At 73.0% G+C, this 56,676-nt stretch carries 53 protein-coding genes (1 of these 53 only partly in view); 13 read left to right on the top strand and 40 right to left on the bottom strand.

Features of this window, described 5'->3' with window-relative positions; genetic code table 11:
* Positions 1-739 carry the 5' portion of a hemolysin family protein gene (locus AC156L_RS27415; RefSeq protein WP_330875265.1) on the bottom strand. The gene continues 668 nt to the left of window position 1, outside the view, so only the first 739 of its 1,407 coding nucleotides appear in the window; its start codon is at positions 737-739; its stop codon lies off the left edge, out of view.
* A gap of 185 nt (positions 740-924) precedes the next feature.
* On the opposite strand from AC156L_RS27415, the gene AC156L_RS27410 reads away from it, so the two are divergent.
* Positions 925-1,323, top strand: coding sequence for a helix-turn-helix domain-containing protein (locus AC156L_RS27410; protein WP_330875264.1), 399 nt, complete (start codon positions 925-927; stop codon positions 1,321-1,323).
* A 103-nt stretch (positions 1,324-1,426) separates the two neighbouring features.
* Here AC156L_RS27410 and AC156L_RS27405 read toward each other — a convergent pair whose 3' ends face one another.
* Together AC156L_RS27405 and AC156L_RS27400 are read right to left on the bottom strand one after the other, a co-directional pair.
* Positions 1,427-2,419 (bottom strand): sporulation protein, encoded by a 993-nt coding sequence (locus AC156L_RS27405; protein ID WP_330875263.1) that lies wholly within the window; start codon positions 2,417-2,419, stop codon positions 1,427-1,429.
* Between the two features lie 273 nt (positions 2,420-2,692).
* Positions 2,693-3,994 (bottom strand): hemolysin family protein, encoded by a 1,302-nt coding sequence (locus AC156L_RS27400; protein WP_330875262.1) that lies wholly within the window; start codon positions 3,992-3,994, stop codon positions 2,693-2,695.
* Positions 3,995-4,175: 181 nt separating this feature from the next.
* Between AC156L_RS27400 and AC156L_RS27395 the strand changes: the two genes are divergently transcribed.
* Together AC156L_RS27395 and AC156L_RS27390 are read left to right on the top strand one after the other, a co-directional pair.
* Positions 4,176-5,207, top strand: coding sequence for an aldo/keto reductase (locus AC156L_RS27395; RefSeq protein ID WP_330875261.1), 1,032 nt, complete (start codon positions 4,176-4,178; stop codon positions 5,205-5,207).
* Positions 5,204-6,307 carry a winged helix DNA-binding domain-containing protein gene (locus AC156L_RS27390; protein WP_330875260.1) on the top strand — a complete coding sequence of 368 codons (1,104 nt, stop codon included), beginning with the start codon at positions 5,204-5,206 and terminating at the stop codon, positions 6,305-6,307. The genes AC156L_RS27395 and AC156L_RS27390 overlap by 4 nt, the downstream gene beginning before the upstream one ends.
* 45 nt (positions 6,308-6,352) lie before the next feature.
* Here AC156L_RS27390 and AC156L_RS27385 read toward each other — a convergent pair whose 3' ends face one another.
* On the bottom strand, positions 6,353-7,198 hold the full coding sequence (locus AC156L_RS27385; RefSeq protein WP_330875259.1) for a hypothetical protein: 846 nt from the start codon (positions 7,196-7,198) through the stop codon (positions 6,353-6,355).
* 324 nt (positions 7,199-7,522) lie between these two features.
* Here AC156L_RS27385 and AC156L_RS27380 point away from each other — a divergent pair, with 324 nt between their 5' ends.
* The gene (locus AC156L_RS27380; protein ID WP_330875258.1) at positions 7,523-8,077 is read left to right on the top strand and encodes a YceI family protein; all 555 of its coding nucleotides are present in this window, start codon (positions 7,523-7,525) and stop codon (positions 8,075-8,077) included.
* A gap of 8 nt (positions 8,078-8,085) precedes the next feature.
* Here AC156L_RS27380 and AC156L_RS27375 read toward each other — a convergent pair whose 3' ends face one another.
* Both AC156L_RS27375 and AC156L_RS27370 read right to left on the bottom strand, forming a co-directional pair.
* Positions 8,086-9,126 carry an enoyl-CoA hydratase/isomerase family protein gene (locus AC156L_RS27375; RefSeq protein WP_330875311.1) on the bottom strand — a complete coding sequence of 347 codons (1,041 nt, stop codon included), beginning with the start codon at positions 9,124-9,126 and terminating at the stop codon, positions 8,086-8,088.
* Between the two features lie 113 nt (positions 9,127-9,239).
* A complete protein-coding gene (locus AC156L_RS27370; protein WP_330875257.1) occupies positions 9,240-10,142 on the bottom strand; it encodes a DMT family transporter in 903 nt (300 codons plus the stop codon).
* Between AC156L_RS27370 and AC156L_RS27365 the strand changes: the two genes are divergently transcribed.
* A complete protein-coding gene (locus AC156L_RS27365) occupies positions 10,141-11,577 on the top strand; it encodes an aminotransferase-like domain-containing protein (protein WP_330875256.1) in 1,437 nt (478 codons plus the stop codon). The genes AC156L_RS27370 and AC156L_RS27365 overlap by 2 nt on opposite strands.
* A 7-nt stretch (positions 11,578-11,584) precedes the next feature.
* On the opposite strand, the gene AC156L_RS27360 is transcribed toward AC156L_RS27365, so the two are convergent.
* The 15 genes from AC156L_RS27360 to AC156L_RS27290 all read right to left on the bottom strand — a co-directional run bounded on the left by AC156L_RS27360 (position 11,585) and on the right by AC156L_RS27290 (position 29,225).
* Positions 11,585-13,048 carry an ABC transporter substrate-binding protein gene (locus tag AC156L_RS27360; RefSeq protein ID WP_330875255.1) on the bottom strand — a complete coding sequence of 488 codons (1,464 nt, stop codon included), beginning with the start codon at positions 13,046-13,048 and terminating at the stop codon, positions 11,585-11,587.
* Positions 13,045-14,991, bottom strand: a complete 1,947-nt coding sequence (locus AC156L_RS27355) for a hypothetical protein (protein ID WP_330875254.1) — start codon at positions 14,989-14,991, stop codon at positions 13,045-13,047. Before AC156L_RS27355 ends, AC156L_RS27360 begins: the two co-directional genes overlap by 4 nt.
* Positions 14,992-15,157: 166 nt before the next feature.
* Complete coding sequence (locus AC156L_RS27350; RefSeq protein WP_330875253.1) at positions 15,158-15,892, bottom strand: SDR family NAD(P)-dependent oxidoreductase; 735 nt, start codon at positions 15,890-15,892, stop codon at positions 15,158-15,160.
* Positions 15,889-17,697 (bottom strand): NAD(P)/FAD-dependent oxidoreductase, encoded by a 1,809-nt coding sequence (locus AC156L_RS27345; RefSeq protein ID WP_330875252.1) that lies wholly within the window; start codon positions 17,695-17,697, stop codon positions 15,889-15,891. Before AC156L_RS27345 ends, AC156L_RS27350 begins: the two co-directional genes overlap by 4 nt.
* Positions 17,698-17,742: 45 nt before the next feature.
* Positions 17,743-18,453 carry a TetR/AcrR family transcriptional regulator gene (locus AC156L_RS27340; protein WP_330875251.1) on the bottom strand — a complete coding sequence of 237 codons (711 nt, stop codon included), beginning with the start codon at positions 18,451-18,453 and terminating at the stop codon, positions 17,743-17,745.
* Positions 18,450-19,214, bottom strand: a complete 765-nt coding sequence (locus AC156L_RS27335; RefSeq protein ID WP_330875250.1) for an ABC transporter ATP-binding protein — start codon at positions 19,212-19,214, stop codon at positions 18,450-18,452. Before AC156L_RS27335 ends, AC156L_RS27340 begins: the two co-directional genes overlap by 4 nt.
* Positions 19,214-20,293, bottom strand: a complete 1,080-nt coding sequence (locus AC156L_RS27330) for a branched-chain amino acid ABC transporter permease (RefSeq protein WP_330875249.1) — start codon at positions 20,291-20,293, stop codon at positions 19,214-19,216. Before AC156L_RS27330 ends, AC156L_RS27335 begins: the two co-directional genes overlap by 1 nt.
* Positions 20,290-21,198: a branched-chain amino acid ABC transporter permease gene (locus AC156L_RS27325; RefSeq protein WP_330875248.1), complete on the bottom strand. Its 909-nt coding sequence runs from the start codon at positions 21,196-21,198 to the stop codon at positions 20,290-20,292. Before AC156L_RS27325 ends, AC156L_RS27330 begins: the two co-directional genes overlap by 4 nt.
* The gene (locus tag AC156L_RS27320) at positions 21,195-21,932 is read right to left on the bottom strand and encodes an ABC transporter ATP-binding protein (protein WP_330875247.1); all 738 of its coding nucleotides are present in this window, start codon (positions 21,930-21,932) and stop codon (positions 21,195-21,197) included. The genes AC156L_RS27325 and AC156L_RS27320 overlap by 4 nt, the downstream gene beginning before the upstream one ends.
* Positions 21,933-21,937: 5 nt before the next feature.
* Entirely contained in the window at positions 21,938-23,263 is a 1,326-nt protein-coding gene (locus AC156L_RS27315; RefSeq protein ID WP_330875246.1) for an ABC transporter substrate-binding protein, read from the bottom strand.
* Positions 23,264-23,337: 74 nt separating this feature from the next.
* Positions 23,338-24,123 (bottom strand): enoyl-CoA hydratase/isomerase family protein, encoded by a 786-nt coding sequence (locus AC156L_RS27310; protein WP_330875245.1) that lies wholly within the window; start codon positions 24,121-24,123, stop codon positions 23,338-23,340.
* The gene (locus AC156L_RS27305) at positions 24,120-25,160 is read right to left on the bottom strand and encodes an acyl-CoA dehydrogenase family protein (RefSeq protein ID WP_330875244.1); all 1,041 of its coding nucleotides are present in this window, start codon (positions 25,158-25,160) and stop codon (positions 24,120-24,122) included. The genes AC156L_RS27310 and AC156L_RS27305 overlap by 4 nt, the downstream gene beginning before the upstream one ends.
* Positions 25,157-26,308 (bottom strand): acyl-CoA dehydrogenase family protein, encoded by a 1,152-nt coding sequence (locus AC156L_RS27300; RefSeq protein WP_330875243.1) that lies wholly within the window; start codon positions 26,306-26,308, stop codon positions 25,157-25,159. The genes AC156L_RS27305 and AC156L_RS27300 overlap by 4 nt, the downstream gene beginning before the upstream one ends.
* Complete coding sequence (locus AC156L_RS27295; protein WP_330875242.1) at positions 26,305-27,066, bottom strand: enoyl-CoA hydratase/isomerase family protein; 762 nt, start codon at positions 27,064-27,066, stop codon at positions 26,305-26,307. Before AC156L_RS27295 ends, AC156L_RS27300 begins: the two co-directional genes overlap by 4 nt.
* Positions 27,063-29,225 (bottom strand): acetate--CoA ligase family protein, encoded by a 2,163-nt coding sequence (locus AC156L_RS27290; RefSeq protein ID WP_330875241.1) that lies wholly within the window; start codon positions 29,223-29,225, stop codon positions 27,063-27,065. The genes AC156L_RS27295 and AC156L_RS27290 overlap by 4 nt, the downstream gene beginning before the upstream one ends.
* Positions 29,226-29,333: 108 nt before the next feature.
* On the opposite strand from AC156L_RS27290, the gene AC156L_RS27285 reads away from it, so the two are divergent.
* On the top strand, positions 29,334-30,209 hold the full coding sequence (locus AC156L_RS27285) for an LLM class F420-dependent oxidoreductase (protein ID WP_330875240.1): 876 nt from the start codon (positions 29,334-29,336) through the stop codon (positions 30,207-30,209).
* 16 nt (positions 30,210-30,225) lie between these two features.
* Positions 30,226-31,191, top strand: a complete 966-nt coding sequence (locus AC156L_RS27280) for a phosphotriesterase family protein (protein WP_330875239.1) — start codon at positions 30,226-30,228, stop codon at positions 31,189-31,191.
* On the opposite strand, the gene AC156L_RS27275 is transcribed toward AC156L_RS27280, so the two are convergent.
* On the bottom strand, positions 31,178-31,591 hold the full coding sequence (locus AC156L_RS27275) for a hypothetical protein (protein ID WP_330875238.1): 414 nt from the start codon (positions 31,589-31,591) through the stop codon (positions 31,178-31,180). The two genes, AC156L_RS27280 and AC156L_RS27275, sit on opposite strands and share 14 nt — an antisense overlap.
* A gap of 87 nt (positions 31,592-31,678) precedes the next feature.
* Complete coding sequence (locus AC156L_RS27270; RefSeq protein ID WP_330875237.1) at positions 31,679-32,242, bottom strand: TetR/AcrR family transcriptional regulator; 564 nt, start codon at positions 32,240-32,242, stop codon at positions 31,679-31,681.
* Positions 32,243-32,333: 91 nt separating this feature from the next.
* Here AC156L_RS27270 and AC156L_RS27265 point away from each other — a divergent pair, with 91 nt between their 5' ends.
* The gene (locus AC156L_RS27265) at positions 32,334-33,098 is read left to right on the top strand and encodes an alpha/beta fold hydrolase (protein WP_330875236.1); all 765 of its coding nucleotides are present in this window, start codon (positions 32,334-32,336) and stop codon (positions 33,096-33,098) included.
* Between the two features lie 43 nt (positions 33,099-33,141).
* On the opposite strand, the gene AC156L_RS27260 is transcribed toward AC156L_RS27265, so the two are convergent.
* The gene (locus AC156L_RS27260; RefSeq protein ID WP_330875235.1) at positions 33,142-33,672 is read right to left on the bottom strand and encodes an RICIN domain-containing protein; all 531 of its coding nucleotides are present in this window, start codon (positions 33,670-33,672) and stop codon (positions 33,142-33,144) included.
* Between the two features lie 142 nt (positions 33,673-33,814).
* On the opposite strand from AC156L_RS27260, the gene AC156L_RS27255 reads away from it, so the two are divergent.
* Positions 33,815-34,600, top strand: coding sequence for a response regulator transcription factor (locus AC156L_RS27255; protein ID WP_330875234.1), 786 nt, complete (start codon positions 33,815-33,817; stop codon positions 34,598-34,600).
* Here the strand turns inward: AC156L_RS27255 and AC156L_RS27250 are convergent.
* The 5 genes from AC156L_RS27250 to AC156L_RS27230 all read right to left on the bottom strand — a co-directional run bounded on the left by AC156L_RS27250 (position 34,564) and on the right by AC156L_RS27230 (position 39,387).
* Positions 34,564-35,619 carry an ABC transporter ATP-binding protein gene (locus tag AC156L_RS27250; RefSeq protein WP_330875233.1) on the bottom strand — a complete coding sequence of 352 codons (1,056 nt, stop codon included), beginning with the start codon at positions 35,617-35,619 and terminating at the stop codon, positions 34,564-34,566. The genes AC156L_RS27255 and AC156L_RS27250 overlap by 37 nt on opposite strands.
* Positions 35,619-36,440: a carbohydrate ABC transporter permease gene (locus AC156L_RS27245; protein WP_330875232.1), complete on the bottom strand. Its 822-nt coding sequence runs from the start codon at positions 36,438-36,440 to the stop codon at positions 35,619-35,621. Before AC156L_RS27245 ends, AC156L_RS27250 begins: the two co-directional genes overlap by 1 nt.
* Positions 36,437-37,351 carry a carbohydrate ABC transporter permease gene (locus tag AC156L_RS27240; RefSeq protein WP_330875231.1) on the bottom strand — a complete coding sequence of 305 codons (915 nt, stop codon included), beginning with the start codon at positions 37,349-37,351 and terminating at the stop codon, positions 36,437-36,439. The genes AC156L_RS27245 and AC156L_RS27240 overlap by 4 nt, the downstream gene beginning before the upstream one ends.
* Positions 37,338-38,732 carry an extracellular solute-binding protein gene (locus tag AC156L_RS27235; RefSeq protein ID WP_330875230.1) on the bottom strand — a complete coding sequence of 465 codons (1,395 nt, stop codon included), beginning with the start codon at positions 38,730-38,732 and terminating at the stop codon, positions 37,338-37,340. The genes AC156L_RS27240 and AC156L_RS27235 overlap by 14 nt, the downstream gene beginning before the upstream one ends.
* Positions 38,733-38,871: 139 nt before the next feature.
* A complete protein-coding gene (locus AC156L_RS27230; RefSeq protein WP_330875229.1) occupies positions 38,872-39,387 on the bottom strand; it encodes a hypothetical protein in 516 nt (171 codons plus the stop codon).
* A 120-nt stretch (positions 39,388-39,507) separates the two neighbouring features.
* Here AC156L_RS27230 and AC156L_RS27225 point away from each other — a divergent pair, with 120 nt between their 5' ends.
* A complete protein-coding gene (locus AC156L_RS27225) occupies positions 39,508-40,692 on the top strand; it encodes a hypothetical protein (RefSeq protein ID WP_330875228.1) in 1,185 nt (394 codons plus the stop codon).
* A gap of 22 nt (positions 40,693-40,714) precedes the next feature.
* On the opposite strand, the gene AC156L_RS27220 is transcribed toward AC156L_RS27225, so the two are convergent.
* Positions 40,715-41,107, bottom strand: coding sequence for a nuclear transport factor 2 family protein (locus AC156L_RS27220; RefSeq protein ID WP_330875227.1), 393 nt, complete (start codon positions 41,105-41,107; stop codon positions 40,715-40,717).
* Positions 41,108-41,177: 70 nt separating this feature from the next.
* On the opposite strand from AC156L_RS27220, the gene AC156L_RS27215 reads away from it, so the two are divergent.
* Positions 41,178-41,750, top strand: a complete 573-nt coding sequence (locus AC156L_RS27215; protein ID WP_330875226.1) for a PadR family transcriptional regulator — start codon at positions 41,178-41,180, stop codon at positions 41,748-41,750.
* 52 nt (positions 41,751-41,802) lie between these two features.
* Here the strand turns inward: AC156L_RS27215 and AC156L_RS27210 are convergent, their stop codons facing one another.
* From AC156L_RS27210 to AC156L_RS27175, 8 genes are all read right to left on the bottom strand, one after another.
* Entirely contained in the window at positions 41,803-42,801 is a 999-nt protein-coding gene (locus AC156L_RS27210; protein WP_330875225.1) for an ADP-ribosylglycohydrolase family protein, read from the bottom strand.
* Between the two features lie 38 nt (positions 42,802-42,839).
* A complete protein-coding gene (locus AC156L_RS27205) occupies positions 42,840-44,846 on the bottom strand; it encodes a glycosyl hydrolase family 28-related protein (RefSeq protein ID WP_484407373.1) in 2,007 nt (668 codons plus the stop codon).
* 113 nt (positions 44,847-44,959) lie between these two features.
* Positions 44,960-46,594, bottom strand: a complete 1,635-nt coding sequence (locus tag AC156L_RS27200; RefSeq protein WP_330875223.1) for a PucR family transcriptional regulator — start codon at positions 46,592-46,594, stop codon at positions 44,960-44,962.
* An 82-nt stretch (positions 46,595-46,676) separates the two neighbouring features.
* Positions 46,677-47,783: an o-succinylbenzoate synthase gene (gene menC, locus AC156L_RS27195; RefSeq protein WP_330875222.1), complete on the bottom strand. Its 1,107-nt coding sequence runs from the start codon at positions 47,781-47,783 to the stop codon at positions 46,677-46,679.
* Positions 47,780-48,637, bottom strand: coding sequence for a GNAT family N-acetyltransferase (locus AC156L_RS27190; protein WP_484407384.1), 858 nt, complete (start codon positions 48,635-48,637; stop codon positions 47,780-47,782). Before AC156L_RS27190 ends, menC begins: the two co-directional genes overlap by 4 nt.
* 85 nt (positions 48,638-48,722) lie before the next feature.
* The gene (locus tag AC156L_RS27185) at positions 48,723-52,058 is read right to left on the bottom strand and encodes a serine hydrolase (RefSeq protein WP_330875220.1); all 3,336 of its coding nucleotides are present in this window, start codon (positions 52,056-52,058) and stop codon (positions 48,723-48,725) included.
* Positions 52,059-52,177: 119 nt separating this feature from the next.
* Positions 52,178-52,639, bottom strand: coding sequence for a winged helix-turn-helix transcriptional regulator (locus tag AC156L_RS27180; protein WP_330875219.1), 462 nt, complete (start codon positions 52,637-52,639; stop codon positions 52,178-52,180).
* A 100-nt stretch (positions 52,640-52,739) separates the two neighbouring features.
* Positions 52,740-53,207 carry a winged helix-turn-helix transcriptional regulator gene (locus AC156L_RS27175; protein ID WP_330875218.1) on the bottom strand — a complete coding sequence of 156 codons (468 nt, stop codon included), beginning with the start codon at positions 53,205-53,207 and terminating at the stop codon, positions 52,740-52,742.
* A gap of 112 nt (positions 53,208-53,319) precedes the next feature.
* Between AC156L_RS27175 and AC156L_RS27170 the strand changes: the two genes are divergently transcribed.
* Complete coding sequence (locus AC156L_RS27170) at positions 53,320-54,024, top strand: SDR family oxidoreductase (RefSeq protein WP_330875217.1); 705 nt, start codon at positions 53,320-53,322, stop codon at positions 54,022-54,024.
* Between the two features lie 33 nt (positions 54,025-54,057).
* Positions 54,058-54,906, top strand: coding sequence for an NYN domain-containing protein (locus AC156L_RS27165; protein WP_330875216.1), 849 nt, complete (start codon positions 54,058-54,060; stop codon positions 54,904-54,906).
* Between the two features lie 9 nt (positions 54,907-54,915).
* Here the strand turns inward: AC156L_RS27165 and AC156L_RS27160 are convergent, their stop codons facing one another.
* Positions 54,916-56,079 (bottom strand): McrC family protein, encoded by a 1,164-nt coding sequence (locus AC156L_RS27160; RefSeq protein ID WP_330875215.1) that lies wholly within the window; start codon positions 56,077-56,079, stop codon positions 54,916-54,918.
* The coding region (locus tag AC156L_RS27155; protein ID WP_330875214.1) for an McrB family protein at positions 56,076-56,676 on the bottom strand (601 nt) is incomplete at its 5' end. The genes AC156L_RS27160 and AC156L_RS27155, both read right to left, overlap by 4 nt.

Here is a 56,676-nt window from a genome sequence, read left to right as displayed (position 1 = left end):
GCCCGGTGTCGAGCAGCTCCACGATCCGCGACACGGGCTCGTCCGCCTTGACGGTGTGCACCGACACCCTCGGCGTCATGGCCTGCTCGGCCACCAGCTCGCGGAAGTCGAGGCCGCGGTCGAGCAGCCGGGACAGCTCGGGGTCGAGGTGGCCCTGGGCACCCGCCTCGTCGATGATCTGGTGCAGGTCCTCGGGCGTCGCGCCCTGCGGCAGCTCCTCCACCGGCTCGATGCCGACGGAGCGCAGCAGCTTGTTCGCGGCGGCGTCGAAGAACCGGATGACCGGTCCGGCGACCACGAGGTAGAGCAGGGTCGACGAGCTGAGGGCCCTGGCCAGCGCCTCGGGCTTGGCGATGGCGAGGTTCTTGGGCACGAGTTCGCCCAGCACCATCTGCACCACGGTGGCGAACACCAGCGCGACGGCCACGGACAGCGACAGCCTCGTGGCCTCCGACAGGCCGGTGAAGCCGAGCACGTCCGCCAGGCCGGAGCCGAGCAGGGGTTCGGCGACGAAGCCGACCAGCAGCGCGGTGACCGTGATGCCGAACTGGGCGCCGGAGAGCATGAACGACAGGCGCTGGGTCACCCGGTACGCGCGCTCCGCGGGCTTGTCGCCCTCCTCGGCCATCTGCCGCAGGCGGCCCCGGTCCACCGCCATGTAGGCGAACTCCTGGGCCACGAAGTACCCGGTCGCCGCGGTGAGCAGCACGATCGCGACCAGGCCCCAGAGAATCAACATGCCGCGTCCCCACCCGGTAGACCAGGCAGGACAGCGGCACCGGGGTCGAACAGGCTGTTCAGCCGGGCGTGGCCCGGCTGACTACTGCACCCCTCGGGGTCAGCGGTGGAAGGCATGCAGTCAACACTAGCACGCGGCACTGTATGGTTCAGGTGGATCACCGACGACCCGAGAGGAGCACGGGGATGAGCGAAGCCCTGCTCAAGATCGGCGAACTCGCGGCCCGCTCCGGTGTCAGCATCCGCACCATCGACTACTACACCGGCCTCGGCCTGCTCGCCCCCGCGAAGCGCACCGCGTCGAACTACCGGCTCTACTCCCCCGCCGACGCCGACCGCATCGGCGTGATCCAGCGCCTGGAGACGCAGGGCGTGAGCCTGGAGGAGATCTCGCGCGCGCTCGGCTCCCAGCCCGCCGACGTGGCCGACCTGCTGACGCGGATCACCGCGGACCTCGACGTCCTCCAGGCGGCGATCAGCGCCGCCGACCCCGAGACGCACGGCCTGCTGGCCGCCATCGCCGGTCGCGTGCACTCGCTCGTCACCATCGCGCTCCAGATACCGCCCGACCTCCCCCTGACCTGACCGGGCCCCCGACTGCGGCACCACGACGGCGCGACCCCCGCACCGGTGGACGACCGGGGGCCCGGCAGGCTCCTCGCCCGCCGGGCCCCCGGTTCGAGCGGGATCACTCCTCGCCCGCGAAGTCCTCCCCCTCGTCCTCGAACGCGTCGCCGACCTCGTCGACGACCTCGCCCAGGACCATGCCGCCCACGACACCGGCGGCCACGCCACCGACGACGGCACCCATGCCGGGACCGCGGCGGTGGTGCTCGTCGTGGCCGTACCCGTGCTGCTGGTACCCGTGCTGCTGCCCGTAGCCCGGCTGGCCGCCGAAGGCGGAGTGGCCGCCGCGCTCGGCGACCTGGGCCAGCCACCCGTCGATCTCGGAGGCCCAGTCGACGCCCATGGCGTCCTGGTGCGACAGCGCGAAGCGGCCGAACGAGTCGCCGCCGGAGCTGAACATCCCCCCGCGCCGGTCGGCTTCGAGGACGACGACCAGCTCGTGCGGGTTGGCGACGAAGGTCAGCTCGACCTGGTTGATCCGCCCGGCGAACCGCGAGGGCGGGAAGAACTCGATCTCCTGGTAGAAACCCAGGTCCTGGTGGACGCCGTGGATGCGCCCCGCTTCGACGTCGGCGCTGCGGAACTGGAAGCCCAGCGCTCCGAAGGCGTCGAGCACGCGGTCCTGCGACGGCAGCGGCGAGACCGCGATCGGGTCGAGGTCGCCCTTGTCGGGAGCCCCGGAGATGACGAGTTCCGTGCGGACGCCGACGGTCATGCCGTGCAGGTTCGCCCCGCCGACGGTGGTGATGGGCGTCTCCCACGGGACGGGGAGCTGGAACGGCACCGCCAGCGGCTGGCCCGCGGTGACCCGCACGCCGTGCGCGACGACGACGCGGAGGAACTCGGCCGTGCCGCCGAACTCGTGGTCGCCGCTCTCGACCTCGACGCGGGTGACGAGCGACAGCACGACCTGGTCGATGGTGGCGTCGGAGCTGCCACCCTGGATGCGCACCTGGCCGGTGATCACCTGGCCGGGCACGGCGTGCGGGGAGTCAAGGACGGTGTCGACGGTCGGGCCGCCGACGCCGAAGGCGCTCAGCATCCGCTTGAACATGGAGTCGTTCCTCCGAGTGGGGACTTCGAGGGGGTGACGGAACCCAGTCGGGCGCCGAGGAGTGGAGCGGGGACGCGCTGCCGTCGATCACGGCGAACCGCCGGCGCGCCGGGGCGTCCCGCGATTCGACGCCGGCCGGAATCGCCTGCCGCACAAGGGAATCCCCCGAGTGCACGACGGCGGAACCGGCCGGAGCAGACACAAGCCAACACTAGCACGTAGCGCTGTACGGTTACCCGGAAGATCACCCGTCGGCGCGACGGCCGACCGGGGTCAGGGAACCTCCGACCCCTCGGGCTCCCCGACCTCCACGACCCGGCGCAGGCGCACCGACGTGATCGCGTGGCGCTCCACCCCGAGCACCTCGACGGTCCAGTCCGAGACCTCGATCCGGTCCCCCGGCTTCTCCGGGATGCGGCCCAGCACGACCAGCACGAGCCCGGCGATGGTGGTGTAGTCGCCGTCCGGCGCGTCGGGCAGCTCGACGCCGATGTCCTCCAGGTCGTGGATCGGGAACGTGCCGGTCAGCACCATCGACCCGTCGGCGTCGGTGCGGACGGACAGCACGTCGCGGTCGGTCTCGTCGTAGATCTCGCCGACGACCTCCTCCAGCAGGTCCTCCAGCGTCACGATGCCGTCCACCGCGCCGTGCTCGTCCACGACCAGCGCGAACTGCTCGTGCTCCGCCTTGAACCGGCGCAGCGCGTCGGCGACCCGCAGCGAGTCCGGCAGCAGCACGGCCTCCCGCGCGACCTCCACGAGCACGCTGTCGTCGGCGAGCAGGTCGCGCAGGTGGACGACGCCGACCACGTCGTCCAGGTGACCCTCGTGCGCCACGGGCGCGCGCGAGTGACCCGAGGCGACCAGCGCCTCCCGCGCCTCGGGCACGGTCAGGTCGGCGGCCAGCGTGAACACCGCCCGGCGCGGGACCAGCACCTCGCGCAGGCGCCGCTCGTGGATCTCCAGCGCCCCGCTGATGATCATGCGCTGCTCGGGGTTGAGGCCACGCTGGCCCGCGACCAGCTCCCGCAGCTCCTCGGGGCTCAGCTCCTCGCCGCCCGCGTCGGGGTTGCCGCCGAACACCCGCACGACCACGTTGGTCGCGGCGCTCAGCGTCCACACCACCGGACGGGAGATCGTCGACAGCAGGTCCAGCGGGCGCACGACCAGCAGCGCCCACCGCAGGGCGTACTGCATCGCCAGCCGCTTGGGCGCCAGCTCCCCGAACACCAGGGTCACGAAGGTCAGCACGACCGTCACCAGCGCCACGGCGACCGCGTTCGCCGCGCCCCCCAGGAAACCCAGCAGCGGCACGAGCGGCTCGGCCAGCGACACCGCCGCGGTCGCCGAGGCGAGGAACCCGGCCAGCGTGATGCCGATCTGGATGGTCGCCAGGAACCGGTTCGGGTCGCGGGCCAGCCGCACCAGCGTGCGGGCGCTCCGGCCGCCCTCGCGCTCCAAGGTCCGCAGCTGCCCCTCGCGCAGCGAGATGAGCGCCATCTCGCTGCCCGCGAACACCGCGTTGATCAGCACCAGCACCGCGACCAGCACGATGTCGAAGCCGTTCTCGCCCACGTGATCCCCGTCCAGACTCCGAATTCACCCGTCCGGATGATTGGACCGCATCGGCCGATCTTCGGCGACACGGCCCCGGACGACGAGTTCGCGCGCACGCCGGAGAAGCGGACACACCCTGTCCTCCACCCGTGCGAACGTCCTGTCGGCAACCTCGACCGACGTTAGGGAAGATGTCACCGTGAAGATGCGCGATCTGGGGCGGACCGGGATCCGGGTCAGCCCCTACTGCCTGGGCACCATGATGTTCGGCCGGGCGGGGAACACCGACGGCGCCGACTGCGTGCGCATGGTCCACCGGGCGCTCGACGCCGGGATCAACGTCATCGACACCGCCGACGTGTACTCGGGCGGCGAGTCGGAGGAGATCGTCGGCAGGGCGTTGAAGGGCAGGCGCGCCGACGTCGTGCTGGCCACCAAGGTCAACGGCTCGACGGGCGCGGACCCCAACCGCGGCGGCAGCTCCCGCCGGTGGATCACCACCGCGGTCGAGGACTCGCTGCGGCGCCTGGGGACCGACCACATCGACCTCTACCAGGTCCACCACCCCGACCCGCTGACCGACGTCGAGGAGACGCTGTCCGCGCTGACCGACCTGGTGCGCGCGGGCAAGGTGCGCGCCATCGGCTCGTCGAACCTGCCGGTCTCCGAGATCGTCGAGGCGCAGTGGGTCGCCGAGCGGCGCGGCCTCCAGCGCTTCCGCACCGAGCAGCCCACGTACTCCGTGCTCAACCGCGGGATCGAGAGCGAGATCCTGCCGACCTGCCGCAGGTACGGCATGGGCGTGCTCGTGTGGAGCCCGCTCGCGTCGGGTCTGCTCACCGGCCGCTACCGCAAGGGGCGGCCCGCGCCCGTCAACCCGCGGATGCGCTGGGTGCCCCGGCACCTGACCGACGAGGGCAAGCTCGACGCGGTCGAGCGGCTCCTCCCCCTGGCGCGCGAGGCGGGTCTGTCGCTGACCCACCTGGCGATGGCCTTCGCCGTCGCCCACCCCGGCATCACCTCGGCCATCATCGGCCCCCGCACCGCGGATCAGCTGGAGGACCTCCTGGCGGGCGCGACGACGACCCTCACCGACGACGTCCTGGACCGGATCGACGCGATCGTGCCGCCCGGCACGGACGTCGGCCCGATCGACGTGTCCTACGTCCCGCCCGCCATCACCCGCACGGACCTGCGCAGGCGCGCGGCGGACGAGCGCGCGGCGGCATGAGCGGAACCGTCCTCGACGCGCGGGCGCTCAACCGCGCCGCGCTGGCCCGGCAGCTGCTGCTCGACCGGGCCGACCTGCCGGTGCTCGACGCCGTCGCGCACCTCGGCGGCCTCCAGGCGCAGGAGCCGCAGGAACCGTTCGTCGGGCTCTGGTCGCGGGTGCGCGCGTTCGACCCGGCGGCGCTCTCGGACCTGCTGACCGGGCGGCGGGTGGTGCGGACGCACCTCATGCGCCGCACCGTCCACCTCCTCGCGTCCGCCGACGTCCTGGCGTGGCGGGCGAGGCACGACGCCATGCTGCGCCAACGGGTCCTCGGGACCTACCGCCGCGAACTCGCCGGGATCGACCTCGGCGAGCTCGCGGAGGCGGGCCGGGCGGTGATGGCCGACGGCGAGCCCCGCTCGATGGGCGACCTGGCGCGGGCGGTCGCCGACCGCTGGCCCGCGCCCGGCCACCGGCCGCTGGGCGAACTGCTGGTCGCCGCCCTCATCCCGATGGTGCAGCTGCCGCCGCGCGGGCTGTGGCGCGCCAAGGGCGGGGTGCGCAACGTGCCGGTCTCCTCGTGGCTGGGCCGCGAGGTCGATCCCCTGCCGGAGGACGGTTCGGACCCGGTCGGCCAGGCTCTGGTGCGGCGCTACCTGGCCGCGTTCGGGCCCGCGGCGACGGCGGACCTGCGGGCCTGGAGCGGTCTGGCCGGTCTGCCCGCCGCGGTGGCCGCGCTGCGCGACGAGCTGGTCGGCTTCCGCGACGAGCGGGGCCGGGAGCTGCTCGACCTGCCCGACGCACCCCGCCCGGACGCCGGAACCCCGGCCCCGGTGCGGTTCCTGCCCGCGTTCGACAACGCGATCCTCGGCTACGACGACCGGAGCCGGATCATCGACGACGCCCACCGCGGCCTGTCGGTCGCCGGTGAGCGCGTCGCGCTCGTGGACGGCCGGGTCGCGGCGACGTGGACCGCGAAGGAGGGCACCGTGCTCGTCACCCCGCTGCGGGCCTTCACCCGCGCCGAGCGCACCGCCGTGACCGAGGAGGGGGAGCGGGTGGCGTCGTTCCTCTCCGACGGCGCGAGCGCGCGGGCGTCGATCGCCGAGGTCGGCTGACCGCGGTCTCCGGAGCACCCCGCGGTGTGCTCCGGAGACCGGTGCTCACGCCGTCGTCGTGGTGGCGGCGCGGACCTCGCTGGTGCCGAGCTCGACCGTCTGCATGCCCCAGAACACCGAGAACTCGATGATCAGCAGCGCCTCGACGGCCAGGACCGCGTGCGGGACCCCGAGCTGGTAGAGCACCACGGAGCCGACCACGGTCAGCGCCATGGCGACCGCCGTGGCGCCGTAGCGGTTCCGCCAGGGGCTCACGCTCCTCTTGGCGGCGAAGTCCAGGGCGTTGAGCCAGACCACCGCGACGATGCCCGCGAACAGCAGGATGGCCGCGGTGGCGTGGCCGTAGCGCAGGAACAGGTCGCGCCAGGTGAAGAAGACCACCAGGCCCGCCGCGAGCAGGGTGAGCGTCACGACCAGCGCCCCCTTGGCGAACCCGCTGGGCGGGACGTCCCGGTTCGGGCGGACCCGCGGCAGCAGCCACGCGGCGAGCGCGGCGAGCAGCGCGACCACCAGCAGCGCGCCCACGTTGTTCGCGACGGCGTCGGCGAGACCGGGGTTGCCGGGCACCGGGGATCCGGCCGAGGTGCAGGTGCGGTCGAACTCGGTCGGCACGAAGGCGACCACGAACGCCATGAAGCCCGAGTGGTCGAGCACCACGTTCTCGCGGTCCGTGTTGCCCCGGTAGACGACGAGGCAGACGCCGATCGCGCACAGGGCGCCGACGAAGACGCCGCGCACGGACGTGTGGTAGTACGCGCTGATCGACCGCAGCGTGCAGAAGGAATCGATGAAGACCACCTGCGCCGCGATCGACACGGCGAGCAGCGTCGCCAGCAGGAGCATGGCGAACCGCAGTGCGAGGTAGGTCTGCCTGGCGTTGTTGTCCTCCACGACAACCCTCCATCCGTCGTTCCGTCGACGACCCGACCTCCGGGGCGGGCGAGGGGCGGCGGACCCGGCGTCGTGCGCCCGGAGGTCGAGGAAGAGCACGAGGGGTGGGGCGCGGACCTGGCCGTCGTGGTCCGCGACGCGCGCGGCACGACGGCGACCGGGCCGCCGCCGGTCACCTCGTTCGACGTACCCGCCCTGGCAGTCGCCGCCCCGTGCGGTGCCGTTACGAGTGCTTCGGGAATTCCACGGGAACAACTTGAGGCGTCAACCGCGGTGGTCCTATGTTGAACCGGAACCCGGACCCGATCACGGAGGACAACCCCCATGACCACCGCCATCCAGATCCCCGGCTACGTCGCAGGCACCTGGGTCATCGACGCGACCCACTCGGCCGTCTCGTTCAGCGTCCGGCACCTGATGGTCAGCAAGGTCCGCGGCGGCTTCCGCACGTTCGAGGGCACCATCGTCACCGCGGAGGACCCCGCGGCCTCCTCCGTGACCGCGACGATCGACCTGGCGTCCATCGACACCAACAACGAGGACCGCGACAACCACATCCGCTCGGCGGACTTCTTCGAGGTCGAGAAGTACCCGACCATGACCTACCGCTCCACCGGTCTGCGGGTCGACGGCGACGACTACGTCGTCGACGGTGAACTCGACCTGCACGGCGTCGTGAGGAGCGTGCCCCTCACCGTCGAGCTCAACGGCTTCGGCCCCGACCCGTACGGCGGCACCCGCGCGGGCTTCTCCGCGACCGCGGAGATCTCCCGCAACGACTTCGGCATCGACATCCACATGCCGCTCGACGGCGGCGGTGTGGTCATCGGCGACAAGATCGCCATCTCGCTGGAGATCGAGGCCGTGCTCCAGGCCTGAGCCGGGCGTCAGCGGCGTCGGAGCACGAGTTCCCGGTCGCCGAGCGGGGCGAAGAAGCCCTCGACGGCGGCGTCGGAGACCTCCTCCGGCGTCGCCGGGTTCCAGCGCGGCGCGCGGTCCTTGTCGACGACCCGCGCCCTGATGCCCTCGACCAGGTCGGGCGAGCGGAAGCAGGCGGTCGACACCCGGTACTCCTGCGCGAGGACGGCCTCGACCGACGGCAGGTCGCGGGCGCGGCGCAGGGACCGCAGGGTGACCTTCAGCGCGGTCGGCGACCCGCCCAGGATCCGCTCGACGGCCTCCTTGGCCTCGGGCGAACCGAGGTCGCGCAGGCGGTGCAGCACCTCCTCCACCGTGTCGGCGGCGTAGCACCGGTCGATCCACCCCCGCTCCCCCGCGAGGTCGGCGGGCGGTGCGGCGCGGGCGTGGTCGCGCACGGCGGCGTCGACGCCCCCGGCGAGGGCGTCGACGAAGTCCGCCAGGTGCTCGGCGGGCACGAAGTGGTCGGCGAAGCCGCACGCGATGGCGTCGCCCGCGCCGATGACCGCGGCGGTCAGGGCGAGGTGCGTGCCCAGTTCGCCCGGCGCGCGGGAGAGCAGGTGGGTGCCGCCGACGTCCGGGACGAGGCCGATGCCGACCTCGGGCATGGCGAGCCTGGTGCGCTCGGTGACCACGCGGACGCCGCCGTGCGCGGAGATCCCGACGCCGCCGCCCATCACGATGCCGTCCATGATCGCGACGTAGGGCTTGCGGTACCGGGCGACGTGGGCGTTGAGCGCGTACTCGTCGCGCCAGAAGTCCAGCGAGGCCGTGCCGCCCGCGACGGCGTCGGCGTGGATGCCGCGGATGTCGCCGCCCGCGCACAGGCCCCGCTCACCGGCGCCGGAGACGACCACCGCGCGGACCGAGTCGTCGGCCTCCCAGGCCGTCAGCGCCGCCTCGATCCGCGTCACCATGTCGTGGGTGAGGGCGTTGATCGCCCTGGGGCGGTTGAGGACGACGCGGCCGATGCCGCCGTCGTGCCCCAGGAGGACGTCGTGCTCCACCAGGCTGCTCCCGTCGGTCCACCGCGATGATCACGGCCGTGGACCCGTACCGTAGGACGTCCGACTGTTCGGACGCCGGAAAACCGGCCGCCGGGTGAACGACGACACACCGGGGTTCACGACGGCCGCGACCGCTGCGTCACGACGATGCACGCGAGCACGACGGCGGCGGTGAGCGGCACGGCGGGGCCGAGTTCCTCGCCCAGCAGGAGCACGGCCCACACGAGCGTCAGCAGCGGCTGCGCGAGCTGGAGCTGGCTCGCCCTCGCCACCCCGATCAGGCCCATCCCCCGGTACCAGACGACGAACCCGCCGAGCTGCGACACGGCCGCGGTGTACGCCAGGCCGACGACGGCCTTCGTCGTGAGGTGCACCGGCTCCTGCGCCAGCGCCCACCCGGCCACGACGAGGTTCACCGGGGCGGCGATCACCACGCCCCACGCGATGACGCGCCAGCCCGGCAGGTGCGCCGAGAGCCGCCCGCCCTCGGCGTAGCCGAACGCGCAGACCACCAGCGCGCCGAAGAGGTAGAGGTCCGCGACCGTCGGCCGCCCGTGGTTCTGCGCGAGGGTGAACGCGATGATCGTGACGGCCCCGGTGCCCGCCGCCGCCCAGAACGCCGTCGCCTGCCGACGTCCGGTGAGCAGCGCGGAGACGACCGCCGTGGCCATCGGCAGCGCCCCGATGACGACCGCGGAGTGCGCCGTGGACGAGGTGCGCAGGGCGAGCGTCGACAGCAGCGGGAACCCGATCGCGCACCCGGCGGCGACCACGACGAGCGCGGGCACGTCCGCGCGGGCCGGGAGCGGCGCGCGGCTCGCGAGGAGCGCGACGAGGGCGATGAGCGCCGCCACCACGCCGCGGACGCCGGCGGCGCTCCAGGGTCCGAAGCCCTCGAACGCCCAGGTGGTCGCCGGGAACGTGAACGAGAAGGCCAGGACGCCGAGCGCCGCGAGGAAGGTGCCGTTCGACAGTGGTGATACTCGGGTGGAGACGATAGCGCTACTATCGTTCGTCATGTTCGACAGTAGCAGTTCGCAGGATCTGGCCGACGCCCTCACGGGGGAGATCCACGACCTGCCCGCGGGGACGCGCATCACGACCCACCGCGAACTCGTGCGCCGCTTCGGCGTGAGCGCCACCACCGTCTCCCGGGCGCTGGCCATCCTCACCCGCCGGGGCCTGATCGACTCCCGCCCCGGCGCGGGCACGTACCGCACCGCGGCCCGACCGGAGGCGCGCGCCGGGGACACGGCGTGGCAGGAGGCCGCGCTCGAACTGACCAACCACATCGGCTCGCCCTCGGGCACCCCGCGCGGCTTCAAGGCGCCCGCGCTCCTGAGCACGCTCGCGACGGCGGGGCCGGACGTCGTCGACCTCAACGGGGGCTACCTGCACCCGGAGCTGCAACCGCTCACGGCCCTCGCCACCGCGCTCTCCCGCGCCGCCCGGCGCACGGGGGCGTGGGACCGGCCGCCGGTCGGCGGCGTGCCCGAACTGCGCGACTGGTTCGCCGCCGACATCGGCGGCGGTCTCGGCAGGCACGACGTCCTGGTCTGCGGCGCCGGGCAGAGCGCCCTGGCGACCGCGCTGCGGGCCCTCGGCCAGCCGGGCGACCCCGTCGTCGTCGAGTCGCCGACGTACCCGGGGACGATGGCCGCCGCCCACGCCGCGGGGCTGCGGATGGTCCCGGTGCCGCTCGACGGCGACGGGATCCGCGCCGACTACCTCGACGAGGCGCTCACCCGCACCGGGGCGCGGGTCGTCGTCGTGCAGCCGCTGTTCCAGAACCCGACCGGGACGAGCGCGCCGATCGAGCGCGGGCGGGAGATCCGCGCCATCGCCCGCGGGCACGGCGCGTTCGTCGTCGAGGACGACTTCGCCCGGCACATGGCGCACGCGGACTCCGGTCCGACCCCGCCGCCGCTGATCGCCGACGACCCGGACGGCACCGTCGTGCACATCCGGTCGCTGACGAAGGCCACCTCGCCGAACCTCCGCGTCGGCGCGCTGGCCGCGCGGGGGCCGGTCGTGGCGAGGCTGCGGGCCGCCCTCGTCGTCGACACGATGTTCGTGCCCGCGCCGCTCCAGCTCACGGCGCTGGAGGTCGTGACGGCGCCGGGCTGGAAGCGCGGGCTGGCCGCGCTCGGCTCGGCGCTGGCCCACCGGCGGCGGACCGCCGTGGACGCGGTGTCCGCCACGTTCGGCGCGCACGCCCTCGCCGTGGTCCCGCGCGGCGGCTACCACCTGTGGGTGTCGCTGCCCGACCACCTGGACGGCAGGCAGTTCAGCGCCGCCGCGCTGACGAACGGCGTCGCCCTCACCCCCGGCGACAACTACTACCCCACCGACAACAGCGCGCCCCACGTCCGCCTCAGCTACGTGGCCGCGCCGTCGGCTGCGGACGTCGGCGACGCCGTCCGCCGCCTCGGCCCCCTCCTCGCGGAGGGCTGAGGGGCAGTCAGGGCGTCGGTTCCGAGTCCAGCGCGACGTACTGCGACCTGCCCTCGGCGGTCACCCTCATCAGCGGCACCACCTTGTGCCGCGCCCGGCCGTCGTTGCCGTAGGAGAGTTCGCCGCTGGCCCCGTAGACGGCGTTCTCCAGGTTGAGCAGCTTGACCGTCTGCATCACCTGCGCCGAGTCGACGAGCCCGCCGTCCTTGCCCGCCGCCCCCTTGATGGCGGAGGTGGCCGTGAGCACGGCGTCGTAGCCCATGATCCGGCCCGCGTCGAACGAGGGGATGTCGTCGAACACCAGCGGTCGGCCGAGGAAGCCCTCCACGGCGGCGCTGCGGAACTTCCTGGTCTCCTCCAGCGGGTTGTCCCGGTCGACGACCCAGGCGTGGGACGAGGCCACCTCGGTGTAGTAGATCTCCACGTTCCTCATGGAGTTGCTCCTCAGGTCCATCGCCGTCAACTGGGCCGCCGTCACGTCGTCGCCGGTGAAGATGCGGATCGGCTTGTCCGCGCACGCCCGGTCCTTCAGCTTCGCGACGAGCAGGACGAGGTCCCGGCCGCGGCCCGCGAAGTAGACGAGACCGGTGCCGGTGGCGCAGATGTTGGGCATCATCTGGCCGAAGGCGTTGTCCACGCTGCCGAGCAGCGAGTCGTACTGCTGCTCCTGCTCGACGACGACGTGCTGACCGTCCTCGTACTGCTTGGTGAACGCGTCGGCGAGCGTCCGGGGGTAGAGGTCCTCCCTGTTGGTGTCCACGACCATCAGCGCGGAGGTGTCGGGGAAGTTCTTGGCCTGCTTGGCCGCGGCGGCGGCCTGGCGGGAGTTGGTCGGCGCGGGCAGCAGGAGGCCGTCGAAGCGGATGTCGTCGGCGGTGATGGTGGACGCGATCACCGGGATCTTGGCGTCGGTGAGCCTGCCGATGGCCTGGCGGGCGTTCTCCAGGCTCAGCCCGATGCCCGTGACCGCGACGAGGTGGTCCTCCGTGCGGCGCCGGGCGTCGATCTCGTCCACGACCTCCCGCCAGTGCGCCATGTCGCCGCCGGGGTTCGCGAGCAGCAGGCGGACCTTCGGGGTCACCCCGGACCTGTTGTGCCGGACCTGGGCGAGGCGCGCGCCCTCCACCTGGTCGACGACCCACTCCGGGGTGATGATCGACGTCCTGCTCGGCGTCATCGGCAGGAACACGGCGACGCTGACGTACTCGCCCTTCTCGACCTCCGCGTTCGCCTGCCGCACGCGCTCGACCACGGCCGACAGCGCCTCCTGGTCGAAGTCGCTGCCACCGGCGCTGATGCCGACGCACTCGCCCGCGGCGTTCACGCGGACGTCGTCCATCCCGTCGCAGCGGCCCAGGCGGTCGCGCACGACCACGAACCCGACGGCGAGCAGCACGACCACCACGACGGCGGTCGCGATCCACAGGGGTCGGCGCAGCCGGGACGGGGGAACGGGGATGGACGAACTCATGCGCGGTACCTCTCCGCCCGGTCGTACAGGAGAATCGATCCCCGGCCGCGGTGCTGCGCCAGGTGGCCGTAGCCGTGCTCGACCCGACCGCGCAGCACGCCCTCGGGGTCGCCGAGCGGGTCGCTCGTCAGCCACAGGGCGATCACCAGCCGGGACAGCACGAGGGTGAGCGCGTCCGCCGCCGGGACGTCCCGGACGAGGTCCTCGACCTGGCTGAGCGGGTCGACGTCCCGAGCGAGGCGGTTGGGCGCGGACGTGATCAGGTCCAGGTCCCGCAGCCAGCGCAGGGCGGTGTCCTGGTCGAGCACCCGCGCGGGGTCGGTGAACGGCGTCGCCAGGTGGGCGACCACGGCGCCGACGTCACCCGCGGCCAGGTCGTGGTAGCGGGCGGCGGCGGGGTCGCCCTGCGCCTCGTGGTGGTCGCGGCACCGGCGGTTCACGGCGTCCCAGCCGAGCGGGTCGTCGTCGGCGCGGGCGGCGAGGGCGTGCAGCAGCAGCGTGCGCAGCCACGGGTCGAGCACCGGCCGCGCGCCGTCCTCCTCGTCGTGCTCCACGTCCAGCAGGAAGTTGTTGGCCAGGAACGTGTAGAGCGACCCTCCCCCGTCCGGCAGGTCCGAGCGCAGCACCACCGGGTCGGTGATGAACTCGATCCCCCGGCCCGCGCTCGCCGAGACCAGGTCGCGCAGCTGCCGGTCGGACAGGTCCTGCCCCGCCCTGTGCAACGCCAGTTCCGCCAACGACTTGCCGCTCTCCTCGTCGGCGGGGACGGACAGCACGCCCCGCAGCGCGTGGCCGGTCGGCGGGACGTCCTGCTGTGCCAGCGCGTCGGCCAGGTCGTGCAGCGCGCCGGGACGGCCGTGGGTGAGGCGGTGGGCGAACCCCTCGGGCAGCACGGCACCGCGCCCGCCGACGACCTCCTCGGTGTCCGCCGCGCCGAGCCGACCCAGCGACACCAGGTACCAGGTGTCCCAGTCGGTCCGGGTGCCGCTGTCCAGCTCCACCTCGGCGGGCGTGCGGGGCAGGCGCGTCTCCCGGCCCGCCACGGCGTCGGTGCCCGGCCGTCGCCACGCGCCGTTCCACCCGACGTTCCAGGTGCGGCTGGTCGTGAACACCGCGGCGTGGTCGTCGGTGACCCCGAACCGCTCGCGCGCGGCGAGCAGTCCGGTGAGGAAGGCCCTGCCCTCGCGGGTGTGGGCGTTGTCCAGCAGCAGCACGCAGTTCGCGGTGCGCCGCATCCGCCGCAGCGGACCGGCGAACGCCTGGTCGAGGTCGGCGAGGAACGCCTCGAACACGAGGCCGTCGACCGCGGCCCGGTCCGCGCTCGACCCCCGGTCCTTCTTGTTGAGGTCCACCAGCAGGTCCCGCGCGTCGCCGTCGAAGTCGGACGACAGGCTGCGGACGAGCCGCAGCGCGCGCCGCCGCGACACCCAGTTGAGGCCGTTGAGCAGCGTGCCGGTCGCCGTCGGCGCCCAGCCGGGCAGGCCACCGGTCTCGCCCGCCAGCCGCGCCAGGTCGAGCACCTGCTCGCGGTGGACCTCCAGCGGCCGGTCGGCCCGCATCAGCTCGTTCAGCTCCGCGAGCGCCTTGGGGCGGTTGCCGGTGTTCACGTTGCCCGCCAGCACCAGCGCGCACAGCCACAGGCGGGGGAAGGCGAGCCTGCCGAACTGCGCCACCTCGCGGCTCAGGTCGAACGCCAGCTCGGTCAGGATCTTGCTCGGCCGGGCGTCGCCCACCTCCTCGAAGTCGAGCGACGCCCACGGGACGCGGTTCACGCACCGGCGGCCGATCTCGTTCAGCAGCGCAGTCTTGCCGCTGCCCCTCGGCCCCAGCGCCGCCACGACCGGCAGCCTGCGACCGCCGTCGCCCGAGCGCGGCACGACCTGGTCCACCAGGCTGTAGGAGATCCCTCGCACCCCTGGTAGCGGACGACTGCCCTCGGACATCTGACTCCTGGCGTGCCGGTAGACCGCGCGTCCGGTCGAAGGTCCGAACAGTCTGCGGACGCCACCCCGCACCACGCCGCCGCTTCCGCACCGGTTCACCCCTTCAGGCCCAGCGGCTACCGGAACGGCCTAGCCCACCACCGCACAACTGCGGCGCGTCACCGCGTCAGAGCGAGACGGTCAGCCCGCCGTCCACCACCAGCGTCTGCCCGGTGATCGCGCCCGCCCGGTCCGAGGCCAGGAAGGCGACGGCGTCGGCGATGTCCCGCGGTGTCGCGAGGCGCAGCGGGGTGCGGCTCGCGCGGCGGTCCACGCCCGCCTGGTCCACCACCGTGAGCGAGCCGGGGGTGGGGATGAAACCGGGCGCGACGGCGTTGACGCGGATGCCGTTCGGCGCCAGCTCGACGGCCAGCTGCCGGGTCATGCTGGCCCCCGCGCCCTTGAGCGCGCCGTACATCGTGGCCTTCGGGAACCCGGTCGTGGCCGTGATGGAGGTGATGTTGATGATCGAGCCGCCGCCGTCGCCCATGGCCTTGGCCGCGCCCTGGCTGAGCCAGACCATGCCCTTGATGCCGATCGCGATCATCCGGTCGAGCGCCTCCTCCTCGACGTCGGGCAGCAGCGCGTAGTGGATCCACGCGGCGTTGTTGACGACCACGTGCACGCCGCCGAACCGCTGCGCCACCACGTCGACCAGGGCGAGGACCGTCGCGCGGTCGCTCACGTCGCCGTGCACCGGGTGCACGCCGGGCGCGGCGGCGGCCGGGAGCGTCGAGAGGTCCCGGTCGACCGGGTAGCCGACGTCGAGCCCGACGACGGCGCACCCCTCCTCGGCCAGCCGTTCGGCGATGGCCGCTCCGAGCCCCCGTGCCGATCCGCTGACGACGCACACCCTGGTCATAGCGCTCTCCCCGTCGTGTCCGGTGTCCACCTCGGCGGCGCGATGCCCTCGACGTCCGCCTTGATCTGCAGTGCCACGAACCGCGAGTAGATGCGGCACATCGCGAAGCTCCCGCCCACGACGTAGAAGTTGTCCTGGCCGGTCCGCGACCACATGCCGCGCAGCTCCCAGTCCGGCCCCGGACCCCAGACGGGTCCGACCCGGTCGGCGACCTCGTCGCCGAACAGGGCCCGCACGCCCTCCTGCATCGGCTGGTAGCCGGTGGCGAGCACGACGAGGTCGGCCTTCACCGAGGAGCCGTCGGCGAGCACCACCTCGTCCTCGGTGAAGTGGTCGACCCCCTTGCCCTGCTTGAGCTTGATCCGGCCCTCGATGATCAGGTCCGACGCCCCGACGTTGATGTAGTAGCCGCCGAAGTACCGGATGAGCTTGAGGTAGAAGCCGGTGTCGTCCTCGCCGTTGTCCAGCGCGAAGCCCGCGGCGCGCAGGCCGTCGAGGAGTTCGCGGTCGTCCTCGGCCATCACCCGGCTCAGCGGCCCGTGGAGCTCGCGCAGCAGCACGTTCGGCACGGAGGCGCTGCGCAGGTCGGTGTCCTCCAGTGGCCGCACCCCGTCGGCCTGGCTGTACAGCGCGAACACCCGCGCCGCGCTCGGCTCCAGGCTCACGACCGTCGTGGAGGAGCGCTGGAGCATCGTCACGTCCGCGCCCCGCAGGCAGAGGTCCTGCGCGATGTCGTGGGCGCTGTTGCCCGCCCCGACGACCAGCGCCGTGCGGCCGTCCACGTCGAGGTCCTCGGTGTGCCCGCTGGAGTGGATCACCCGGCCCCGGAAGCGGTCCACCCCCTCGAACGAGGTCGCGTTGGGGATGCCGCTGACCCCGGTGGCCATGACGACGTGGCTCGGCCGCAGGGTCCGGACGGTGCCGTCGGCGCGGCGCAGCCGGACCGTCCACCGCCGGTCGGTCTCGTCGAAGCGGCCGTCGAGGAACTCGGTGGACGTCCACACGTTCAGCTCCAGGGCCTTCGCGTAGGACTCGAACCAGTCCGCGAGCATGTCCTTCGGGATGTAGACCGGCCACGTGTCCGGGAAGGGCAGGTACGGCATGTGGTTGACGCAGATCTCGTTGTGCAGCGTCAGCGAGTGGTAGCGGTGGCGCCAGTTGTCGCCGATCCGCTCCATCCGGTCCACGACCAGCGTGGGCACGTCGAGCTGCCCGAGCCGCGCGGCCAGGGTGAACCCGGCCTGCCCGGCGCCGATCACCACGACCTCGGGGTCGGCGGTCCGGAACTCGGCGGTCGCCGTCCGGCGGTCGAGCCAGTTCTCCCGGCCCTGGTCGGCGGAGCGCCGGTTCTCCCTCGGGCGGCGGGGACCGGTCTTCTCCGGGTACCCGTCCAGCTCCTGGAGCGTGGTGAGGAAGGTGAAGGCGCGGTAGGTCCCCGGCTCGGTCTCCACCAGCCGGACGAACCCCCGCCCGCGGCCGAGCGCGGTGCGGAAGCCGAAGAACGCCTCGATCGTGCCGGTCAGCTCGCCGAGCACGCCCTCGACCGGGTCCCCGGCCTCCAGCACGGGATCGGTGAAGCCGCTGGGGCTCAGCGCCGCGCGCCACGCCGCCTCGACCTCGTCCGGTCCCCGGAACGTGCGGATGTCCCACGTCAGGGCAAGCAGGTCGCGCCAGTAGCACTCCGGGGCGAACAGCGACGCCGCCGCGGCGTGGTCGCTGCCCTCCAGCGCGGAGCCGAGGGCGGACAGCCAGGCCGCGGCGATCTCCCGCCGCTCCTGGCCCCGTGCCTCATCGGGGACGGTCATGGTGTTCCTTTCCGCGACGGTCGTGGGTGCGTGCGGTGCCCGTGGTCAGGACCCCGCGGCGGGCTTCAGGCCGATCCCGGACGCCCACAGGGTGGTCAAGGTCTGGATGACCTCTTCCTCCTCGTAGTCCTCGCCGAGGACCAGCCACACGTAGCAGAAGTTGCTCACCATCGAGGTGATCGCCTCGGCCACGCAGCGCGGTGACAGGGTCGGGTCGACCCTGCCCTCGTTCTGGAGGCGGCGGATGCCCTTCTCCGACCGGTTCCGGAAGATCTGCCGGATGTTGCGGCGCATCTCGCGGAACCGGGGGCTGATCGTCGCGACCTGCTCCAGGATGGCCAGCAGGCCCGCGTTCTCCTGGTAGGCCCTGACGTAGGCGCGCGTCACGAGTTCGAAGCGCTCCAACGGGTCCCGCGACGATCCGGTGGGCACGGACGCCGCGACGTACAGCCCCTCGTTCACCTTGCGGATGACCGCGGTGAAGATGGCTTCCTTCGAGTCGAAGTAGGTGTAGAACGAGCCGCTGGACATCCGCGCCAGCGCCGTGATGTCGGTGATCTTCGCGTCCAGGAAGCCGTCGCGCACGAAGATCTCCTTCGCCGCCTCCAGGAGCCGTTCCTGGGTGCGGAACCCGCGCTCGGTCCTCGGGACGAGGATGCCCGCGCTCCAGTCCTCCTCGGACGCGGGCGGCGGCGCCGCGGCGTCGCCCCGTTCGACCGGGTCCTCCGTGGACGAACCACCCGTGGCTGAACTCACTGCTGCCCCTTCGCCGGATCCTCGGCGGGGACGCGAACGTCGTCGCGCTCCGAGGCAGGGGTACCGAGGTACGCCTCGACGACCTCCGCGTTGCGGCTCACGTCCCCGAGTGAGCCACTCGCGATCACCTGGCCCTGGTTCAGCACGACCACGTGGTCAGCCAGTGCCTCGACGGCCTGCATGACGTGCTCGATCATAACGATCGCCACCCCCTGCTCCCGGCACGTGCCGACCTGCCTGATCACCAGGTCGACCTCGTGCGGGGTGAGGCCCGCCATGACCTCGTCCAGGAGCAGGACCTTGGGCCGCGACACCATGGCCCGCGCGAAGTCGACCAGCCGCGTGAGCGCCGTCGGGATGCTGCCGAGCTGCTGGTCGCGGTACTCCCACAGCTCGAACCGCTCCAGCTCGGCGCGGGCCAGCGCGTTGGCCCGCCGGTAGCCGCGGGCCTGCCGGTAGGCCGCGACCGCGACCGATTCGAACACGTTGAGCGCGCCGACGTTGCCCGAGATCTGGAAGGTGCGGGTGATGCCCTTGGCGAAGGCCGTCGCCGACGGCACGCCGGTCACGTCCTCACCGTCGAGGTGGACCGCGCCCCCGTCCGGTCGCAGCACGCCGCCGATGATGTTGACCAGCGTCGACTTGCCCGCGCCGTTCGGGCCGATCAGGGCGGTGATGGACGCGGACGCGGCGGTGAAGGTCACGTCGTGCAGCACGTGGAGGCCGCCGAAGCTCTTGGCGACGTTCGCGACGGTCAGCATCAGCCCACCCTCCCGTCGACCAGTTCGCCGACCGGTTCGGCCGCGACGGGCGCGACCGGTTTCCGCCCGGTGCCGAACACGCGCCGCACCCCGGCTTCCCAGAGCGGCATGATCCCGCCCGTTCCGAAGCGCAGCAGCAGGATCACCACCACGGCGTAGGCGATCTGCGTGTAGCTGCTGACGTTGGCCGAGGAGACGGCGAACGAGCGGAGGAACTCCTCCAGCACCGCGATGCCGATGCCCGCGACGATCGGACCGGCCAGCGTGCCCGCTCCCCCGATGATCGAGCCGACCATCATGGCCACGCCGATCTCGACGGTGAGCACGGACTCGTAGCTGACGATCTGCACGTACTGCGCGATGAGCGTCCCGGCGATCGAGGTGAGCCCCATGCTCAGCGCCATCGCCAGCGCCTGGTTGCGGACGACCCTGACGCCCATGCTCGCGGCGATCACCGGGTCCTCCCGGATGAACGGCAGCGACCGGCCGAAGTGGGTGAACCTCATCAGCGCGGCGGTCCCGATCGTGATCACGACGAGGAAGCCCAGCGTCGTGTAGTAGAAGCCGCTCGGGTCGATGTACCACATCAGGTGCGCGAAACCCTCCTCGCTGCCCGAGTAGGAGATCCCGTTGGTGTCACCCAGGAAGCTCCACGACGCGGCGACGCCCGCGGCGGCCAGGCTCAGCGCGAGCGTGCCCAGCGCCAGGAAGAACGCGTTCACCCCGAAGCGGCTCATCAGCAGGCTGATGAGGAAGCCGACGACGGCCGAGATGACGACGCCGACCACCAGCGCGATCCACGCGTTGACCTCGTGGCGCCAGGTCAGGACGGCGACGGAGAACGCGCCCGTGCCGAACGCGACGATGTGCGACAGGGAGAGCTGGCCGACGTAGCCGCCCGCGATGTTCCAGGTGAAGTTGCGCAGCGCGTAGAGCAGCGCGACGAACCCCACGCCCACCATGGGCGGCGGCACCAGGAACGGGTAGACCAGCGCGAAGGCCAGCGCGAGCGTGACGACGACGGCGTTGACCCTCCTCAGTGGAGTGTCGAGGTACCGCAGCGGATTCCCCAGCGTCATCCCACACCCACCTTCGTCAAGGACTTCGGCGGCTTGATCCGCGAAGTCGCCCGCACCACGAGGCCCTGCGGCCTGATCAGGATCACCAGGAAGAACAGCGCGTAGACGAGCGCCGTCGCGAAGGTCCCCGGCGCGTAGAGGCTCCCGAGCGCCTCGGCGAGGCCGAGCAGGACGCCCGCCGCGACCGTCCCCCACAGCGAGCCCGCGCCGCCGATGACCACGACGATGAACGCCTTGATGGTCAGTTCGAGGCCCAGGGCGGGCGACACCGGCTGGATCGGCAGCAGCAGGCCGCCCGCGACGGCCGCGAGCCCGCAGCCGAGCGCGAAGGTGAGCCGGTAGACGCGGCGGACGTTGATGCCCACGTGGATCGCGCCGTTGAGGCTCTCCGAGCAGCCGCGGATGATCGTGCCGATCCTGGTGCGGTAGACCAGGAACGACACGGCGAGCACGAGCACGAGGCTCAGCACGCCCGCGGCCATCCTCGGCGCGCTGATCGTCACGCCGGAGGAGGTGAAGGCCTCGAACGGGTAGGGGTTGGGGATCGTCTCGAACGGTTCGGGGTGCAGGACCTGGAACAGGTACTGGATGGCGATCCCCAGGCTCAGGGTGATCACCAGCTGGCTGTGCCCGCCCTTGGCCAGCCCGGACTCCAGCAGGAGCCGCTGCACCAGGTACCCGACGAGCGCGCCGCCGAGCGCCGCGGCGACGACCGCCCCGAGGAACGGGAAGAACCCCTTCGGCTCCAGGGAGAGCACGCCGTACATCCCGATGAGCACGAAGTAGCCGTGGGCGAAGTTCACCACCCGCATGACCGTGAACACCAGGTACAGGCCGATGCCGATCAACGAGTAGATCAGGCCTTGCAGCAGTCCGGTGGACGCGAGTTGGAGCACCGTGCTCACGTGGCCACCACCCCTCCGGTCGCGGCGCTGCCGAGGTAACCGCGCCGCATCAGCTCGGAGTCGGCCAGCTCGTCGGTCGGGCCCTCGCCCGCGATGACCCCGTTCTCCAGGACGTAGGCCCTGGAGGCGAGGGCGAACGCCTGGTGCACGTTCTGCTCGACCAGCAGCACCGTCGTCCCGCGTTCGTTGATCCGCGCGATGGTGCGCATGATCGAGGTGACCACCAGGGGCGCGAGCCCCAGCGAGGGTTCGTCGAACACCAGCATCCTCGGTCGCGACATCAGTCCCCGGCCGATGGCCAACATGCTCCGCTCCCCTCCGCTGAGCGTTCCGGCGAGCTGTTCGGAGCGCTCGGCCAGGCGCGGGAACAGCTCGTAGATCTCGGCCAGCCCGGCGTCGGCCGCCGTGCGGTCACCCGCCGCGACGGCTCCGAGCCGCAGGTTCTCCTCGACGGTCATGCCCGCGAACAGGTCCCGGTTCTGCGGGACCACGACCAGGCCGCGGCGGACGCGGTCCCACGGGCGGACGCCGAGCAGCGACGTCCCCAGGAACGACAGGGTCTTCGCCCTGGTGGGCAGCAGTCCCAGCACGCCCTCGATGAGGGACGTCTTGCCCGCGCCGTTGGACCCGACGAGGCAGACGCACTCCCCCTCGCGGACCACCAGGTCGACCTGGTGCAGCACCTCGGAGCGGCCCCGCCTGACGGTGAGGCCCTCGATCTCCAACGTGGTCATGGCGCTCACTTGCTTCCGGGGCGCGGGTAGACCATCTTGGCGGTGGCGACGTTCTCCGGGTACACGGGGATGAACTCGCCGCCCTGCAACTGCGTGACGATGCCCTCGGCCTTGGTGTTCAGGCCCTTCTCGTCGAACTTCACGCCGTGGCCGATGATGTACATGCCGTTCTTGTCACCGCCCAGCCCGTCGAAGTCCACCTCGCGCAGCGCCTGGGCGATCTTCTCGGAGTCGTCGGCCGTGCCCGCGATCGTGATGGCCTCGGCCGCGACGGCGAGCGCCGAGTAGTAGCAGGCGCCGATGCCGTCGGGCTTCTGGCCGTCGTAGGCCGCCACGTAGTCGTCGTAGAACTTCTGCGGCGAGAACTTGGAGCCCTCCTTGCCCTTCAGCTTCTCCGTCCAGTAGCTGCCCGCCAGGTCGTTCTCGGCGATGTCGCCCGCGGACTCGACGAACTTGGTGTTGGTGTTGCCGCCGAGCACGCCGACCGTCGCGCGCGGGACGAACCCGGACGCCTTGAGGGCGGGGTAGAACTGGAACGCGCCCTGCGGGTTGCCGCCGAAGATCAGCACGTCCGGGTTGGCCGCCTGCACCTTGCTCACCAGCGGCGCGTAGTCGCTCGTGGACGCCTCGTCGTAGGAGATCGTGTCCAGGAGGCGGACGTCGGGGAACTCCTCCTTCAGGGTGCGCTCCCAGGCGGTCTTGGCCTCCGGGAAGGCGCCGAGGCTCGCGTGGACGATCAGCGCGGTTCTGACGGGACTGCCCGCGGCCTTCGCGCCCGCCACGACGGCGCGCACCGACGCGGCGGCCCAGCCCTTCTCGGCGAGCATGGTGGGTTCGAGCTTGAACGCGTACTTGCGGCCGTCGCCGATGATCGACGCGGCGGCCTCCATCGGCACCAGCAGCGGCACCTTGATCTGGTCGGCCGTCGTCGCGGCCACGACGGTGGGCGGGCTCGCGGACGCGCCGAGCATGATCCGGCAGCCGTCCTGCACGAGCTGCTTCATCAGCGCGGGCACGGCGTCCGGCTTGGACTGGTTGTCGACGGCCTTGATGACGACCTGGCGGCCGAGGATCCCGCCGAGCCCGTTGAGGTCCTTCGCGGCCAGCTGGAGCGCGTTGAGGGTCTGGGTGCCGTAGGCGGCCGTGGCGCCGGTCAGCGAGGCGACGTACCCGATGGTGATCGGGTTGTCGCCGCCGCTGCCGCCGGACGCGGCACCGCCGTCACCGCAGGCGGCGAGCAGTCCGGTGGCGCCCAGCGCGCCCGCGCCGATCAGGAAGCGGCGCCTGGACGCCTGGATGTCGAGCAGCCCGTCGAAGTTGTTGCCGGCCATCGTTCGTACCTCTCGCCAGTGGGAGGCGCGTCGCGCCCGAGGAGTGGTCCTGCTGTCGTGCGTGCGAAACCGGGTCAACGCCCCGTCCACCGCGGTTTTCGCTTCTCGACGAACGCCGCGGCCCCCTCAAGCCGATCGGCGCTCGTGTACGGGCTCGGGCCGGGGTCGAGGCGGAGCGCGGTCGAGATGGGCAGCGTCGAGCCCACCCGCACCATCGCCTTGTACCGGCGCAGGGTGATCGGGGCGCGCTCCACGAGCTGCGCCGCGATCACGCGGGCCCGCTCCGCCAGCTCCTCCCGCGGGGCCAGCCAGTTGACCAGCCCGACCCGGTGGGCTTCGACGGCCTCCAGCGGCTCGCCCAGGTACAGCACCTGGAACGCGATCCCCATCGGCACCAGCCTCGGCAGCATCTGGCTGCCGAAGTTCGCCCCCAGTCCCACCTTCGACTCCGGCAGCATCAGCCGCGCGTCGTCGGCGGCGAGGCGCAGGTCGCACGCCATCGCCAGTTCCAGGCCGCCTCCGACGACCCAGCCGTGCAGCACCGCGAGCGTCGGTTTCCCGCACTCCAGCACCGTTTCGTACAGGTTGCGCCCCGGCCCGCTCATCGGCAGGTAGGCCGCCGCGCCCGCGCGGTCGTGGCCGTTCATCTGCTTCAGGTCGGCGCCCGCGCTGAACGCGCGGTCGCCGTTCGCGGTCAGGACCACGACCCGGACGGCGTCGTCGCGGTCCAGGTCCGCGAACACCTCGACCAGGTCCCGTTGCAGCTCGGTGCTCAGCGCGTTCAGGTGGTCGGGGCGGTTGAGCGTCACGGTCGCCACGGAGTCGGTGACGTCGAGCAGCAGCGGCGGTGGCGTGCTCATCGGTCCTCCCCCGCGCCCACGCTCGCGCTGAGCCGCGGCCAGAGCCCGGCGCCGCCGTCCGCGACCACGCCCCGGCCCAGCAGCGCGGCCCACTCGCGGGTCGTGCCGAACTCGTCCTGCCACGCCCACAGCCGCGTGGTGAACCACGGGAGCGCGTGCTCGTCGGTGACGCCGATGGCCCCGTGCACCTGGTGCGCCCTCTTGGTCACGACCGCGGCGGCGCAGCCCGCCGTGTTCTTGGCCGCCGCCACCGCGAACACCTCCTGCTCCGGCGCGGCGGCCACGGCCAGGCGCACCGCCATCCCGGCGCACAGCGTCTCCTCGGCGATGGCGACCAGGTGCTGCTGCACCGCCTGGAACGAGGAGATCGGCTTGCCGAACTGCTCGCGCTCCCCGGCGTAGGCCAGGGACAGCTCCAGCGCGGACTCCATCGCCCCCGCCATCGCGGCGGCGCGCAGCACCGCTCCCCGCGCCCGCAGCGCGTCCGTCCCGATCGGACTGTCCGCCACGGCCGACGCGGCGGCTCCGTCGAACTCCAGCGCGTCGCGCGGCTCGCCGCCGAGGTTCGCGCCGGGCCTGACCCGCTGGGGCGTGGGCAGGACGACGAGCGTCCCCCCGTCGACCAGCGCGACGACGTGGTCGCCGTCTCGACCCCACGGGACGCGGTGCAGCGTCCCGGTGGCGGTCCAGCCGTCGCCGTCGCGGACCACCCGCAGGTCGTCGTCGGGGTGGCCGACCGCGCAGGTCGTGATGCCGTCGGGCTGCTCGACCCCCGCCTCCGCCACGAGCCAGGCCGCGAGCCCCGCCGTCTCCACCAGCGGCACCGGCGCGGCCGCCCGGCCGACGGCCCTCGCCAGCACGACGAGTTCGGCCGGTCCCGCGCCGTCGCCGCCCAGCGTCGTCAGCCCCGCCCTCTCCAGCACGGTCCACAGCTCGCGCGGGAACCCGCGTCCGGCGGCGAGCCGCGCGGACCGGTCGCAGTGCTTGGCGAAGATCGCGCGCAGGGTCCCGTCCAGCAGTTCCAGTTCGTCGGTCACACCGCTCGCCGCCTCTCGCGCAGGAGGTGCTTGGCCGCGACGGACCGCAGCACCTCGTTGGTACCGCCGCGCAGGGTGAACGTCGGCGCGGTGATCGTCGCGTCGGCCAGCAGCCTGCTGAACAGGTCGCCGTCCGGGTCCTGCTCGCCGCCGGTGAGGTCGCGGACGACGTCGAGCACGTCCTGCTCGAACGACGTGCCGAGGTCCTTGACCAGGGTCGCCTCGACCACCGGCACCTCGCCCCCGTCGAGCGACCTGGCGATCGACAGGGACATGTTGCGCAGCACCCAGTACCGGGCGGCGAGCGCGCCGAGCCGCAGCTCCGCCTCCGGGCCCGCCGCCTCCCGGAAGTCCAGGAAGTACCGCAGCACCGGGAACGTCGTCAGGAACCGGTCCGGACCGGAGCGCTCGTAGGCCAGCTCGGAGGTGACCTGGTGCCACCCGGACCCGATCTCGCCGAGCACCATGTGGTCGGGCACGAACACGTCGGAGAACAGCACCTCGTTGAAGTGGTGGTGGCCGTTGAGCAGGTTGATCGGCGACACGGTCACGCCGTCGGAGGACAGGTCGACGATGAGCTGGCTCAGGCCCGCGTGCTTGCGGCCCTCCTGCGGGGACGTGCGGCACAGGGTCATCACGTAGTCGGAGTAGTGCGCGCCGGACGTCCAGACCTTCCGGCCGTTGAGCAGCCAGCCGCCGTCGGTGCGGGTGGCCCTGGTGCGCACCGACGCGAGGTCCGACCCGCTGTCGGGCTCGCTCATGCCGAGGCAGAAGAACGCCTCGCCCCGGACGATGCGGGGCAGGAACTCGCGCTTGAGGCGCTCGCTGCCGAAGGTCAGGATGACCGGTGCGGTCTGCCGGTCGGCGACCCAGTGCGCCCCGACCGGGGCGCCCGCCGCGAGCAGCTCCTCCACGACGAGGAAGCGCTCGGTCGCGGACCGGCCCGGCCCGCCGTACTCCTCGGGCACGACCATGCCGACCCAGCCCCGCGCGGCCAGCCTGCGGCTGAACTCCGCGTCGGCGGCGGCGTTGATGCCCAGCTCGGGCAGGTAGGTGCCGCTCGGGAACTCCTCCGCCACGAACCCGCGCACCCGCGTGCGCAGGGCTTCCTCGTCCTCGGTCAGGCCCGACGGCCGGAAGTCGATCATCGGCCCTCCTCGACGTCGCCCCGGAGCCGCCGGGCCTGGGTCCAGATCTGCACACCGCGTTCGACCTCGATGGCCGTGGACCACGGCAGCGGCGACGGGTCGGCCTCCGCGCGGAAGGACTTCGCCACCCGCCGGGCCAGCACGGGATCACCGGCGACCCGGCCCGCCAGTTCCAGCGCCCGCGCCTCGACCCGGTCGTCCGCGACCGCCTCCCACGCGAGTCCCAGGTGGACGGCCCTCGTTCCCGACACCTCCTCGCTGAACAAGCCCATCGCCGCGGCGGCCTCCCGGCCCGCCACGCGGGAGGAGATCGTGAAGAACCCGCCACCGGGGTGGATGCCCGCCTTGAGGAAGCCCGCGATGAGCCGGGCGTCCTCCGCGACGATCCTCAGGTCGGTGGCCAGCGCCAGGTTCAGGCCCGCGCCGACCGCCGCGCCGCGCACGGCGGAGATGGTGGGCACCCTGATCTGGCCGACCCGGTAGAACGCCCCGTAGACGTCGTCGGTCTCGGCGTAGGCGCTGTCGCTCATGGGGTCCGCGTAGGTCCCGCTCCACGAGCGGGTGTCCGCGCCGGAGCAGAACGTGCCGCCGTCACCCCGGACGACCACGGCGCCGATGGTGGGGTCGGCGTCGATCCGGTCGCAGAACTCGGTGAGCTGGTGCGACATCGTCAGCGTGAGCGCGTTCCTGATGGACGGGTTGCTGATCGTGAGGACGGCGATCCCGTTCTCGACGTCCAAGCGGGTCTCGGGTGTCATGCGGTCGTCTCCTCAAGAGGACCTAGGCGGAGCAGGAAGTCCAGCGCGACGGCCCGCCGTCCGGCGTCGACCAGGCGCAGGGGGTTGACCTCCAGTTCGACCAGCCGGTCGCCGACCAGCACGGCGAGCCTGCTGAGCGTCGCGATGGCCTCGGCGGCGGCGGCCAGGTCGTGCCCCGGCTGCCCGCGGAACCCGGTGAGCAGCGGCGCCGACCTCAGTTCGAGCAGCATCTCCCCGGCCGTCCGCGCGTCGACGGGGGCGAGCCTGGTCGTGGTGTCGCGGTACAGCTCCGTGGTGACGCCGCCCGTGCCGACGGTGAGCAGCGGGGGGAAGCCGGGCTCGGTGTTGGTGATCCCGACGAGCAGCTCGGGCCCGTCCGCCACCTGTTCCTGCACGAGCACCTCGGTCGCGCCCTCGGCGGCGAAGCGGACCACGAGCTCGTCGTAGACCGCCGCCGCCTCGTCGACGCCGACCCCGAGGCGCACGCCCCCGCGTTCGGTCTTGTGCACGACCTCGGACGACTGGATCTTCAGCACCAGCGGCCCGCCCAGCTCGCGCGCCGCCCCGGCCGCCCGCTCCGCCGACCCGACCAGCCGTTCACCGGGCCGGTCGACCCCCAGCGCGGCCAGCACCTCGGCGCCCGCGTGCTCGGTGACCACCCCGCCGCGCAGTCCGCCGAGGACGTCCGCGACGGTCGTGTCGGACGTGGTCACCCGGCTGGAGGACCGGGACGGCGGCGGCACGGTGGTGGCCAGGGCGCGCAGCACGCCGACGCCGACGCGCGGCGAGTCGAACACCGGTTTCCCCGCGGCCCGCAGGATCTCCCGCGCCTCGGCGGTCTGCTGCCGGGCGGCGAGCCACACGACGACGACCGGCTTGGTCGCGCGGGCCCACAGCTCGCACAGCCCGCGGGCCATCGACGTCGCCAGGTCGCCGGTGACCATGGTCAGGACGACCAGGACCGAGTCGACGGTGGGGTCGGCGAGCACCTCGTCGCAGACCGCGATGAAGCCGTCGGTCTCGTTCGCCTTGAACATCTGCGCGGTCACGTCGACCGGGTTCGACACGGCGCCGAAGTCCGGGACGACCTCGGAGAGCCTGCGCCGCACCGGTTCGGTGAGGTCGTCGACGGACATCCCGTGCGCCTCGGCCTGGTCGGCGGCCAGGCTGCCCGCGCCGCCGGAGGTCGTGATGATGCCGATCCTGCCGCCGCCGGAGCGGGGCAGCACGCTCAGTGCGTGGGCCGTGGCGATGAAGTCCTCGACGTCGTCGGCCTGCACCACACCGCGTTCGCGGCACATCGCGGTGAACGCCGCGTGGTCGCCGATGATCGCGCCGGTGTGCGAGGTGGCCGCCCTGGCCCCGGACCGCGACAGCGCGGACCGCAGCACCAGGACCGACTTGCCCAGCTCGGCCGCCCGCGCGGTGAGCCGGTCGAACTCGGCACCGGGCACCGGGCTTTCGAGGTACATCGTGATGACCTCGATCCTCGGGTCCTCCACCAGGAAGTTCGCGATCTCCGCCGCTCCGAGGTCGGCCTGGTTGCCGGTGCTGGCCCAGGTGCCGATCCGCAGGCCGCGCTCCCTGGCCAGGCTGAAGATGGAACCGCCGACCGCGCCGCTCTGGCCGACGTAGGCGATGTTGCCCGGCTCGGGCACGCCCAGTTCGAGCGCCGCGGTGAACGACGCGACCACGTGGTCGTGGACCGCGACGAGCCCCTGGCAGTTGGGGCCGAGCAGGCGGACGCCGTGCAGGCGGGCCAGGCGGACGAGTTCGTCCTGGAGCGCCTGGCCGTCCGGCCCGGTCTCGGCGAAGCCGGAGGCGAACACGACCGCCGCCCGCGCGCCCGCCGCGGCCACGGCGGGCAGCAGGCGCACGACCTCGGAGGCGGACACCAGCATCAGGACCAGGTCGACCGGCCCCGGCAGCTCCTCCAGCGAGGGGTAGCAGGTGAGGCCGCCGAGGGTCTCGTAGCCGGGGTTGACCGGGTAGACCTCGCCCGCGAACCCGTGCTCGACGAGGTAGGTCAGCGGACGGGCGAAGGGGTTGCCGACCCGGCCGGACGCGCCGAGGACGGCGATGGCGCGAGGCCGGAACATCGCCGAGAGCTCGGCGTTCGCGGGTGCGGCAGGCGGGGCGAGGGCTACGGCGTCGGACACCTGGCGGCTCCCGTTCTCACTGGCTGGGGTGTTGCGAGCATGTAACTTGAACCTGAATTCAGTGTCAAGTAGTGTTCTGGAACACACAAGATCAAGGAGTCGCCGGGCATGAGATTCGGACTGACCCACGGGAACACCGGCCGCTACGCGGACCCGGAGGCGGCCGTCGAGGTCGCGGTGGCGGCGGAGGCCAGCGGGTTCGACTCGCTGTGGACCATCGAGCACGTCGTGCTGCCGACCGAGTACGAGCCGCTCTACCCCGAGACGGCCGACGGCCGGATCCCCTTCGCCCCCGACCACCCGATCGCCGATCCCCTGGTCTGGATGGCGTTCGTCGCGGCCCGCACGACCACGATCAAGCTCGGCACCGCCGTGCTGGTCCTCCCCCAGCGCAACGCGCTGATCACGGCGAAGGAGGTGGCGACGCTCGACCGGCTCTCCGGCGGGCGGACGCTGCTCGGCGTGGGCGCGGGGTGGCTGCGCGAGGAGTTCGACGCGCTGCGCGTCGGGTTCGACGACCGCGGACCGCGGATGAACGACACGATCGGCGCGATGCGCGCCCTCTGGTCGGGCGAGCCCGCCGACTTCAGCAGCGGCTCGGTCGACTTCCGCGGCGTGGTCAGCTCGCCGCGCCCGCACGGGGCGTCGGTGCCGATCCACGTCGGCGGCTTCACCGTCCCCGCCGCCGTTCGCGCGGGCAGGCTGGGCGACGGGTTCTTCCCCGGCGGCTACGACCGCGAGCGCCTCGGCGTGCTGATCAGGAGGTGCCGCGCGGAGGCGGTCGCGCACGGCCGCGACCCCGACGCCGTCGAGATCACCAGCCGGTGGACCAAGAACCGCGACGACCTGGCGAACCTCGACGTCCTGCGCGAACTGGCGGACCTGGGCGTGGACCGCGTGACCGTGTCGACGCTGCTCTTCGACCACGAGCACGTCGCCGACGAGCTGGCCCGCTTCCAGGACACCGTGATCGCGAAGTTCTAGCCCCCAGGAGAATCCGATGCCTTCGGTCGAATCCGTCCTCGGCCCCATCGACGCCGACGACCTAGGTCAGACCCTCATGCACGAGCACGTGTTCGTCCTCGACCAGGAGATCGAGTCGAACTACCCCGGCCGCTGGGACACCGAGGAGCGGATGGCCGACGCCCGCCAGAAGCTCCAGGACGTCGCCTCGCGCGGCGTGCGGACGATCGTCGACCTCACCGTCCTGGGACTGGGGCGCGACGTCTCCCGCGTCGTCGAGGTGGCCGAGCAGGTGGACGTGCAGATCCTCGCCGCCACCGGCCTGTACACCTACGACGACGTGCCCATGTTCTTCCGGTTCCGCGGGCCGGGGAAGCTGGTCGACGGTCCGGAGCTGCTCACCGAGTTCTTCATCCGCGACATCACGCGGGGCATCGGGGACACCGGAGTCAAGGCCGCGATCCTCAAGTGCGCCACCGACCGCGCCGGCGTGACCGAGGGCGTGGACCGGGTCCTGCGCGCGGTCGCCCGCACGCACCTGGAGACCGGCGTGCCGATCTCGACCCACACCCACGCCCTGACCGAGCGCGGGCTGGAGCAGCAGGCGATCTTCCGCGAGGAGGGCGTGGACCTGGAGCGCGTGGTGATCGGCCACTCCGGCGACACCACGGACCTGGTGTACCTGCGCAAGCTGATGGACGCCGGGTCCTACATCGGCATGGACCGCTTCGGCCTCGACCTGATGCTGCCGTTCGCCGACCGCGTCGCGACGGTCGCCGCCCTGTGCGCGGAGGGCTACGCCGAGCGCATGGTCCTGTCGCACGACGCGGCCTGCTTCACCCACAACTTCGACGTGGACGTGAAGAGGGAACTGCTGCCCCGCTGGCGCTTCACGCACCTGCACGACGAGGTGATCCCGGCGCTGCTCGACCTGGGCACGACCAGGGGGCAGATCGACCAGATGCTCGTCGACAACCCCCGCCGCATCCTCAGCGCGCGCTGACGGCGGCGGGGCGCCAGCTCTCCCAGCCCCGGCACAGCACGTAGGCCGCGGTGGTCGCCACCACGAGGGAGAGGTCGACGACGAAGGTCGTCGGCGCGTCGGGCAGGTCCAGCGCCGCGACCGCGAACACGGTGATCGCGGTCTTCTGGAGGAGCACGAGCTCCCACACGCCCGGCTGCCTGCGCGGGCCCGCGGCGAGCAGCACCCACAGCCCGGCGAAGACGAGGTAGGCGAACGTCCGCCACGCCTCGGTGAGGACGCGGTCGTCGGACACCTCCGTCATGATCACGACGCCGTTCGCGAAGGCGCCGAGGGTCGCGACGGCGCAGAGGGCGAGCAGCGCGCGTCCGATCCGGTCCCCGGTGGAGATCGGGCGGTCGACGACGGCTCCGACGGTCATGGCGGTCCTCCCCGTGGTGAGCGCGGGGTTCCTCCTCGCGCGGCACCGACGATCCCGCGCGGGCGCGTCCCGTCGCGTCGGCGAGAACTACGTAGACCGGCCGGGCAGCCCGAGTCCCGCGAGGACCAGGTCCAGGTAGCGCTCGGTGACCGCGGCCTGGTCGTCGCCGGACGCGGCGATGGCGTGCTGGAGCCCGCACAGCAGCTTCAGCAGGTCCTCGCCGGTCAGGGCCGACCGGACGACGCCCGCCGCGCGGCCCCGGTCGAGGAGGCGGGACACCGCCAGCGCGAGTTCCACCTTGGTCCCCGAGGTGCCGGTCACCGCGTCGTCGACGGCGACGAGGACGCTGACCAGGCCGGGTTCGCGCACGGCGTGCAGGAGCGAGGCGCGGAAGAACCCGGCGAGGCCCTCCGCGACGTCCTCGACCTCCGCCGCGGCCGTCGCGCGGTCGACCATCGCGCGGAGGCCGTCCTCCACCACGGCCTCCAGCATCGCCTGGTGCGTCGGGAAGAGCCGGTACACCGTGCCCACGCCGACACCGGCCCGGCGGGCGAGCTCGTTCAGCGTGATCCCCGTGTCGCCCGCGCCGACCGCACCGCGAGCCTCTTCAAGGATGCGCTCCTGGTTGCGCCGCGCGTCCGCTCGCACCACGTCCCCCTCCACCCGGCCACCGAAGTGGACAAGCTATCGACTTAGTCGCTACGGTCTAAGTGGATAGCTTATCAACTCGAAGGAGATCCCCGTGACCACGGTCTTCGTCCACGGCGTCCCGGAGACACCCGACCTCTGGGACGACGTCCGCGCGCACCTGCCCGGCGACACCGTGGCCCTGCGGCTGCCCGGTTTCGGCGGTCCGCGCCCGGAGGGCGTGCGCGACAAGGACGACCACGCCCGCTGGCTGGCCGACGCGCTGCGCGAGATCGACGGCCCGATCGACCTGGTCGGCCACGACTGGGGCGCCCACCTGGTGTACCGGGTCGTCACGGCGTTCGACGTCCCGCTGCGGAGCTGGGTCGCCGACGTCGCCCACGGCTGGCACCCGGACCACGAATGGCACGACGCGGCGAAGCTCTGGCAGACCCCGGCGGGCGAGGAGTCGCTAGCCGGCCTGCGCGAGGCCGTCCCCGGCAGCGGCCGCACGTTCGGCGACCTCCTGCGCCCGCGCGGCATGACCGCCCGCGTGGCCGCCGCCGTGGACGCCGCGCACGACGTCACGATGAGCCGGGCGATCCTCGACCTGTACCGCTCGGCGGTCCCGAACCTGCACGCGGACTGGGGCACGGGCCTCGACCGCCCCGCCCGCGTCCCCGGCCTGGTGCTGATCCCGGCGGGCGACCCGTTCGGCGGGGCGGAGCTGGACGTCGAGGTCGCGACCCGCCTCGGGGCCCGGTGGGTCGAGCTGGACGGGCTGACGCACTACTGGATGCTCCAGGACCCGGCACGGGTGGCCGCCGTGCTGCGCGGGTTCCACGAGTCGGTCGGAGCAGCGGCGGGCCTGCCAGGCTGAGGACGTGCCCCCGGCGGGGCTGCCACCGGGGGCACGTCGTCGATCACCGCTCAGGCATGATCAGCCACCTCTGGTTCCCACCGCCGTGGCACTCCCACTGGTGCGCCACCGATCCTTCACCCCCGTGCGCGATGTCGAGACACTTCGCACTGTGGCGAGGCTTGATCTCGTGGACCACGACCCCTGGCTTGGGGTTGAGCAGCCAGGTCTGGTGCTTCACGTTCGGCTGGCACGTGACACCGACGACGCGGGCCCCGTTGCTGAGCGAACCACCTCGGACCTCAAGGCACCTCCCGGTGGCCCCGTTGATGATCCGGTGGTAGCCGGTGGTCGGGTCGAGGACCAACCGCCACACCTGAGTGGGGCCGGTGTGGCACCCCCACTGGCTGACGTGCCCGTCCTGCGACCGTTCCTCCAGGCAGCGCCCACCCCACTCGAGAACCAGGTGGTAGTTGGCGTCCGGCGGGATCGGCGATCTGCTCGTGGTCGCGACACCCGGTGGAGCGGTGCCGACGAGCAGCGCCGCACCCGTCACGACCGCCACCGCGATCCTGCGCGCGAGTTCCGTGAACATGGAACCTCCCTGCTGTCAGACGAAGAGGAGGGAACAATCGTCAGCGGTGACAGGCTGTTGGACAAATACGCACAACCGCGTAGGGATGACGGCGTATCCTGCTGGTGACCACGGAGCCGACCCGCCGGGAAGGTGGCGTGTCGTGCAGAACCGACTGGAACACTGGCTCGACGTCGTCCGCGATCTGCTCGCGCAACCGCTGACCGAGATGCCGCACGTGACCCTGCTGGACGAACTGGTGCGCACCTTCGGTGGCGCAGCGGGTTCGTGGATCGACCGGCAGCCCGATGGACACGTCGAACACCACCTGTGGGAGTCGGGCATCACCGTGGACCAGGACACGCTCGCGTGGTTGCGGAACCGCTTGGACCAGCACCCGCTCCCCTGCTGGTTCGCGGCCACCGAGGACCTGACCGCGTACACGTTGGGCCGGGTTCCGCGGTCGCTGCGCGACCCCAGGTTCGAAACGTGGAACGAAGTGCTCGGCGGGCTGGACTTGGAGCACCAGATGGCCATCCCGCTGAGCGTGCGGGGTGTGTGGCACCGTGCTTTCGTGATCGTCTTGTCCGGTTCGGACGCCACCGATGAGGACCTGCGGTTGGCTCGGCGGTTGCAGGCGCTGCTCATCGGCCTCGATCGGCAAGCACGAGCGCTGGCGCGGTGGATGCCGCGCACGCCGTCGCACGACGCGGCCCTCACGAACCAGGAGGTCGCGGTGCTGGGGTTCCTCGCTCAAGGTCTCACCGCCCGAGCAGTCGCGCGACGGCTGCTGATCTCACCCCGGACCGTCCAGAAGCACGTCGAGCACATTCACGCGAAGCTGCGTGTGACGAACCGCGTGTCGGCGGTGCTCAAGGCGCAAGCGCTCGGGGTGCTCACCCCACCACCCGGCTACGCCGTCGCGAGCAGCAGACCGTCCTCGCCGTAGAACAGCGACCGCCCCGGCGTCGGGGTCGCGCGCAGCTCGGCCCCGACCGCCGGTTCCTCCTGCTCCGGCACCACCAACCCCACCAGGGTCCCGTCGGCGCACTCCAGGGTCACCAGCGACGTCACCCCGAGGTTCTCCACGGTCGACACCCGGCCCGCGAAACCGTGCTCCGCGACCACCAGGTACTCCGGGCGGACGCCCACCACGACCGGCGTCCCGTCCGGCAGGTCGAGCGGGCTCGGGAGGAGGGTGCCCGCGACCTCGACGCGGTCGCCGCGGACGGTGCCGTCCACCAGGTTCATCGGGGTCGAGCCGATGAAGTTCGCGACGAACGTGTCGGCCGGGCGTTGGAAGACCTCGCGCGGGGTGCCGAGCTGGCGGACGCGGCCGGACTCCATGACGGCCACGCGGTCGGCCAGCGCGAGCGCCTCGGCCTGGTCGTGCGTCACGAAGACCGTGGTGAGCGCCAGTTCCCGTTGCAGGCGCTTGAGGAACGTCCTCGCCTCCAGGCGCAGGCGGGCGTCCAGGTTGGACAGCGGCTCGTCCAGCAGCAGGACGTCGGTCTCCAGCGCGACCGCCCTGGCCAGCGCGGTGCGCTGCTGCTGGCCGCCGGAGAGCTGGCCCGGCCTGCGGTCGAGCAGGCCGGACAGGCTCAGGCCCTCGGCCGTCCGCTCGGCGACCAGCCGCTGCTCCGCCCTCGGAGCCCGGCGCACCCGCAGCGGGTAGGCGATGTTCTCCGCCACGGTCATGTGCGGGAACAGCGCGTAGTCCTGGAACACCATCGAGACGCCGCGCGCGCCGGGCTGTTCGCGCGTGACGTCGCGCCCGCCGATGAGGACCTTCCCGTCGGTCGCGGGCTCCAGGCCCGCGATGGTGCGCAGCAGCGTGGTCTTGCCGCACCCGGACGGGCCGAGCAGGGCGAACAGCTCGCCGTCGACCACGCCCAGGTCCAGGTCGTCCACGGCGCGGACCCCGTTGGGGTACACGGTGGACAGTCCGGCGATCTCGATGCCCGCCATCAGCTCTTGATGCCTCCGTGGAATCGGAACCCGTAGCGCGTGCTGACGAACAGGTAGAGCACGACCACCGGGATCGAGTACAGCAGCGAGAACACCGGGATCACGGACAGGTTGGCGCTGCCGCCCTCGTCCTGCAACGTGCGCAGCAGCACGGCGGCCGGCTGCTTGCCGACGTCGCGCAGCAGCAGGAACGGCAGCAGGAAGTTGCCCCACGCGTTGACGAACGACCACACCAGGATCGTCGCGACACCGGGCCGGGCGACCGGCAGGACGACGTGGCCGAGCACCTGGCGGGGCGAGGCGCCGAACACCCGCGCGGACTCCTCGTAGGAGCGCGGCACGGAGTCGACGAAGTCCTTGAGGATGAAGATCGCGGCGGGCAGCATCCCGCCCGCGATCACCAGCGCCGTGCCGAACCGGGAGTCGATCAGGCCGAGCTGGAGCACCATCACGAAGATCGGGACCATGGCCGCGGTGCCCGTCACGACGCTGGACAGCAGCAGCAGCAGGTACAGCAGCGCGTCGCGGCCCGGAATCCGCACGCGCGACAGCGAGTACGCCGCCAGCGCGGCGAAGACCGTCGTCACGACCGTCGCGACGACGCACAGCACCAGCGAGTTGACCAGCGACGTGAGGGCGTGCGGGTGGCGGAGGGTGGTCGCCACGTTGGCGAGCGTCCAGTCCGGCCACCGCAGGCCCAGCCCTGGGTCCGCGTCGAACGGGGCCGAGGCCAGCCACAGCATCGGCACGGCGAAGAACGCGAGCACGACGCCGATCAGCGTGCAGAAGCCGATCCGCCGCACCACCCACGCGGGCGTCACGACCGCCTCCGCAGCAGCCTCAGGTACACCAGCGCGACCAGCAGGTTGCCCACGAGCAGCAGCAGCGACACGGCGGACGCGTACCCGAGGCGCCCGCTCTCCAGCGCCTGCCGGTAGATCAGCACCGGCAGCACCTCCGACTCGTGGTTGGGGCCGCCCGCGGTGAGCAGGAACGGCGTGAAGTCGTTGGCGGTCCACAGGCTGATGAGCAGCGTGTTGGTCAGCACGTGCCCGCGGACGTGCGGGAACACCACGTCGCGGACGGTCTGCCAGCCGCTCGCGCCCGCCAGCCGCGCGGTCTCGACCTGCGACGGCGGCACGGCGGCCAGCGCGGAGGTGTACAGCAGCAGGGAGAACGCCGTGCCGCGCCACACGTTGAACACGATGAGGCTGGCCATCGGGTACCGCACGAGCCACGCGGTCGTCGGGTCGCCCAGCAGCAGGCCGAGCGTGCCGCCGTCCCTGCTGAGCACGGCGAACCACAGGTAGGCGACGACCGGCCCCGGCAGGATCCACGCCAGCAGCACCAGTCCCTCGGTGGTGCGCCGCAGCCACGGCCGCACCCGGCTCAGCAGCCACGCCAGCGAGAAACCGAGGACGTTCTGGCCGACCACGGCCGATCCCAGCACGAACAGCGCCGTCAGCCACACCGAGTTCGCGAACAGGGCGTCGTCGAGGGCGGCGGCGAAGTTGTCCAGGCCCACCACGCTCGGCGCCGCGGCCGACGGCCCGGTGAGCTGGTAGTCGGTGATCCCGATGTACAGGGTCCACAGCGCGGGGAAGACCAGGAAGACGCCGATCAGCAGCAGCGCGGGCGCGACGAACCCGATCGCCCGCGCGACCCCGAGGCCCGCGACGTCCCTGGCGCCCGCCGACCCCCACCGCCGCGCCGGGGCGTCAACCGACGGCAACGGACGCCTCGCCGACGGCCTTCACCACGGCGTCCTGGTAGGCCTCGGCCGCCTCGTCCGGGCTCTTGCCCGCCACGACGTCGGCGGTCGCCTGCTGGAGCGCCGCCGACACCTCGGGGTAGTCCGCGAGGCCGGGCCGGTACCGGGTGATCGGCAGCACCCGGTCGGCCACGAAGCCGAGCACCGGGTCGCCCGCGAGGACCTCGTCGTTGACGTCCTCGCGCTGGGTGATCTGGGCGGTGCCCGCCAGCGACGACTTCACCGCCTCGGCGGAGTTGAGGAACCGGAGGAACTCCCATGCCTGCCGGGGGTAGCGCGAGTTCGGGTTGACCACGCGCACGCCGCCGCCGGACGTGCTGACGAAGTCCTGCCCGCCGACCCCCGCTCCGGGCACCCGCGCGGGCACGAGCGCCCAGCCCACGGCCGTGTCGCGGTCGGCCATCGCGGCCACGCCGGTGCGGGGTTCCACGACGGAGCGCCAGAAGTAGTCGCTCTCCAGCAGGATGCCGATCCGGTTCTCGGCGAACAGCGCGAACGAGCGGTCGCGCCCGTTCGCCTCCTGCTGGAGCACCGGATCGCCGAGCCCGTCGCGGTAGATCCGCTGGTACAGCCCGAGGACGTCCTTCACGCCGGACGTCGCGCCCTGCCACTTCCCGTTGTCGTGGACGGGTGTCCCGGTGCCCACCAGCATGGGCAGCACGCCCTGCATCGTGGTCGCCTCGCCCATCGCGGTGCCCGCGTTGAGCTGGATCGGCGTGACACCGGGGAGCTTCTTCAGCTCCGCCGCGGCGGCCAGCATCTCGTCCCAGCTCCTGGGCTGCCAATCGGCGGGCAGGCCCGCCGCCGCGAACAGCTTCTTGTTGTAGAACAGGACCCTGCCGTCGGTGCCCATCGGCACGCCGTAGCGCCTGCCCTCGAACTCGCCGAGGCCCTGCACGGCCTTCGGGATCTGCCGCCAGCCGTCCCACGCGTCGACGTCCGCCGCGCCCACGAGGTCGTCGAGCGGCCTGATCTGGCCCGCCTGCGCGAACTCGCCGAGCCAGATGCCGTCCAGTTCGACGACGTCACCGCCGCCGCCGGTCTTGAAGTCCAGCGCCACCTTGGTCTTGTAGGCCTCGTCGGCGGTGCCGCTCTGCTCGAACCGCACGGTCGCGGTGACGCCCTTGGCCTTCTGCTGCTCGGTGAACCGGGGGATGACCCAGTTCGTGATCCAGTCCGCGCCGCGCGCGTTCTTCCCGCCCGACACCGCGTTCGCGACGATCGTCAGCGTCACCTCCTTGGCGTCGGCGTTGCGCGCCGGGTCCTCGTTCCCGGTCCGGCCGAGGCACCCGGCCAGCACACCGCTCACCGCCAGCAGCACGAACGCCGTTGTCCGCCGCATCGCGTGATCCCCCGCCCACAGGTTCCGCCGGTACGTCACCTTCCAACTTGGCACCCGGTCCGCCCAGCCGCAGCGCCCTATCGGGGGATTCCCCGCGGCCGGTCGTGCCTCCGCGCGGGTGGGAGGTGGACCGGCGGGGTCACCCGGCGGAGGCCGCCGCGCGGCGCACCGGGGCGAGCAGGACCAGCGCGGTCCTCAACCCGGTCAGGGGTTCCCCGTCCTCGGAGCCGAGCCGGGACGCCAGAGCGCCCGCCCCGCCGTGCAGCGGGAGGGCCTCGTCGCCCTTGACCTCGCGGAGGAAGGTGCGCAGGTCGGCGTCCACGGCCGAGGTCCCACCGCCGCCGCGGTGCGCCCAGGCCAGCCGGAAGCCGTCCGCGTCCCCGGTGTGCTCGCGGGCGAGGCCGTGCAGCTCGGCCGCGTGCCTGCCCGGCTGGTCGTCGGTGGCCTCCAGCTCGCGGTCGCGCGACCCCCAGGCCGTGGCGAGCAGCACCGCGGACCGCGCGTCGGGCCTGGCCCCGGTCCACGCCGCGAGCAGTTCCCCGTCGGCGGCGGCCCGAGCCACGTCGCAGCCGTGCTCGTCCAGCGCGACGGCCAGCTCCAGGCTGACGTCCGCGACCTGGCCGAAGACCTCCAGCAGTTCCTCGCCCTCGTCCACGTGCTCCCCTTCCGCCTCGGTGGTGGCACCACCCTGGCCGCGTGAGCCCCGTGCGCCACGGCAACACGCCGACGGGCGCGCGGTTCCCGCGTCGGCGGGCGGCGAGGGGATGATGCTCCGGTGAGCCTGACCAGCCAGCTCGACGGTGGAGCGCTCGGAACCTGGTTCGCGGGCCGCTTCCCCGGCACCGAGCGCCTGGCCCGGTCGATCACGACCGCCGCGCGGCGGATCGAGCCGGTGCGGCCCGCCGGGCCGGTCGAGCCGGATCACCGGACCGAGGTGGCGGGGGCGTTCCGCGCCCGGCTCGCGCTGCTGGTCGACGGTGCTCCCCCGTACCGCGCCCTGCACGGTCTCGTGCGCGCCGGCCTGGTGTCGCGCGAGTGGGCCGACCGGACCGCGGCGGCGTTCCCGTCGCACCGGGGTCTGGACCGCGACCGCGCCGCGCGCGGGCTGGAGCTGCGCCCCGCTCCCGGCGGGTGGGTCGACCTGGCCGGGCAGGAGGGCGGACGGCCGCCGACCCGGCACGAGCCCGTGCTCGCGGAGTTCTTCGGCCGCCTGGTCGGCTACCTCGACGGGCACGCCCGCGCGGGCGTCCTGGGGACGCCCAACGTGGAGGCCGGGTTCGCGCGGATGTGCGCCCTGCTCGCCGCCTGGGGCTCGGCCGACCTCCCCGAGCGGCTCCTCGCGCTGCACGCGCGCGAGGACTACTCGGTCGACGACCTGTGGGACCTGCCCGCCGAGGCGGTGGTCGTCGAACTCGTCGAGCTGGCCGAGCGGCTCCGCGTGCACGAGAGCGATCCGCGCGAACGGCCGCTGGAGCTGTGGCGGCGCTGGGGCCGCGACTACGCCGAACCCGCCGGGCCCGCGGCGCTCAGGCGGGCCACCACCGGGCCGCTGGACGACGGGCTGCCCGCGGGCGTGTGGGGCGTGTCCGCTCCGGTGCTGGTCCCCCGCTGGGCCGAGGCGGACCTGCTCGTCGGGTCGCGGCTGCTGGACGTGGAGGCCGTCGCGGACGTCGACGAGCCCGAGCGGGTGGCGCGCTGGCTGTGGCGGCTCGCGGCCTACACGTGGCTCGACACCACCGACCGCTACCGCGTTCGCGTGGTCGGCCTCTACCTGGCCCGGCACGGTCTGCACGTCACGTGGGACGCCACCACGTTCACGCAGGCGCTCCTGGACTCGCCCAGGGGCGTCGACTCCGCCCGCCGGGAGTTCCTGCGGATCGTCCGGGGGACGATCACCGCCGAGGGCGCGCGGCCACCGCACGGCGGCCGGAAGGTGCCGATCCCCTGGCGGGGCCGGTGATCCCGGCGCGGCGACGGCGCGGTCAGCCGCCCGAGGCCTCGCGGGTGATCCGCTCGAACTGGGCGGCCATCGCCTCGGACAGCGCGTGCGCGGCGGTGAGCGGGCGGACCATGACCACGAGGTCGTCGATCAGCCCGTCGTCGTCCAGGTGCAGGAAGTCGCAGCCGTTGACCTCCCGGCCGCCGACGCGGGCGGTGAAGACCAGCGCGTGGTCCCGGCCGTCCGGCTCGCCGATCTCCCGCACGTAGCGGAAGTCCTCCAGCACCCGGAAGACCCCGCGCAGGATCGCGGCGACGAGCGGCTTGCCGGGGTACGGCGCGAACGCCACCGGGCTGGTGAACACGACGTCGTCGGCCAGCAGCGCCTCGACGGCGTCGAGGTCGCCCGCCTCGACCGCCTTGCGGAAGGGGTGCACCGCTACCTCCATAGACAACTTGTTGACTAGTAACTTCGAACATTAGTCAGCATGCTGTTAGGTTGTCCAGATGGCTCTGCGCTACGCGGTCCTGGCCGCACTCCTGGAGGGCGAGGCGTCCGGCTACGACATGGCCAAGCGCTTCGACGCCTCCGTGGCGAACTTCTGGACGACGACCCCGCAGCAGCTCTACCGCGAACTCGACCGGATGGAGGTCGAGGGCGTGATCGCGGCGCGGGTCGTCCAGCAGGAGCGCAGGCCGAACAAGCGCCTGTTCACCCTCACCGGGGCCGGGGAGCGGGAGCTGCTCGCGTTCTCCACCGAGCCCGCGAAGCCGGCCGCGCTCCGGGACGACCTGCTGATCAAGGTCCAGGCCGTGGACGCGGGCGACGCGCGGGCCGTCGCGGCGGCGGTCCAGGAGCGCCTGGAGTGGTCCCGCGCCAAGCTCGCCCGCTACGACCGGCTCCGGGCCCGGCTGCTGGACGGCCGCACCGAGGAGGAGTTCCTGGCCGGGTCCGACCGGATCGGCCCCTACCTCACCCTCATGGGCGGCCGGGCGGTCGAGCAGGCGACCACCGGCTGGTGCGAGCGCACGCTCGCGATCCTCGCCCGCCGCGCCGCCCTGCCGACCGCGGACGCGTGACCCCCGCGGGGTGTCGATGTCCGGCCGTCCCGACGGGGCCGCCCGCCGACCCTCAGGCCCGCTCGTGCGCACCCCGGGTCAGCGCGGCCAGCTGGTCGGCGTACTCGATGCGGTCGACCCAGTCCGCGGGCCACGCCGCCAGCCCGTGCGCGGCACCGGTGAACGCCCCGGCCAGCGCGGCGATCGAGTCCGAGTCACCGCTGGTGCGCGCGGCCCGCACCAGGGACCGGACCGGGTCGTCGGCGTGGCGGAGGGCGCAGTAGAGGCCGGTCGCCAGCGCCTCCTCCGCGATCCAGCCCGCCCCGGTGGCCAGGCACGCGTCCTGGCCGTCGTCCGGCGCGGCCAGCGCGGCGACCACCCGCTGGACGGCCTCGGCGCACTCGTCCCAGCCGCGTGCGATGAAGTCGGCGGGCGTGGTCGCACCCGGCGCCTCCCACAGCGCGCCGAGCCAGTCGCCCTGGTACACCCGACGCCGGTCGGCGCAGCGCTGGAGCAGCGCGGCGGGCACGTCGGCCAGCGCGAGACCGTCGACCAGCAGCCGCGTCGCGTACGCGGTCAGCTCGGACGCGGCCAGCGCCGTGGGGTGGCCGTGGGTCATCGCGGCCTGGAGCTGAGACACCCCGGCGAGCACGTCGAGGTCGAGCCCCGGCAGCAGGCCGACCGGGGTCACCCTCATGTTGGCGCCGCACCCCTTGGACCCCGCGACGGTCGCCTCCACCCACGGCAGGCCCTCCGCGAGCCCGCCGCACGCGTGCAGGCACGTCGTGCCCGGCGCGCGGTCGTTCTCCGGGCTGTGCGCCCACGCCACGAACCGCTCCCGCAGGCGCGGTTCGAGGACCTCGGCGGTGTACCGGTCGACCCCGTGCAGCGCCCACGCGACCGCGAGCGCCATCTGGGTGTCGTCGGTGACCGTCGCCGGGTCGCCCTCCAGGTCGTCCGGCCCGGTGGGGCCGAACCTCCGGTCGATCTCGGCCACGGTGAGGAACTCCGTGGGCCTGCCGAGCGCGTCCCCGAAGGCCAGTCCGTACAACGATCCCGCGATCCGCTCCATGGCCCGCGACTCTACTTCGGACAGCCGCGGGCACGCGGCTACCAGGCGGCGGGCGCGGGCGGCGGCACGACCGGCGGCCGGTCGTCGCACGTGGTGGTGTTCGGCAGCAGCCACGGCGCGAGCCAGCCGCCGTCGTTGCCGCCGAGGTCGGCCACCGAGAACTCCGAGCCCGCCGGGGTGAAGCCGAACGAGCCGCAGTTGTTGATCCCGACCGCGCCGACGTTGCGGGCGTCCACGTTCTCGAAGGACGCCGACCCGGCCGAGCGGGCGCTGACGACGGACGTGCCGGTCCCGTCGACCCTGATGTCCGCGAAGTGGACGTTCGTGATCGAGTACCGGTCCCTCACCGGGAAGTCGGAGACGAGCATGATCGCGTTGTAGGTGCTGTCGAGGAAGTGGTCGCCGACGACCTGGACGTCGGCGTCGATGTCCCGGTCGAGCGCGTAGAGCCAGATCGCGCCGAGGCCGATCTTCCAGTTCAGCTCGAACGTGCCCGCGCGGACCGTGGTGTTGTCGGTGATCCGCACGTACCCGGTGAACGGCTCGGCGCCGAAGCGCGACCCGACGTGGACGGCGCTGCCCTCGCGGACCGGGTCGGCGACGAGGTTGCGGGAGACGGTGGTGTCCGCGCCGCCGTAGATCGCGATGCCGTTCGCCAGCGTCGGCGTCTGCACGGTGTTGCGGTCGAAGGTGTTGCGCGCGTTCAGGGTCTTCTCCGACCACATGGCCAGGCCGTCGTCGCCGGAGTTGCGGACGAAGTTGCCGGACACCACCGAGTCCGTGACGCCGGTATGGAGGTTGAGGGCGTCGGCGATCTGGTCGACGATCACGTTGTCGCTCACGCGGACGTTCCTCATCGGCCCGTCGAACCACAGGCCCACCTTGGTGTGGCGGATGTGCAGGCCCCGGACGGTCGAGTCGCTCATCGCTCCCCCGACGCCGTTGACCTGGTCGGTGTCGACGCGCTCGCGGACGTCGCCCTCGATGGCGAAGCCGGACAGGTGCACGTTCCGGCTGCCGCCAGCGGAGGCGTCCCGGCCGTAGAAGCCGACGCCGGTGTGCACCGAACCGTCCGGCGCGGGCGTGCTCAGCGCGACCTCGCGGCCCTTGACGACCGTGTGCCAGTTGCCCGCGCCCTCGATCGTCACGTCGTCGACGATGATGTGGCGGTTCACCTGGAAGGTGCCCGGCGGCAGGTACACCGGGCGGTGCAGGCGCTTCGCCAGCGCGATGGCCGCGTCGAACGCGGGGGCGGAGTCGCGGCGGCCCGTCGGGTCGGCGCCGAGCAGCAGCACGTTCACGGCGGTGGGGGCGACGTGCGGCAGGCCGACGAGCTCGGAGTCCAGCAGGTCGACGACCGTCCACGCCGCGGCGGTGCCGACGGGTGCGGTGAGGCGCACCTTCGCGCCCCTCGGGTAGGTCCGGTCGAGCTTGACCCGCACCTCGTCGTAGAAGTGGCTGGGGCGGAACGGCTTCGCGATCGTCGGGGCGGGCGTCGTCGCCGCGGGCACGCAGGAGCACTCGGTGATCCACCAGTCCGGGTGCAGCAGGTCCGCGTTCGGGTCGTTGGTGAACGGGTACTGGTTGTACAGCCACGAGTACTGCGACGTCAGGGTGGCGGTCCTGCTGTGCCTGCCGTTCACCGACACGTCCAGCGGCGCGGTGATGCCGCCGCCGGTCGGCGCGTCCGGGACGCTGTAGCGGACGGTGACCGCGTTGGCCCTGGCGGGCAGCGTGAACTCCACGTGCTGACCCGGCACGAGCTTGACGGCCCTGCGCCCGGACGCCTCCGCGGGCAGCGTGTACGCGTCCCGGTCCGGCCCGATGACGGTGCCGGTGGTCACCGCGTTCTCCGCCTCCTGTTCGAGGAAGGCGACCGCCGCGCCCCGGCCCGCGACCAGCGACGGGGCCAGGCCCGCGCGGGTGACCACCGGGGTGGCGGAGGCGACCGCCGTGCCCACCGCGCACAGGCTCGCGGCGGCCACCGAGGCGACCACGACCGCCGTCCACCGCCGAGCGGCGACTCCACTGGTGCTCCGTGACATCGGGAACCCGCCTCTTCCGTCCGGCGACAGGGTGAGACGACCTTAGGTTGCGGTCAGCGCAGCCACAAGGAGATGTAGGGAAGTTTCATGAACTGAATGATGATTTGCGAATGTCAGTCGATTCTTTGCGAAGAGGTGCGCGGTGACGTGGACAGGACGCGGAGCTGGAGCATCGCCGCGAAGCGCGCCTCCGGGTCGGTGAGGTCGAGGTCGCCGATCTCCGCCAGCCGCCGCAGCCGGTAGCGGAAGGTGTTCGGGTGGACGTGGACGGCGGCCGAGGCGGCGATGACGTCGCCGAAGGCGTCCAGCCAGGCGCTCAGGGTCTCGACCAGGTTGGCGGTGTGGCGCTCGTCGTAGGCGATCAGCTTCGCGATGGCGCCGGTCGGGCGGTCGCCCTGCGACGCGGCCAGGTCGCGCAGCTCCAGCACCAGCGCCTCCACGTGCACGTCGGACAGGCGGGCGGTGCGCCGGGCGCCGCCCGCGCGCAGGACGCGCAGGGCGCGGTCGGCGTTGGCGCGGGCCGCGGGCAGGTCGGCGGTCTCGGCCGCGACGGGACCGACGGCGATCACGGCCCTGGTCCGCTCGCCGACGCGGTCGAGGAAGTCGGCGGCGATGGTGAGGGCGCGCTCGTCGCCGTCGGCGGTCGACGGCACGAGCCCGTAGGTGACGTCGCCGATCAGGGCGGTCGCGCAGCGCGGGTGCAGCGCGCTCAGGTGCATCGCGAGCGCGTCGCCGAGCCGCTGGCGCTCGGTGGCCAGCGCGGCCTCGGTGGCGGTGGTCCCGTCGGGGTGGGTGGTCGCCATCGCCAGCACGACCACCGGACGGCCCGCGAGGCCGAGGCGGTCCAGGGCGTCGCGGGCTCCCCGACCGCCTTCGAGGGCGGTGCTGAGCAGGTCGGTGCGCAGCCTGCGCTCCACGTCGACCCCGGCGCGGATGCGGAGCATGTGCAGCGCCACCAGCCTGGACGCGTCCACCAGGGCCGTGGTGCGGTCCGCGGTGAGCGGTGCGCGCACGGCGGCCCAGATGGAGCCGAGCACCTCGTCGCCCGCGCGGACGGCCACCGCGACGCGGGGCAGCGACGACGCCGTCACCGGCTCGATGTACACCGGCTGGTCGGTGCTGTACAGGTCGCGGAACACGCCCCGCTCGAACAGCACCCGCGCGTACTTCTCGGGCACCTGGCGGCCGAGGATGGTCTCCACCCTGGACGAGTCGGCCTCGTCCTGGCGGCCGGAGAACGCCAGCACGCGCGTCCCGCGGTCCTCGATCGTCACGGGGGCGTCCAGGAGCGCGGCGACCGCGTTGGCCAGCGCGAACAGGTCGCCGGACGGCATTCCGCCCAACGTCTCCGGCCCCACCCCGCCGATGTCGCCCTCGGCGAGCAGCGACCGCAGCATCGCGGCGAGCTGCGCCCACGACGCGCCGCGGGTCAGGCCGAGCAGGGCGACCCCGGAGTCCTCGACGGCCGCGGCCACCTCCTCCGACACCGGCACGGGTGCCCGCACCACGAGCCCGAGCGCGGCGTGACCGCTCAGCGAGCGCAGCAGGGCGGCGATCTCCGCGGGCGACCCCAGCCCCACGCCCAGCACGAGCGCGTCCGGCGGCGGCGCGGCGTCGTCCAGCGGGTCGTGGATGGCGACGCCCCCGATGGCGCGCGCCACGTCGGGCCCGCCGTGGACGAGTTCCAGCAGGGTCGCGCCGAGGTCGTCGAGCACCCGACCGAGGCTGGCGTGCGGTCGCGGGGTCATACCCGAAACCTAGGCCCCTCGGCCGGGTGGGGGTTCGTCGGAGCGGACGAAATCGGGTCGTTCACTCGTCCGGGCGGACGACTCAGACCGGCACCCACTCCGTCGAGGTGGTCACCGCCTCCAGCTCGTCGGCCAGCGGCTCCACACCCAGGCCGGGCCCGGTCGGCACGGTCAGGTGACCGTCGTCGAGCACGAACGGCGCCGTGACGTCCGTGCGGTAGAACCGGCCCGAGGCGGACGTGTCGCCCGGCAGGGTGAAGCCGGGCAGCGCGGCCAGCGCGACGTTCGCCGCCCGGCCCAGCCCGGTCTCCAGCATCCCGCCGCACCACACCGGCACGCCGTGGGCCGCGCACACGTCGTGGATCCGCCTGGCCTCCAGGTAGCCGCCGACCCGGCCCGGCTTGATGTTGACGATCGCCGCGGCCCCCAGCGCGATCGCGGCGGCGGCCGACCGCGCCGAGGTGATCGACTCGTCGAGGCAGACCGGCGTGCTGATCACCTTCGCCAGCTCCGCGTGGCCGAGCAGGTCCTCCTCCTCCAGCGGCTGCTCGATCAGCAGCAGCCCGAACGGGTCCAGCCGGGCCAGGTGCCGCGCGTCGGCCGCGGTGTAGGCGGTGTTCGCGTCGACCTGGAGGAGCACGTCGTCGCCGAACCGCTCGCGCACCGCGCGCACCGGCTCGACGTCCCACCCCGGCTCGATCTTCAGCTTGATCCGCACGTACCCCTCGTCGAGGTACCCGCCGACGGCGTCGAGCAGCTCGCCGATCGAGTCCATGATCCCCACCGACACCCCGCACGGGACCCGGTCGCGGGTGGCGCCCAGCTCCCGCGCCAGCGGCCGTCCCTCCGCGCGCAGCTCGGCGTCGAGCACGGCCATCTCCAGCGCCGCCTTCGCCATCCGGTGCCCCCGGAACGGTTCCAGCGCGGGCGCGACCGCGTTCGCGTCGAGCCGCCCGCGCCCGCCCAGCGCCGGGATGAGGAAGCGGGTCAGCACGTCCGCGGCGGCGTCGACGTACTCCGAGGAGTAGAGCGGGTCGGACATCGCCACGCACTCGCCCCAGCCCTCCCCCTCGTCGGTGACCGCCCGCAGCAGCAGCACGTCCCGCGCGGTCTGGGTGCCGAACGACGTCCGGAACGGCGCCACCAGCGGCATCCGGACCCGGCGCAGCTCCACTCCGGTCAGCTTCATCGACTGCCCTTCCCGTTCGTCACGACGTACCAGCCCGCCCGGTCGAACCCGGTGATCCCGCCCCCGCCCGCCAGCGCGGCGCCGAGCACCTCGCGCACGGCGACCCGCCACTCCTTCGCCCCGCCGGGATCGGCGGCACGCAGCGCCTCGACGTCGCGCGGCACGGCCACCAGCAGCGTCTCCCCCTCCACCGATCCCGCCACCGGCGTGCCGTGCGCGGACCGCCCGAGGGCGACCACCGCGCCCCGTTCCAGCTCGGCCCGCACGTCACCGGGTGCCGGCGTGCCCGCGCAGGCGTCCGCGACCGCGGCGGAGCGCAGGTCCCAGCGGATGAGCAGCCGGTCGCTGTCGTCGCCGCCGTTGATGTCGTCGGCCATGTCGCCGTAGAAGTTCGCCAGGTACTCCGCGGGCCGCGCCCCCAGCTTGGTGATGTTGAAGTGCGCGTTGCGCGCGACCAGCGGGTCGTAGGTCCACTCGACCTCCCCGATCCCGCGCTCGGCCGCCCACGCGCGCTGGTGCAGCTTGAGCGCGAACCCGACGTGCCTGCCGAGCGCGCTCGACGCCACACCCGCCACGTGGCTGTGCAGCACGTGCCCCGCGGGTGCCCCGAGGAAGCCGACGCAGGCCCCCACGAGCACCGGCCCGTCGAACGCGCCCGCCACGTAGTTGCCCGCCTTGGACAGCGCGCGCAGCAGGTGGGTCGTCACCGGCGGGTTGTTCGGGGCGGGCCGCCAGATCCCGTCGAAGAGGCGGTACACCGCTTCGAGGTCGGCCAGCCCGGTCACGTCGCGCACCTCGACCCCGGCGGCCGTGGCCGCGGCGTGGGCGTGTTCCTGCTCGTTCACAGGACCCATCGTCGCCACCGCGCCGCCCTCCGTCATGGTCCGCCCGCACCAGCCGGGGCGGTCGAGTTGGTCGTGGCCGACCGCCTGGAACACCTCAGCCCACCTTCGGGGTGGCGCGCACACCGAAGTGCAGGTACCGCTCGCCGGTCGGCAGCGAGTAGAACCACACGGGCGTCCAGGTGCGCACCTTCGGGTCCTTCACCACGAACAGGTTCTCGCGCACGGCCCTCATCTCGTACTCCTGCGTCGGCTCGGGCGCGAGGTCGGCCAGCGCTCCGGTCACGGTCGTGCGCAGCACCGGGCCGTCCAGGACCTCCAGCCGGGCGCCCGCCCGCTCGTAGGTGCCCAGCAGCGGGGTCACGTCGACGGCCACGGGCTCCGCGGGCGGTTCGAGGGGCGTCGGCACGGTCACGCCCGCCAGTTCGGCGAAGACCTCGCCGTACAGCTCCTGGAACAGGTCGCGGCTGTTGCCGCCGTTGACGAGCAGCACCACCGCCAGGCCCTCGTCGGGCAGCAGCCGCAGGAAGGCGTTCTGCCCGATCGTCGCCCCGTCGTGGCCGATCAGCCTGCGGCCGTCCCAGTCGAACCGGATCCAGCCGAGCCCCCACGAGTCCCCGAGGGTGAACTTCTCCGGCACGTCCGCCTGGTGCGCCGCCATCGCCTCGGCGCTCGACCCGGCGAGCACCCTCGTGCCGTCGGGCGCGAGGCCGCCGGTGAGGTGCATCCTGGCGAAGCCGAGGACGTCGGCCACCGCGGAGGTGATCAGCCCGGCCGGTCCGACCGACCGCGGCAGCCCCCACCGCGGCGCCGTGACGAGCTGCTCGCCCTCTCCGACGTGGCCGACGGCCGCGCGGTGCAGCAGGGCCTCCTCCGGCAGCGTGACCGTCCGCTCCAGGCCGAGCGGGGTGAGGAGCCGGTCCCGCACGGCCTGGTCCCACGTGCCGCCGGTCAGCTTCTCGACCACACGGCCCGCCAGCGAGAAGCCGGAGTTGCAGTAGGACCAGGTCGCGCCGAGCGGGTGGTTCTGGGCCACGTCCGCGAGCAGCGCCACGTACTTCTCCAGGCAGTCGTCGCCGCGCCCGGTGTCGGTGAAGACGTCGCCGTCGATGCCGCTGGTGTGGGTGAGCAGGTGCCGCATGGTCACGGTCTTGGTGACGTCCGGTTCGGCCAGCCGCAGCTCCGGCAGCACGTCGGAGATCGGCGCGTCCAGGTCGAGCAGGCCCTCGTCGACCAGTTGCAGGACGACCGTCGCCGTCCAGACCTTCGAGATGGACCCGATCTGGAACAGCGAGTCGGTGGTCGTCTCCACACCGGTGTCGAGGTTCAGCACCCCGTGCGCGGCCTCGACCAGCTCGTCCTCACCGCCGGGGCGCAGCCGCAGGATCCCCAGCGCGGCACCGGGAACGCGGTGGCGCTCGGCCAGCGCGCCGAGCCTGCGCCGCCAGTGCTCGGCGTCGATCCGGGGCCTGCGCGGCCCGGCGACGTCACCCGCGTAGCGCTCGACCCAGTCGACGATCCGGCGGTTGAAGTCCACGCGGTGCGACGGGCGGCCTTCGAGGATGAAGAGGTGGCTGCCCTCCGGGTAGAGCACCAGCCCGGTCGGCACGCCCTGCTCGCGCAGCGCCGCGTACCACTGCTGGGCCTGGCCGATCGGGCAGCGGACGTCGGCCGCGCCCTGCACGACCAGCGTCGGCGTGCGCACGCGGTCGACCCGCGCGAACGGCGACATCGCCTCGTACCGGTCGCGGTCGGACCAGGGCAGGCCGCCCAGCTCCAGCTCGGCGAGGAAGTGCCCGACGTCGGCCGTGCCCGCCATGCTGGTGAGGTCGCTGACCACGCCCCCCGCCACCGCGGCGGCGAACCGGTCGTCGCGGCTGGTGAGGTAGCAGGTCATGAACCCGCCGTAGCTGTACCCGGTCACGGCCAGCCGCCGCGGGTCGGCGACGCCCTCGGCGACCAGCTGGTCGAGGGGTTCGAGGAAGTCCGCCGCGTCCTCCTCGCCCCAGCCGCCCAGCGCCGCCGTGTAGAAGCGCTCGCCGTAGCCGTCGCTGCCGCGCGGGTTGAGCAGCAGCACGGTCCAGCCGCGCGCGGCCAGCTCCTGGTGGTAGAGGTGGACCTCGTCGGCCGCGCCGTTCCACGCGTTGTGCGGTCCGCCGTGGACGTCCAGCAGCAGCGGGCCCCCCGCGGAGGTGTCGCCGATGAGCCACCCCTGCACGGTGGTCCCGTCGGAGATCGTGAACTCGCGCTCCACGCGGGGGAACAGCTCCACGTCGGCCGGGGAACCGTGCGCGGTGAGCACGGACTCCTCCCCCGTCGCCAGGTCGACGGTGACGACCTCGCCGTAGGAGTCCGGCGTCGCGAGCACCACGGCGGCCGTGCCGTCCGCGGTGGACACGCCGGACACGACCCGCCCGGCGCCCGCGAGCACGGGGACCGGACCTCCGCCGCCGTCGAGGGGCACCGAGTACAGGTGGGTGCAGCCGCGGTCGCGGGCGCAGAAGAGCACGCTCCGGCCGTCGTCGACCCACCGGGGCAGGGCTCCGGGGTAGCCGGGACCGCCGGGCATGACGTTGCGGTCCAGCGGGGCCGCGAGGTCGACCGGCGACGACCCGTCCAGCGGCACGCGCAGCAGGCCCGCGTGGCCGGTGGGCGGCCCGACCGTGCCGACGACCAGCAGCGCGGCGCCGTCCGGGGTCCAGGTGACCGGACCGCCGTACCCGTCGAGCAGGCCGACGGGCCGCGACGTGCCGTCGGCGAGGTCGACGACGTGCACCGGGGCCCGGAGCACGAGGTCCCCGTCCGCCGCCGTGCTCGCGGAGTGCGCGAGCCTGGTGGAGTCCGGCGACCAGGCCGGGTCGCCCGCGTGCCAGTCGCCGTCGGTGACCCGCTCGGTCCTGCCGGTCCGGACGTCGAGGACGTGCAGGTGCGTGCGCAGCGTGCGCAGCAGGCCCGCCCCGTCGGCCTGGTAGTCCAGCCGGTCGGCCACGACCGGCGCACCCGCGCGCCGTGCCCGCGCCCCGTCGTCCTCGCCGTCCGCGGCGTGCAGGTCCACGGCCGCGCCGAACGCGATCCGCGTCCCGTCCGGGCTCCACACCGGCGCGCCCGCGCCGAGCGGGAGCGACGTGACCCGCTCCGGTTCACCGCCGTCGGCGGGCAGCAGCCACACCTGCGCGGGCCCGTCCTGCGCCCGCAGGAACGCGAGCCGCGTCCCGTCCGGCGACCACGCGGGCGCGGTGTCGGCCCGTCCCCCGGTGAGGCGCCGGGGCGAGCCCGTCCGGGTGCCCACCGCCCAGAGCGCGCGATCGGTCCGGTCCGCCTCCGCGTCGACGGTGCGGAGCACGTAGGCGACCCGCTCCCCGTCGGGGGACAGCGCGGGCTGCTCCGGTACCGCGAACGAGGTCAGGTCGTCGGTGCGCTGGCGACGGGTCACCGGGTTCTCCTTCGGTAGGTCCTCCTACCGAAGCCTCCCGAACCCGGTCGCGCGTGTCTTGGTGCGGAAGGACCAGTGGTCGCCCCCGCACTCGTCCGCCGCGCCCAAGATCCCCCCGGCTAGCGCGCCGGGTAGACGTCCGTGCGGATCGTCTCGACGTCGTCGGCGGGCACCTCGTAGCCCAGGTCGTCGATGAACGCCACGTGCACCGGCCTGCCGGTCCGGCGCGCCCGGCGCTCGATGCTGCGCCCCTCGGGCCACGGCAGGTGCTCGTCGCCCCACTGCTGGAGCGCGCCGACGACGACGTGCAGCGCACGGCCCGCGTCGGTCAGGTGGTACTCGTACCGCATCCGGCTGCCCGGCTCCTGGTAGGGCACCTTGGTCATGACGCCGAACTCCACCAGCGTCGACAGCCGGTCGCTGAGCACGTCGGCCGCGACGCCGAGGGACTGGCGGAAGTCGGCGAACCTGGTCGTGCCGACCAGCGCGTCCCGCAGCACGAGGAAGGTCCACTTCTCGCCGAGGACCCCGAGGCTCCTGGTGACGGAGCAGGTCGAGCCCTGCATCCTGACGTCGGCCATGCACCCGATGCTACCCCTGGGTCGCCGATCGGGATCCAGTGGTCGCGGGCGACGCCCGCCCGCGGCCCGAGCGGCGCCGGACCGGCCGACTCGCCGGGCCTCAGCCCTCGGCCACCGCCGGGCTGCCCGGCCCCGGCCTGACCTCGACGTTCGCCGCGCGCAGCGACGTGCCGCACCGGTCGCAGACCAGGTTCCCGTCGGGTGCCCCGCCGCACTCGGCGTGCTCCACCAGCAGCGGCGCGCCCGCGGGCTCGGGGTAGTACTTGTCGCCCCAGCGCAGCAGGTGGGCCAGCAGGGGCCACAGCTCCGCGCCCTTCTCGGTGACGCGGTACTCGAAGCGCGGCGGCCGGTCGCTGTACGGCGTGCGCTCCAGCACGCCCTCGGCGCAGAGGTGCTGGAGGCGCGTGGTGAGGACGCTGCGGGTGATGCCCAGCGCCTCCTTGAGGTCGTCGAAGCGGACGACGCCCTGGAGGACGCTGCGGACGATCAGCAGCGACCACCGCTCGCCGACGACCTCCAGCGAGCGCGCGACCGAGCAGACCTGCGTCTGGTACTCGCGGTGCAACACGCCGCCAGCCTACCTCAGTCGTGTCACCAGACCCAGTTAGTCGCTTAACCAGACTTACCGTGCTACGGTCAGTCTCATCACCAGACCAACTCGTTCGACGAAGGGCACCCCGATGCGGATCCCAGGTGCGGTGGCACTGGTCACCGGCGCGAACCGCGGCCTCGGCGCGGCGTACGTGCAGGCGCTGCTCGACCGCGGCGCGGCGAAGGTCTACGCGGGGGTGCGGGACACCTCGACCGTCACCGACCCCCGTGTCACGGCGCTGCACCTCGACGTCACCGACGACGCCACGATCGCCGCCGCCGTGCGCCGGGCCGGTGACGTGACCCTGCTGGTCAACAACGCCGGGATCGGCTCGCTCGAACCGGTGCTCGGCTCCGACGCCGAGCTGCGCAGGCTGATGGACGTGAACTACTTCGGCCTGATCGCCGTGAGCCGCGCCTTCGCGCCCGTGCTCGCGGCCAACGGCGGGGGCGTCGTCGCCAACGTCCTGTCGGACCTGTCGTGGCGCGGCTCGTCGTTCCTCGGCGGGTACGCCGCGACCAAGTCGGCGGCGTGGTCGGCCACCAACTCGACCCGCCTCGACCTGGCCGGGCAGGGCACGCAGGTCGTCGCCGTGCACGCGGGCTACATCGACACGGACCTGACCGCGGCGGTGGACGTGCCGAAGCTGGCGCCCTCGCGGGTCGCGAACGAGACGCTGGACGGGATCGAGAAGGGCGCCCACGAGGTCGTCGTCGGCGAGCCGGCCCGCGAGGCGAAGGCGGCCCCGGCCAAGTCCGTCACCGACGCGTACCCGCAACTCGTCGGGTCCTGAGCCCGCCGGGCGGCGCGCGGTAGGGTTCCGCCGGTGGGGCAGATCAAGCGCATCGGCGTGTTCTACGACGGCACCTGGTTCGCGTACCTGAGCGACTTCTACGCCACCGCGCACCAGCGGGCGGCCAGGATCGCGCTCGACGGCTTCCACGACGCGCTGCGCTGGTACGCCCACACCGAGACCGGAACGCCCCTCGCCGACTGCCTGGTGCCCGAGGCGCACTACGTGCGCGGACGCATCCAGACGCCCGCCACGTCGTTCGACAACGTCCTGGCCACCGCCGGGATCACCCGGCACGACCTCCCCCTGCACGGCGGCAAGGAGAAGGGCGTCGACGTCCACTTCGCACTGGAGGCGTGGGAGCGCGCCACGACCGTGCCGCTGGAGTGGGTCGTGCTGGTCACCGGCGACGCCGACTTCGCCCCGCTGGCGAAGCGGCTGTCCGCCCGCGGCGTGCACGTGGTCGTGCCGGTCGTCGACATCAGGTCGTCGCCCGGCGCGCCACCGCCCGCCTGGACACCGCGCACCGCGGCCCCGCTGCGCGCCGCGGCCACGTCCACCCCCTCGTTCGACGCCCTGTTCGCACCCGCCGACCGCCCCGACTACCCCCTGCGCAGCCCGTTCGTGCGGTCGACGGAGGCCGTCGCCTCCCCCGTCGGCACACCGCGCGGCCGCAGGCGCGGCACCGTGACCGGGTGGCGGGCCGGGCAGTCGCACGGGTTCATCACCGACACCCGCGGCGGGTCCTGGTTCGTCTCGCGCGACGACCTCCCGGAGGACCACGCCGTGCTGCCCAACGGCACGCGGGTGTCGTTCACCGGCTCACCGACACCGACGCCGGGCCGGAAGTACCCGAGGGCGTACGCGATCCGCCCCGAGTGACGGGGTTGGCTACGCCCACGCCGACCGCGCGAGGCGCTCGACCTGGGCGATGAGCTCCTCCGGCGACACGTCCAGGTCCAGCGGGTACTCGGTGATCGTGATCGGCGAGTTGTGGATGCGCCGCGGCGTGGCGCCGGTGGTGCCGCTGGCGTAGACGAGCCAGGCCCGGTCGACCCTGAGCGCGGTGCAGTAGGCGAGCACCTGGTAGAGGTCCGTGGTCGGGTAGCGGCCCGACGCGCTCTCCAGCTTGTACTTGGCGTCCACGACGAACCGGGGCACGTCGTCCACCAGGTGCACCACGTCGACGTTCATCGAGATCGCACCGCCGGTGTCGAGCTTCACCGGGTACTGACCCTCGGTCCGCCCCGGCCCGGAACTCCACGCCTCGGTCAACGCGGTGGTCACGAAGTCCTCGAAGACCTTCTCCATGTTGACGACGAAGGCGGCGATCGACAGGCCGTCCTCCCCCACCTCGAACGAGAGCGTCCTCAGCACCAGGTCCGCGATCCGCAGGGCCGGGTGGTACGCGGTGTTGAGCCGGTTCGGTCGCCACTGCGGCAGCGGTGCCCCGGCGGCCAGGGGTGAGACGCCGGTGAGCCGGTTGCGCAGGTGCCGCAGCCGGGTCCTGATCCCCTCGTCGACGCGGGGAACCGCGAGCATCCGGCCGACCGCCGCCCGCAGCACCCGGTTCTCCGGGGTGTCCACCGTGTACTCGTCGTGCGTGATCTCGACCGGCACCGCACGACCGGGCCGCCGCGCGAGCTGGTCGCCGACCCGGATGCGCCCGCGGATCACCGTGCTCGTCACGTCCTGCGAGGTGTAGCCGAGGAGCACGCCGCTGGCCAGTGCCCGTTCGACGGTGCGGCACAGGGTCTCCGCGACGACGGCCCACAGCCCGTCCGCCTCCACGCCCTCGACGTTCTCCGGGCGGAAGCCGGGGTTGAGCGCGTAGCCGAGCAGGAACAGCAGGCGCGGGACGGTCACCTTCGGCGTCACCACGACGTCGAGGCCGTGGGCGTGGACGGCTCCCACCCGCTTGGACCTGGGGATCAGGGTGAAGTCGGCGCCGCTGGGTCGGACGTCGACCAGACCGCACCCCTTCAGGTAGACCACCTGGGCCGGGGTGAGCGGCACGGTCTTGCCCGTCCCGGAGTTCTCCGGCAGGACGATCACGGGAGTGCGCGGACCGCGTCGAGGCCGAAGGTGTCGTGCACCCGCTGCCGGGACAGACGCTCGTAGTAGTGCTCTTCGAGCAGCGGGAGGATCGAGTGCTCCCAGACGAGGTCGAGGCCGTGGTCCGCATCCGGCTTCATCAGGTACGACGGGCCGATCTTGAACTCCCGGTCGTCCCCGATGGCGGCGTTGAGCTTGGCCAGCAGCTCCGCTCGTCCGTCGTCCTTGCCGTTGGCCGACGCCCACCGCGCGAGCAGGTCCTTGACCGGAGGGAGGTCCGGGTGGAGTTCGACGAAGGCGAACCGGCGCCGCATGGCGGCGTCCACCAGCGCGATCGACCGGTCGGCGGTGTTCATCGTGCCGATGACGAAGACGTTGGCGGGCAAGGTGAACCGGTCGCCCGGCGAGTACTGGAGGTCGATCGCCTCGTCGCGGTACTCCAGCAGGAAGTACAGCTCCCCGAACACCTTGGGGAGGTTCGCCCGGTTGATCTCGTCGATGATGAGGACGTGCGGCGTCGTCGGGTCCTTCGCCGCCGACTCGGCCAGGCGGCGCAGCGGACCGTGCACCAGTTCGAAGGTCGCGCTCCCGCCGCTG

The sequence above is a fragment of the Umezawaea sp. genome (assembly GCF_057122925.1).
The sequence above is the reverse complement of the archived record's forward strand: the minus strand, read 5'-3'. Positions and strand labels throughout refer to the sequence as shown.

Bases quoted from the DNA above. Each gene is read 5' to 3' on its own strand.
- AC156L_RS27190 (WP_484407384.1), bottom strand. From the start codon at position 48,637: ATGGGTCCTGTGAACGAGCAGGAACACGCCCACGCCGCGGCCACGGCC.
- AC156L_RS27250 (WP_330875233.1), bottom strand. From the start codon at position 35,619: ATGGCGGGCATCGAGATCGCCGGACTGTCCACCGTGTACCCCAACGGG.
- AC156L_RS27405 (WP_330875263.1), bottom strand. From the start codon at position 2,419: ATGTTCAAGCGGATGCTGAGCGCCTTCGGCGTCGGCGGCCCGACCGTC.
- AC156L_RS27170 (WP_330875217.1), top strand. From the start codon at position 53,320: ATGCGGATCCCAGGTGCGGTGGCACTGGTCACCGGCGCGAACCGCGGC.
- AC156L_RS27295 (WP_330875242.1), bottom strand. From the start codon at position 27,066: ATGACACCCGAGACCCGCTTGGACGTCGAGAACGGGATCGCCGTCCTC.
- AC156L_RS27300 (WP_330875243.1), bottom strand. From the start codon at position 26,308: ATGATCGACTTCCGGCCGTCGGGCCTGACCGAGGACGAGGAAGCCCTG.
- AC156L_RS27275 (WP_330875238.1), bottom strand. From the start codon at position 31,591: ATGACCGTCGGAGCCGTCGTCGACCGCCCGATCTCCACCGGGGACCGG.
- AC156L_RS27200 (WP_330875223.1), bottom strand. From the start codon at position 46,594: ATGACCCCGCGACCGCACGCCAGCCTCGGTCGGGTGCTCGACGACCTC.
- AC156L_RS27205 (WP_484407373.1), bottom strand. From the start codon at position 44,846: ATGTCACGGAGCACCAGTGGAGTCGCCGCTCGGCGGTGGACGGCGGTC.
- AC156L_RS27360 (WP_330875255.1), bottom strand. From the start codon at position 13,048: ATGAGTTCGTCCATCCCCGTTCCCCCGTCCCGGCTGCGCCGACCCCTG.
- AC156L_RS27310 (WP_330875245.1), bottom strand. From the start codon at position 24,123: ATGAGCACGCCACCGCCGCTGCTGCTCGACGTCACCGACTCCGTGGCG.
- AC156L_RS27180 (WP_330875219.1), bottom strand. From the start codon at position 52,639: ATGGCCGACGTCAGGATGCAGGGCTCGACCTGCTCCGTCACCAGGAGC.
- AC156L_RS27235 (WP_330875230.1), bottom strand. From the start codon at position 38,732: ATGCGGCGGACAACGGCGTTCGTGCTGCTGGCGGTGAGCGGTGTGCTG.
- AC156L_RS27345 (WP_330875252.1), bottom strand. From the start codon at position 17,697: ATGACCGTCCCCGATGAGGCACGGGGCCAGGAGCGGCGGGAGATCGCC.
- AC156L_RS27330 (WP_330875249.1), bottom strand. From the start codon at position 20,293: ATGACGCTGGGGAATCCGCTGCGGTACCTCGACACTCCACTGAGGAGG.
- AC156L_RS27315 (WP_330875246.1), bottom strand. From the start codon at position 23,263: ATGGCCGGCAACAACTTCGACGGGCTGCTCGACATCCAGGCGTCCAGG.
- AC156L_RS27380 (WP_330875258.1), top strand. From the start codon at position 7,523: ATGACCACCGCCATCCAGATCCCCGGCTACGTCGCAGGCACCTGGGTC.
- AC156L_RS27215 (WP_330875226.1), top strand. From the start codon at position 41,178: ATGGCTCTGCGCTACGCGGTCCTGGCCGCACTCCTGGAGGGCGAGGCG.
- AC156L_RS27355 (WP_330875254.1), bottom strand. From the start codon at position 14,991: ATGTCCGAGGGCAGTCGTCCGCTACCAGGGGTGCGAGGGATCTCCTAC.
- AC156L_RS27410 (WP_330875264.1), top strand. From the start codon at position 925: ATGAGCGAAGCCCTGCTCAAGATCGGCGAACTCGCGGCCCGCTCCGGT.
- AC156L_RS27285 (WP_330875240.1), top strand. From the start codon at position 29,334: ATGAGATTCGGACTGACCCACGGGAACACCGGCCGCTACGCGGACCCG.
- AC156L_RS27370 (WP_330875257.1), bottom strand. From the start codon at position 10,142: ATGACGAACGATAGTAGCGCTATCGTCTCCACCCGAGTATCACCACTG.
- AC156L_RS27350 (WP_330875253.1), bottom strand. From the start codon at position 15,892: ATGACCAGGGTGTGCGTCGTCAGCGGATCGGCACGGGGGCTCGGAGCG.
- AC156L_RS27210 (WP_330875225.1), bottom strand. From the start codon at position 42,801: ATGGAGCGGATCGCGGGATCGTTGTACGGACTGGCCTTCGGGGACGCG.
- AC156L_RS27390 (WP_330875260.1), top strand. From the start codon at position 5,204: ATGAGCGGAACCGTCCTCGACGCGCGGGCGCTCAACCGCGCCGCGCTG.
- AC156L_RS27335 (WP_330875250.1), bottom strand. From the start codon at position 19,214: ATGCTGACCGTCGCGAACGTCGCCAAGAGCTTCGGCGGCCTCCACGTG.
- AC156L_RS27365 (WP_330875256.1), top strand. From the start codon at position 10,141: ATGTTCGACAGTAGCAGTTCGCAGGATCTGGCCGACGCCCTCACGGGG.
- AC156L_RS27280 (WP_330875239.1), top strand. From the start codon at position 30,226: ATGCCTTCGGTCGAATCCGTCCTCGGCCCCATCGACGCCGACGACCTA.
- menC (WP_330875222.1), bottom strand. From the start codon at position 47,783: ATGAAGCTGACCGGAGTGGAGCTGCGCCGGGTCCGGATGCCGCTGGTG.
- AC156L_RS27320 (WP_330875247.1), bottom strand. From the start codon at position 21,932: ATGACCACGTTGGAGATCGAGGGCCTCACCGTCAGGCGGGGCCGCTCC.
- AC156L_RS27260 (WP_330875235.1), bottom strand. From the start codon at position 33,672: ATGTTCACGGAACTCGCGCGCAGGATCGCGGTGGCGGTCGTGACGGGT.